Below are 55,688 nucleotides of genomic sequence, written 5' to 3' on the forward strand. Positions count from 1 at the left end.
GGCGTCGAGGGCGCGCACATCGGCACGCTTGAGAATCGGGGCCAGCGCAGCGCGCCGGGCCGGCGTCGGGATGCCGAAAAACGGGAATTTCCCCTTCATGTAGGCGCGCATCGGGGCGGCGCGTTCGGGGTCGGCCAGGGGCTGCAGGGCAGCGAGTATGTCGTGGGCAATCGGCATCGCGCCATCATGCCAGAGCAGGCCGAAAGATTTGCGAACGACCGTTCTAAAATGTGCTATTCTCGCGCCGTTACGCATCCCACCATAAGGAGACACCCATGATTGATGCCGTCATCGTTTCGACCGCCCGCACGGGCCTGGCCAAGAGCTGGAAAGGGGCCTTCAACATGACGCACGGGGCGACCCTGGGCGGCCATGTGCTGCAGGCGGCCATCGCGCGCGCCGGCATCGATGCGGGTGAGATCGAAGACGTGATCATGGGCTGCGCCAATCCGGAAGGCGCGACCGGCGCCAATATCGCGCGCCAGATCGCCCTGCGCGGCGGCTGCCCGGTCACCGTGCCGGGCATGGCGGTCAACCGTTTCTGCTCGTCGGGCCTGCAGACCATTGCGCTGGCGGCCCAGCGCGTGCTGACGGGCGAAGGCGATATCTTTGCCGCCGGCGGTGTCGAATCGATCTCCTGCGTGCAGCAGGAAATGAATACCCACATGCTGAAGGAAGTCTGGCTCAGCCAGAACAAGCCGGCCATCTACTGGCCGATGCTGCAGACGGCCGAAACCGTGGCCAAGCGTTACGGCATCGGCAAGGATCGTCAGGACGCCTACGGGGTGCAGAGCCAGCAACGCGCCGCGGCGGCCCAGGCGGCCGGCCTGTTTGATGCCGAAATCGTGCCGATGACGACGGTGATGGGCGTGGCCGACAAGGACTCCGGCATGCTGCTGACGCGCGAGGTGACGATCGCCGCTGACGAAGGCATCCGCGCCGATACGACGCTGGAGGCCGTCGCCAAGATCCGCACGGCCGTGCCGGGCGGGGTGATTTCGGCCGGTAATGCCAGCCAGTTCTCGGACGGCGCCGCCGCTACCATCGTCATGAACAGCAAGGTGGCCGAGGCCAAGGGCTTGCAGCCGCTCGGCATCTTCCGCGGCTTTGCGGTGGCCGGCTGCGAGCCGGATGAAATGGGCATCGGCCCTGTCTTCGCCGTGCCTAAACTGCTGGCCAAGGCCGGCCTCAAGGTCGACGACATCGGTCTGTGGGAGTTGAACGAAGCCTTCGCCGTGCAGGTGCTCTACTGCGCAGACAAGCTCGGCATTCCGATGGACCGCCTGAACGTCAACGGCGGTGCGATCGCCGTCGGCCATCCCTATGGCGTATCGGGCGCGCGTCTCGTCGGCCATGCGCTGATTGAAGGCAAGCGCCGCGGCGTCAAGTATGTGGTCGTGACCATGTGCATTGGCGGCGGCCAGGGCGCTGCCGGCCTGTTCGAAGTGGTCTGACACGGGCGGGGCGACGATGCAACATACGATCCTGTCCCGCCGCGATATCGATTTCCTGCTGTACGAGTGGCTGGACGCGGCCGCGCTGACGACGCGCGCCCGTTTCGCCGAGCACAGCCGCGAAACTTTCGATGCCGCCCTCGATACGGCCGAGCGCATGGCGCTTGATCTGTTCGCGCCGCACAACAAGGCCAGCGACCAGCAGGAACCGCATGTGGTCGATGGCAAGGTGCAGATCCTGCCCGAAGTAAAGCGCGCGCTCACGGCCTTTGCCGACGCGGGCTTTCTCGCCGCCGCGCAGGACGAGGCCGTCGGCGGCATGCAGCTGCCGTATCTGGTGGAGCGTGCGCTGACGGCCTGGTTCACCGCGGCCAACTGCGCCACCTCGGCCTATTTATTCCTGACGGCGGCCAATGCCAACACGCTCATCAAGACGGGCATCCCGTGGCAGATCGAACGCTTCGCCAAGCCCCAGCTTGCGGGCCGCTTCTTCGGCACCATGTGCCTGTCGGAGCCGCAGGCCGGGTCCTCGCTGTCCGACATCAGCAGCCGCGCCGTGCCCGATGGTGAAGGCCAATACCGCATCCGTGGCAACAAGATGTGGATCTCGGGTGGCGAGCACGAACTGGCAGAGAATATCGTGCATCTGGTGCTGGCCAAGATTCCGGGGCCGGATGGCAAGCTGATTCCTGGCGTGAAAGGCATCTCCCTGTTCATCGTGCCGAAGTTCCTGGTGAACGAAGACGGCAGCCTGGGTGAGCGCAATGATGTCGTGCTGGCCGGTCTCAATCACAAAATGGGCAATCGCGGCACGACCAATTGCCTGCTGAATTTCGGTGAAGGCAAGTACACGCCCGCAGGCGAGGCGGGTGCCATCGGCTATCTGGTCGGCGAGCCGCATCAGGGCCTGGCGGCCATGTTCCACATGATGAACGAGGCCCGCATTGCCGTCGGCATGGGCGCGGCCACACTCGGCATGACCGGCTATCTGCATGCGCTCGACTATGCGCGCAAGCGGCCGCAGGGCCGCCATCCGGCCGAGAAAGATCCGAGCCAGCCGCCCTTGCCGATCATCGCCCACACCGATGTGCGGCGCATGCTGCTAGCACAGAAGGCCTATGCCGAAGGGGGCATGGCCTTGTCGTTCTACTGTGCGCGCCTGGTCGACGAAGCCAAGACGGCCGAGGATGCCGACGCGCGCCGCGAGGCCGGCATGCTGCTCGATATCCTGACGCCGATCTGCAAATCCTGGCCGGCCCAGTGGTGCCTGGAAGCCAATAGCCTGGCCATCCAGGTGCACGGCGGCTATGGCTATACGCGCGAGTACAATGTTGAACAGTTCTACCGCGACAACCGCCTGAACGCGATCCACGAGGGCACGCATGGTATCCATGGGCTGGACCTGCTGGGCCGCAAGGTGAGCTTGCAGAACGGCGCGCTGTTCCAGGCCCTGGGCCGCGCGGTCGGGCGCACGCTGGCCAAGGCCGGCCCGCTGGCGGACTATGCGGCCCAGCTTGGCGCCGTGCTCAAGCGGATCGAGAAGGTGACAGCCGCCCTCTACGCGACGGGCGATCTGAACAAGACGCTGGCCAATGCCAGCGTGTATCTGGAAGCGGTCGGCCATACGGTGGTCGCCTGGCTCTGGCTCGACATGGCCCTGCTGGCCGTTGGCAAGGAAGAGGACTTCTATCGTGGCAAGCTACAGGCCTGCCACTACTTTTTCCGTTGGGAGCTGCCCAAGGTCCATGCCCAGCTGGACTTGTTGGCAAGCATCGACACCACCACCCTGGACATGCAGGATGCATGGTTTTAAGAGGACAAGATGATCAAACATATCGTGATGTGGAAGCTGAAGGACGAGGCGGAAGGCGCGGACAAGGCGACCAATATGCGCAAGCTGAAAGAGCGCCTGGACGCCTGCGCCAACATCGTGCCCGGCATCCTGAAATTCGAGGTGGCGTTGGCCCAGCCGGGGCTGGAAGCGACCTATGACGTGGTGCTGTACTCGGAGTTCGCCGACCGCGCCGCCCTCGATGCCTACCAGGACCACCCGACCCATGTGGCGGTCAAACCCTTTATCGGCGCCGTGCGCAGCGAGCGCCAGTGCATGGATTACGCAATCTAAGGAGCGAAGATGGAAGCGCGCAGCGTTCAAAAACTGTTCTCCCTGGCGGGCCGCAAGGCTCTGGTGACCGGCGGTTCGCGCGGTCTGGGCCTGCAGATGGCCGAGGCATTGGGCGAGGAGGGCGCCGAGCTGGTGCTGGTCTCGCGCAAGCAGGCCGATCTGGATGAGGCCGTGGCGCATCTGAAGGCGCGCGGCATCGCGGCCTCGGCCATCGCCTGCGACCTGGCCGACGAGGCCCAGGTGCTGCCGATGGTCAGCGAGGCACTCAAGCGCCTCGGCCATATCGACATCCTGATCAACAACGCCGGCGCCAGCTGGGGCGCCCCGGCCGAGGACTATCCGCTCGAAGCCTGGGACAAGGTGATGAACCTGAATGTGCGCAGCATCTTCCTGGTGTCGCAAGCCGTCGGCAAGCTGTCGATGATTCCGCGCCGCTATGGCCGGATTCTGAACGTTGCCTCGATCGCGGGTCTGGCCGGCAACCCCGATGGCAGCATCCAGACGATTGCCTACAACACCTCGAAAGCGGCCGTCATCAACTTCACGCGCACCCTGGCCGGCGAGTGGGGCCGCTATGGCATCACCGTGAATGCGGTGGCGCCCGGCTTCTTCCCGTCCAAGATGACCAAGGGCGTGCTGGAAAAATTCGGTGCCGAGGCCCTGGCCAAGGATGCGCCGCTCAAGCGCCTCGGCGATGACGAGGACCTGAAGGGCGTGGCTGTGCTGTTCGCATCGGACGCGGGCAAGCATATTACCGGCCAGACTCTGGCTGTCGATGGCGGGGTGTCGGCGGTTTGAAGATGCAGCGGATTGTGCTCGCCTCGCGTCCGCGCGGGGCGGTGCTGCCGGAGAACTTCCGGCTTGAAGAAGTGGACCTGCCGGCCCTCGATGTGGGTCAGGTTCTGGTGAGAAATCATTACCTGTCGCTCGATCCTTACATGCGCGGGCGCATGAGTGAGGCCAAGAGCTACGCTGCGCCGCAGCCGCTCGATGCGACGATGATCGGCGCGACGGCCGGTGTGGTTGCCGCCTCACGCCATCCGGATTTTGCCGAGGGCGATGCGGTCATCGGCATGCTCGGCTGGGCCACGCATGGCATCGCCGCTGGTGGCGAGCTGCGCAAGGCGGATCCGCGCGTTCCGCTGTCTGCCGGGCTCGGTGTCGCAGGCATGCCGGGGGTGACGGCCTGGTATGGGCTGAACCGGATTCTGCAGGCCAAGCCGGGTGAGACGGTGCTGGTGTCGTCGGCCAGCGGGGCGGTCGGCTCGGTCGTCGGGCAATTGGCCAGGCTGCGCGGCTGCCGCGCGGTCGGCATTGCGGGCGGTCCTGACAAGTGCGCCTATGTGACCGATACCCTGGGCTTTGATGCCTGTGTCGATTACAAGGCCGGCCGTTTGAAGGAAGATTTGCGGGCCGCCACGCCGGATGGGGTGGACTGCCTGTTTGAGAACGTCGGCGGCCTGGGCTTGGACCTGGCCCTGGCGCGAATGAATGCGTTTGGCCGCGTGGCCCTGTGTGGCCTGATCGCGGGTTACAACGGCGATGCCCAGCCGCTCTACAACCTGAAGCACATGCTGATCAAGCGGCTGCGGGTGGAGGGCTTCATCATCACCGAGCATCCGGAGGTGTGGCCGCAAGCGCTCGACGAACTGGGCGCACTCGTCCACAGCGGCCAATTGCGCTACCGCGAGAGCCTGGCCCAGGGTCTGACGGCGGCGCCGGAGGCCTTTATCGGCCTGCTGCAAGGCAGGAATTTTGGCAAACAACTGGTACAACTGATCCCATGAAATCCTTTGACGGCAAAGTGGCAGTGATTACGGGCGGCGCGAGCGGCCTTGGCAAAGAGTTCGCGATCAAGGCGGGCAAGCTGGGCATGCGCGTGCTGATCGCCGACGTGCAGGACGACGCGCTGGAGGCCACGCGCGCTGAGCTGGCCGGCGCTGGCGTCGATGTGCGTGCTTTCAAGTGCGACGTGCGCAAGAGCGAGCAGGTGCAGGCGCTGGCCGACCTGGCGATGCGCGAATTCGGCGCCGTCCACCTGATGTTCAACAACGCAGGCGTCGGTAGCGGCGGGCTGATCTGGGAGAATTCGGACGCCGACTGGGAGTGGGTGCTCGGCGTGAACCTGTGGGGCGTGATCCATGGCGTGCGCATCTTCACCCGCCTGATGCTGGAACAGGCGCGCAAGGATGCCGCGTTTGAGGGGCATATCGTCAACACGGCGTCGATGGCGGGCCTGCTGAATGCGCCGGCGATGGGCGTGTACAACGTGTCCAAGCACGCGGTCGTGTCGCTGTCGGAAACCCTGTACCAGGACCTGAAGCTGGTCGGCGCGCCGATCGGCGCCTCGGTGCTGTGTCCGTATTTTGTGCCGACCGGGATCAGCCAGTCGCACCGCAACCGTCCCGAGGACGTGAAGATGACCGGGGCCGCCACGCCGAGCCAGGTGGCCGCTCAGATGCTGACGGTGAAGGCGGTGGAATCGGGCAAGGTGACGGCGCACGACGTGGCCGACATCACCTTCGACGCGATTGCCAAGGGCCAGTTCTACATCTACTCGCATCCGGCTGCGCTGGGCAATGTGGCCGAACGCATGCAGGAAATCGTCAACGCCGCCAATCCGGGCGATCCCTACCGCAGCACACCGCATGTTGGCGCGGCGCTGCGCAGCATGATGGTCAGTCTGCGCTTTGGCGATTGGGAGAAGATGCGCGCCGATGCGGCCCCGATCCGTACCGAAGTCTTCGTGGAGGAGCAGCAGGTGCCGGCCGAGCTGGAAATGGACGCGATGGACGCGCAGTGCCTGCACGCCGTGGCCTATGACGCGTTGGGCAACCCGATTGCGACCGGGCGTCTGCTGCCGGATGGCCATATCGGCCGCATGGCGGTGCGCAAGCGTGTGCGCGGGACTGGCGTCGGCGCCAAGGTGCTCAATGGCCTCATGCAGCAGGCCAAGAAGCGCGGCGATCAGCGCGTGGTGCTCAGCTCGCAGACCCATGCCAAGGATTTCTACCTGAAGCACGGCTTCACGGTTGTCGGCGCGGAGTTCATGGAGGCGGGCATCCCGCACGTGGAGATGGAACGCTTACTGTAGGACGCGCTCGTTGAGCTCGGCGGGCGCGTGGTGGTAGAGCTTGACCACGGTGGAGGTACGCGTCCCGTAGCCGGGCGATTCGATGCAGACGGCCGACAGCATGCGTTCGACATCGCGCTCCACGCCCGTGTTTGGCAGGCGCATGTCGGGCGCGCGCGTGGTGTCGGCCAGCATCTCGAAGAAGGCGTCCTCGGGCGCGCCCAGGCATAGCAGACTCGCAAACTGGGCCTTGGTGCGCAGCACTTTCGGCCAGGGCTCGTCCAGCAATCCATTCGAAATGCCGTAGATCCCCGGCGCCAGAGGCTTGCCGTTGCGCGGGTCGCTTTCGCCGCGGTTCGAGTACCAGAACAGCTGTTCGCGGTCGCCGAGCACGAGATTAAAACCGTTGTAGTCGTCGGTCTTGCCGATCAGGGTGGCCAGGTAGTCCTGCGCGCTCAGTTCGCCCGTCAGAAAGTTGGCGACCAGGGCGCCGCGGGTCGGCGCATCGGGCCGGCGTTCGCCTGGCGCGCGGATATTCGTCACGGCGGCGAACTTGGGGCCGCCGGGACCGTCGCGGGTGATGCCCATCCAGCTGCCGCCGCCTTGCAGATCACGCCCGGCGAATACCTGCGGATGGTCGGGCCAGGGTGCTGCCGGACTGGTCGGCCGGTCGTAGTATTCGTCCCGGTTGGCGGCGGCCACGAGGGGCGCGCCGGGCACGACTTTCCAGGCAAACACGATCAGGCACATGGGGCACAGGGGATAAAGGTTTCGACGTGGCGCGTGCCGCTGATCTCTGCCGCCAGGCCGGCCGCGGATACGGCCGCATCGAGGCGGGCGGCAAAGCCGGCGTCGACGTTTTCATAGACTTCCATCCAGGTCTGCAGACCATCTTTGCTTTCCGGACGTCGCTTGAGCCGGCTCGGCACACCCAAACTCGCCTGCATGGCCTGCACTTTCGGCAGCAGCGCGGCGGCGTGCGCGTCCGGCACGCGGTAGTAGATGTACAGATCGGGCATGGCTTACAGGTCCAGGGCGTCCAGCGCGTAGGGCATGGGCAAGAGCGACAGCGCGGGACCGGCGGCTGCGCCCAGATGGATCGGGCCGCTGTCGGGCGCATCCAGCTTCAGTTCGACCAGCAGATCGCTGCCGCCGGCACCGTTGGGCGCGGCGTTGACGACCATGCCGCAGGGTTGGCCCGGGTCTGCTGCGGCGAAGACCTCATCGCCCGCGGCAGCGGAACTGGCCACCTGGGCCAGAAAGGCACGGCGCTTGAGCTTGCCGAGGTACTGGCTACGCGCGACGATTTCCTGGCCGGGGTAGCAGCCTTTCTTGAAATCGACCCCACCCAGCAGTTCGAGATTGATCATTTGCGGGACGAATTTTTCCTGCGTGCTCGCCTCGATCGTCGGGACGCCGGCGTGGATCTGCGACAGTTGCCAGGCCTGTCTGCCGCCCACGGCCAGCTTGGCCGACAGCGCTTCCCAGATGGCAGGCGCGGCTGTGTCGTCCACCAGCCACTGGTAGCGCGCGGCACCGAAGGCGTCGGCCAGGCGCAACAGCGGGCCCTGGGGCAGGTCGAGGCGGGTGTAAGGCGCCGCAGGCAGGGCACCGGCAACGCCTTGCAGGGCAGCGGCACCGGCCGCGCCGCCGATGGCCAGCACCTGCCGGCCGCTGAGAGCGGCCAGTTTGGCCTTGGCGCGCAGCACGTACATGCTCAGGCGCTTCTGAATCGCGGGCAGGAGGGCTTGGGGCAGCTGCAGGTAAATGGCTTCGGCATCGCGCCAGACCAGAAAACTGGCCAGCAGGCGGCCCTTGGGCGTGCAGTAGCCGGCCAGGCGCACGCGCTCCGGGCCCAGGTGATGCACGTCATTTGTCAGTTGATTGTGCAGGAAACTTGCCGCATCATCGCCACTGACAGAAATCAATCCGAGATCGTTGACCACGGCCACGAAACCCGCCGCCAGGGCCGGAACGGGCAGGACGGTGTTGTCCGACGATGCGAGAAATTGATTCCAACTGTTCATATCACTCCGTGAAGCTTATTATTACGCCCTCATTATAGTTAGGTCCGGATTTTCGCGTCGGCGGCAGGCCAAAACCGACGGACTCTTGCACTGAACCATGTCCCAAATCAAGAAACTACTGGCTGTGCTCCTCGTTCTTGGCCTTGCGGCGGGCGCGGGTTTTGCCTGGTGGGCCCAGCATCCGATGGGTGCAGGCGAAGAAACCATCGATTTCAGCGTGGCGCCGGGCAGCGGCGTCGGCGCGGCGGCCCAGCAGATTGCGGCGGCGGGCGTGCCGCTCCAGCCGTTGTTGTTCCAGATTCTGGCGCGTATCAGTGGCAGCAGCGCCCGCATCAAGGCCGGCACCTACGAATTCAAGCCCGGCAGCTCGCCCGCGCGACTGCTCGAGATGCTGGTCAAGGGCGAATTTGCGCAAGGGCAGGTGACGATCATCGAGGGCTGGACCTTTCGCCAGATGCGCGCGGCCATCAATGCCGCCAAGGGGCTCAAGCACGACACGGCCAATCTGAGCGATCAGGAACTGCTGGCCCAGGTCAGTGACGGCTTCAAGCATCCCGAGGGGCTGTTCTTCCCGGATACGTATATTTTTCCCAAAGGATCGAGCGACCTCGTGGTATATAAACAGGCGCACCAAATGCTGACGGCCCGCCTGAACGAGGCCTGGCAGAAACGCCCGGGCGATTTGCCCTATAAATCGCCGTATGAGGCCCTGATCATGGCCTCGATTGTGGAAAAAGAAACGGGTCAGAAGTCGGAGCGGCCGATGATTGCCTCCGTCTTTGTCAACCGCCTGAAAATCGGCATGATGCTGCAGACCGATCCGACCGTGATCTACGGCATGGGCGACAAGTATCAGGGCAAGATTCGCAAGAAAGACCTCGAGACCGATACCCCGTACAATACCTACACACGCGGCGGCCTGCCGCCCACGCCGATTGCCTTGCCTGGCATGCAGTCGCTGACGGCGGCGCTGGGCCCGGCCAAGAGCAACGCCCTGTATTTTGTGGCGCGCGGGGACGGGACGAGCCAGTTCTCTTCCAGCCTGAGCGACCACAACCGGGCGGTCGACAAATACATTCGCTGAGCGCCCGGAACGCATGGTACGAGGAAAATTCATCACCTTTGAAGGCATCGACGGCGCTGGCAAGTCCACCCACATCGGCTTCGTGGCCGACTGGCTGCGGGCGCAGGGCAAAACGGTGGTCAGTTCGCGCGAGCCGGGCGGCACCGCGCTCGGAGAGAAGCTGCGCGACCTCGTTCTGCACGAGAAGATGCACCTCGAAACCGAAGCCCTGCTGATGTTTGCCAGCCGGCGTGAACACATTGCCCAGGTGATCGCCCCGGGCCTGGAACGCGGCGACTGGGTGATTTCCGACCGTTTCACCGATGCCAGCTTTGCCTATCAGAGCGGTGGGCGCGGCCTGGCGCGCGCCAAGATGGAAGCGCTGGAAGCCTGGGTCCATCCCGATCTGCAGCCCGACCTGACGCTGCTGTTCGACGTGCCGCTGGCCGTCGCCCGGGCGCGGCTCGATGCGACCCGCACGCTCGACAAGTTCGAACGCGAGAAACAGGACTTTTTTGAAGCCACGCGCGCCGAGTATCTGCGCCGCGCCGAACAGTTCCCCGAGCGCATGCGTGTGATCGATTCGACCCGAAGCATTGCCGATATTCAGCAGGAACTGGCGGCTGTCCTCGCTAAACTTCTTTAATAAATTGCCTGAACAAACCTCGCTAAGTAACTGAAAATATGGCAATTTACCCTTGGCAAGAGTCATCCTGGCAGCAGTTGATGCAGATGCGCGCGCGCCTGCCGCATGCCTTGTTGTTCCATGGTCCGGAAGGCATCGGCAAGGCCGAGTTCATTGAGCAATTTGCCCAGTCGCTCCTGTGCGAGCGCCCGGCCGCAGACGGCCACGCCTGCGGCAGTTGCGCTTCCTGCGGCTGGTTTGTCCAGCAGAGCCACCCGGACTACCGGCGTGTGCGCCCCGAAGCGCTGGAGGACGAACCCGCCGAGGGCGAGGACGGCGAGGGCGAAAAAAAGGCGAAGTCGAGCAAGACGCCGTCGAAAGATATCCGCATCGAGCAGGTGCGCGCGCTGACCGACTTCATGAATATTTCTACCCACCGCCAGGGGCTGCGGGTGGTGGTGCTGTATCCGGCCGAAGCCTTGAACACGGCCTCGGCCAATGCGCTGCTGAAGACTCTGGAAGAGCCGCCGCCGGGCACCGTTTTCCTGCTGTCCACCCACAGCCTGGACCGTTTGCTGCCGACCATCCTGTCGCGCTGCCGCAAATTTGCGCTGCCGATGCCCGACCACGCGGCCGCGCTTTCCTGGCTGCAACAGCAGGGGGTGAACGAGGCCGAGGGCTGGCTGCGCGAGCAGGGCGGTGCGCCGCTGTTGGCCTTGGCCGCCGCCGAGTCGGGCAGCCGCGAGGACATGGACACCCTGCTCAAACTGCTGGCCCGGCCAAGTGTGGAAACGGCGCTGAAAACGGCCGAGCGCCTGGCCAAGGTTCCGCTCAGCGCTTTGGTGTCTTGGCAACAACGCTGGCTGTATGACGTGCTCGCATTCCAATTGACGGGCGCGATACGCTACTATCCTCGCTATCGCAGCGAGGTCGAGCAGGTGGCGGCGCGGGTGCCAAGCGCGCAGTTGTTGCAGGTCATCAAGAATGCAAATGCACGCAAGGCGGTAGCAGAGCATCCTTTGTCGCCCAAGCTCTTTATCGAAGAGATGCTGCTCGACTACACTGCATGCTGTAGCTGAAAGGAATTGCATGAGCGCACAAATTGAACCGAATGCCGCACCGCAAGCCCCGCGGCCTTCGGTATTGTCGCTTGCAATCAAGGAGAAGGCGGCGCTCTACGCCGCTTACATGCCGTACCTCAAGAACGGCGGCATTTTCGTGCCGACCCAAAAGCCCTACAAATTGGGCGACGAGATCTATCTGATTCTGGCCTTGATGGACGATCCGAATAAATACCCGATCGCCGGCAAGGTTGTGTGGATTACGCCCGCCGGCGCCAACAATAACAAGGCGCAAGGCATCGGGGTCCACTTTCCGGAAGACGAAAGCGGGCTCAAGGCCCGGCAACGTATTGAAGAAATCCTGGGCGCGGCACTGCGGTCGTCCCGCGCCACTCACACGCTTTGAAATCAATGACTTACACGCACCGCATTGCTACCCGCGACGATCTGCCGCGCATCGTCGAGATCTATAATTCCACCATCGCCTCGCGCGAAGTGACGGCCGATACGGAGCCGGTCTCGGTCGCCTCGCGCGAAGCCTGGTTCCAGGACCACGACCCGGCCCGCCGCCCGCTCTGGACCATCCACGAGGGCGACGATCCGGCAATCGTCGGCTGGATTTCCTACTCCAATTTCTATGGCCGCCCGGCCTATGCGGGCACGGCCGAAGTGTCGATCTACATCGACGAAGCCTGGCGCCGCAAAGGCGTGGGCCGGTATGCGCTGGAGCAGGCGATCGCCTTTGCGCCCCAGATCAAGGTGCACACCCTGCTGGGTTTTATCTTCGGCCACAACAAGCCCAGCCTCGGCCTGTTCGAGCGCTTCGGCTTCGCCACCTGGGCGCATCTGCCGCGCGTGGCGATTCTGGACGGCGTCGAGCGCGACCTGATCATCCTCGGCAAGCGGGTTGACTGACGCTCGCGTACAATCGCGGCATGTTTATCGATTCTCATTGCCATATTGATTTCCCGGAGCTGGCCGAGCGCATGCCCGCGGTCCTGGCCAAGATGGCCGAAAACCGCGTCAGCCACGCGCTGTGCGTGTCGGTCGACCTGCCGGATTTTCCCCGCGTACTTGCACTCGCCGAGCAGCATCCGCATATTTACGCTTCGGTTGGCGTCCATCCCGACTATGAGGACACGCCGGAACCGAGCGTGGAGCAGCTGGTCGAACTGGCCAGGCATCCCAAGATCCTTGCGATCGGCGAAACCGGGCTCGACTATTACCGCCTGCAGGGCGACCTGGAGTGGCAGCGCGAGCGCTTCCGCACTCACATAAAAGCTTCAAGAATCGCGCGTAAGCCTTTGATTATTCACACGCGTTCGGCCAGTGAGGACACGTTGCGCATCATGGCCGAGGAGGGGGCTGGCCCGGCCGCCGGCGGTGCGGGCGGCGTCATGCATTGCTTTACGGAGTCGCAGGCCGTGGCCGATGCCGCGCTCGACATGGGCTTCTACATCTCGTTTTCCGGCATCGTGACCTTCAAGAGCGCGAAAGAATTGCAAGAAGTGTGCAAACGGGTGCCGCTCGAGCGCATGCTGATCGAGACGGATTCGCCCTATCTGGCCCCGGTGCCGTATCGCGGCAAAATGAACGAGCCCGGCTATGTTTGCCACGTGGCGGAGTTCATCGCCACCCTGCGCGATGTGCCACTGCCGCAGATCGCCGAAACAACCTCGAACAATTTCCGGCGTCTTTTCAATGTCTTACAATGAAAAGCTTATGCGGATTCTGAAATGGATTCCGCTGCTGGCCAGCCTCATCATGCCGGTCGCGCGCGCCGATGATGCGGTCGAGTTCTTCCGTGCCGTTCAAATCGACAACGTCAGCGGTGTGCGCAGCCTGCTGGCGGCCGGACTCGATCCGAATATTGCCGAACCCTTGCGCGGCGAAACCGGGCTCATCCTCGCCTTGCGTGAAGAGGCGCCGCGCGTGTTCGAGGTCCTGCTGGCGGACCCGCGCATCCGCGTCGAAGCCCAGGCGCGCAATGGCAACACTGCCTTGATGATGGCCGCGTTCAAAAAGAACCTGCCTGCCGTGCAGGCCTTGCTGGCCAAGGGTGCGGCGGTCAATCGTCCGGGCTGGACGCCGCTGCACTACGCGGCTGCCGCCGGCGCCGATGACATCGTCAGCTTGTTGCTGGCGCGCGGGGCCCAGCTCGAAGCGCCGGCCGAAGCCGGCCTGACGCCACTGATGATGGCGGCGCGCGAGGGGCATGAATCGACCACCTTGCTGCTGCTGAGCAAAGGGGCAGACCCCGCCCGCGTGAATTCCGAGGGCAAGGACAGCGCTCAGCAGGCCGAACAGTATGGACGTGGCCACGTGGTCACGGCCATCCAGCAGTTCCGCGCACATTCCAAGAAGTAACGAGGAAACACCCCCTAGCTCCGCGTATTGATCCCGGACACACGCTTGCATAATCGATACATCAAGCGTTGCCTTTCACGAGGATCACATGTTGAACGAACGAGAGATCGAAAGCTGCTACCTGGGGCAGTTTATTCCGGTGCAATACCATCACAATATGCTGATGGACCAAAACCGGATGGGCGGCTTCAAAGCCGCAATCGACTATGCCGTCAAACCGGGGATGAAAGTGCTGGAACTCGGTGGCGGCACGGGTGTGCTGTCCTGGTTTGCGGCTGCCAAGGCCGACAAGGTCTATTGCGTCGAGTTCAATCCCGACATGGTGCGTGAAGCGCGCCGCTTCATGGCCCTGAATCCGAACGGCCACAAGGTCGATGTGATTCACGCGGACGCCTTCGAATACCTGCCGCCGGAGCCGGTCGATGTTGTGATCTGCGAAATGATCCACGTCGGCATGCTGCGCGAAAAGCAGGTCGAAGTCATCGAATCCTTCAAACGCCGCTATGCCGCCCGCTTTGGCGGACCGCTGCCGGTGTTCGTGCCCGAAGCCGTCATCATGGCCGCACAGCCGCTGCATCAAGCCTATGATTTTGAAGGCTTTTATGCACCGATCGTGCAATTCCAGGAAACAGGCAGCAACCCGCCGGGCACAGTGGAACTGTCGGCCCCGGCCGTGTACAGCATTCTCGATTTCAGCCAACCGGTCGATCCGACCATTGCTTGGGAAGGCAAATTCCTGATCGAGCGTGCCGGCGCGCTGACGGCGGTGCGATTCATCACCAAAAACATTCTGGCCGTTGTGCAAGAGCGCTCGACGACCATCGACTGGCTGAACCACTACATGAGCCTGCCACTAGCGACGCCGATGCGCGTGAATGCGGGCGACGTGGTGCGGATCAGTTTCAATTACCGCGTGGGGGCCAGCATCCAGTCGCTGCAGGCCAATCTGCGCTGCGAAGTGCTGCACGAGGTCGCTCCCCAGGGCCAGGCGCTGCAAGCCTACGCCTAAGAGTTTCGTTTCGACGACTCCATGTTCCGGCCTTCGGGCCGGTTTTTTTTTGCCCAACAAACAAATCGGGGTCAGACCCCATTTTTCTTGGCAGATAAATGGGGTCTGACCCCATTTTTGATTTTTGCGTTCGTCCCCTCGAATCGACCGTTCGTCGGGTCGCGCTGGCTGACGGGGCAGGGCGGGGATATGCTGCAGACATTGCTAACCCGAGGTCTGCCACCATGCTTTCATTTATCGTCTGGCTCTTGCTGCTCTTCCTCTGCTGGCCGCTCGCTTTGCTGGCCTTGGTGCTGTATCCGCTGGCCTGGCTGTTGCTGCTGCCTTTCCGGATCGTCGGCATTGGCGCCGATGCGGTGCTGGAAATGATTAAAGCCATCGTGATGCTGCCGGCGCGGATTTTGCGCGGCTAGATCAATACACGTCGCGGCGGTAGCGGCCCTCGGCCTGGAGGGCGTCCCGGCTGGCTTGGCCGAGAATCTGGACCAGCGTGGCGTCGACATCCGCCGCCATCCCATGCAGGCTGCCGCACACATAGATGGCCGCGCCGCGCGCGACCCAATCTCGCAAGCGCTCGGCCTGCTGAACAAGACAATCTTGGACGTAGCGCGGGCCGCCCGGCTCGCGCGAGTAGCTGCGGTCCAGCCGCGCCAGCTTGCCCTCGGCAAGCCAGCGCTGCAGGTCTGCATCGAAATAGCGGTCCGCCGTGGCGCTGCGCTCGCCAAACAACAGCCAATTTTCGCCGCGCCCGGCGGTTGCACGTGCCGCAAGCAGGCCGCGCAGACCGGCCAGACCGGTGCCGTTGCCAATGAGGATAAGTGGTCGTTCGGCATTGCGGTCGAGGCGGAAGCGCGGGTGAGGTCGCAAACGTAGCGGCAGCACGGAACCCAGCGCGAGTTCCTGAGTCAAAAATCCAGAAGCCAGACCGTGGCCACCATCGGGGCGCTGATGCAAGCGCACGAGCAAGCGCAGCTCGTCCTCTGTCGGGATCGAGGCGATCGAGTATTCGCGCGGGTGGGTCGGGTCGGCTGGCACGTTCACTTGTACCAGGTCGCCGGCTTCCCAGCTGGGCATGGGGTCGACTGCTTTGAAATGGAGGGCATATACCGGCGCGCCCGGGCTGGCCGGGTTCAAGTACTCGCGTGCGTCCAGGCGCCAATGGCTGGGTGGTGCCTCGGTCCAGGCGCCGTCGGCAATGCCGGCCAGGCGGCTCAACTGCTGTTGCCATTGACCGATGGCTGCGCTGTCGCCACGGTCCACATCGACGCGCTCGAACAGGGGTTGAGCGCCGCTCTGCTGGAGCCATTCGTCCAGCTGCAGGCCGAACTGGCGGAAAGCTTTGTAGCTACGGTCACCCAGCGCGAGCACGCCATAGCGCATATGGCCAAGCTTGGCAGGCTCGTGCATCTGTCGTGCGGCGAACGGCGCTGCGCAGTCGGGTGGGTCGCCTTCGCCATAGGTGCTGACCAGCCACAAAACCTGGCGCTGTGCGGCCAGGTCGGCTGGCGCGAGCTGGTCGATGCCGAGGACGGCAACGCTGAGGCCGGCCGTGCGCAGACTGGCGGCCGTTTGCTGGGCCAGTCCCTCGGCGGTGCCCGTTTGCGAGGCATGAACGATCAGCCAGTCGCAGGCTGTGGCGGGCTTGTGCCGGCGCGCCTGGTGTCGCCGCCACGCCTGCCAGACAATGCCCGCATAGGCCAGGAGCAATCCGGTAGCGCCCAACAGGCGCGGCGTTTCGAGAATCATGATGCCAAGCGCTCCCAGGCGCTGGAACTTGCTTCCTGCAGGCCGGATTCGGTTCGCCACACGAGGCGTGCGGGCAGGCCAAGATGCTCGGCGAAACGCAGCCCGGCTTCCGGCCCCAGTACATTGATCGCGGTCGACAAGGCATCCGCCTGCATGCAGCTTGGATGCACGACGCTGACGCTGGCCAGACCATGCGTGATCGGCCGCCCGACGCGCGGATCGAGCGTATGACTCAGGCGTTCGCCGTCGATTTCAGTCCAGCGGCGGTAGTCGCCCGAGGTGGCAATGCTCAGCCCGTGCAGGGCCAACAGCGCGGCTTGTTCGCCCAGCTCCGGCGGATTCTCCACCTCCACCCACCATGGCTGTCCATCGGGTTTGCAGCCGTGACCGCGCAGCTCACCACCAAGTTCCACCAGAAAATGCTGATACCCCCGGGCCAGCAGAATCTCCGCCATGCGGTCGACGGCATAGCCCTTCGCGATCGACGACAGATCGAGCAGCACGCCACCGGGCTGCAGCAGTTCGCCCGGTTGTGCGCGCCAGTCGAGCAAGGCCCAGGACTGGGTCAGCGCTGCGCACTCGGCGGGCGCGGGCGGCGTGTAGCCGGGCTTGGCATAGGCTTCGCCAGGGCCGAAGCCCCAGGCATTGACGAGTGCGCCCGCGGCGGGATCGTAGGCGCCGCCGGTCTGCCGCGCCAGGGCCAGGGCGGCGTCCATCACCTGGGCGAAGCGTGGGGGCAGACGGTGACGGCTGCCGGCCGGCGCGTGGTTGAAACGGCAGAGTGTGGATTCCGGCTCCCAGTGGCTCATCTCGGCCACGATCTGGTCGAGCTCGGCCTGAATCGCGTTGCGCAGCGCATCCAGCGCGGGGCTGGCGGCGGCCAGGCGCAGCGACCAGCTGCAGCCCATGCTGTCGCCAGTCAGGCTGTGCACGGTGCTGCCTGCTGGCGGCGCGTCCGGATGTATTTCGGCCGGAATCAACACACGGCGATTCACTGCGGCAGAATCTCCAGCGTGGCCGCGTAGATGTAGCGGCGCGTCGTGCCCGGCTGGGGCGGGCCGCCGGCTGCCGGCAGGCTCGCGTTCAACCAGTACATGCCCGGCTCGGGCAGAGTGATGCTGGCCTCGCCATTGGCGTCGGTAGTCAGGCGGCGCTCGTTCAGCACACCGCGGTAGCGCACGCCGCCGGGGATCAGGCTGAAGGCGAGATTGGCCGCCGGCTTGCCATCGAGCAGGAATCGGAAGCGCGCCTTGTCCCCTTCATGCAGCTCGGTCGGATGGGTAATCGGCACCAGCTCCAGACCTTCGCCGGTCGGCTTGAAGGCGCCATTGCTGGGGGCATTGGCCGTGAAATAGGTTTCGATGCGCTGATGTTGGAGGATGATGCGCAGGTCCTCGGCATCCTTCGGCACATCCTTGGCGATACTCTCTTCAGTGCCGTTCACGCGCTTCATTTCGCCATTGACCTTGAACATGGCCATTGCGCCTCTGCTGGCCAGCACCAGTTTGTAGGTGCCGTTCTGAGTCAGCTTGAAGTCGGCGACCGAGCGCAGACGCCCGGCCGTGGCGCCGGTGACCGGCTGACGGCTGCCATCGGGCTGAATCAGCTGGGCGTCATCCATTTTGAGCGCGAATTTATCGAACTCGAACAGATTGTCGGACACCGCCGCATCGACGGTGACGGTCGGCTCTTTGCCTTCCACCTGGGTCGCGCTGGGCAGGAACCAGGGGCGGGCCGCTTGCGCCTGGAAGGCGAGGGTAGCCAGGGCGAGGGCGATCAGACTGCGTTTCATGGCGCCACCTGCAGGCTGATGTTACCGACTTCTTCTTTGCCTTTGGCGCTGAAAGTCTGCTTGCCAGTCACTGGCAGGCGGAAGGGGATGCGCACCAGCTCGCGGCCGCCGGCTTCACGCGCGACTTCAACGGCCAGCGTGTAGTCGCCGGCCGGCAGCTTGTCGAGCTCGGCTTTTTTGGCCGGGAAGCTGATCGTGTGTTCGCCCGTGGTCTTGGTGGCGCCGGAGACGCCATCGACCGGGTAGCTCAGATCGCGGCCGACTTTGCGCCAGAAGGTGCGCATATCCTTCAGCCACTTGGTGCCGCCGTTATCGCGCTTCTTGATGTCATACAGCACGGCCAGCGGCGTGACGACCGACTGGTCGCCCTTTTCCAGCCACATGGCGATGTAAGGACGGTGGTATTCCGCAACGTTCATCTGCGGAATTTCGATCTTCACGCTCAGGTCGGCCGCGAGGGCGCAGGTGCTGAGCATGGGCAGGCCAAAGGCCAGTGTGGTGGAAGCTTTCATCGGCAATCAGTGAATGAAGAGAATGGCAATCAGAACAGGAATCAGGACACCCAGACCCAGCACCGGCCAGGTCGAGGGCCGCTGTGTCGCGTGGTACTTCAAAATCAGAAAGCCGGTCACGCAGAACACCAGACAGGCAATCGCAAACAGGTCGATGAACCAAGTCCAGATGGGCCCGGTGTTGCGGCCTTTGTGCAGGTCATTGAGCCAGGAAATCCAGCCGCGCTCGGTAAGCTCGTACTCGGCGTCGCCGTTGCTCAGATTAACGCGCAGCCAGGCATCGCCGCCGGGACGCGGCAGGCCGACATACAGCTCCTCCTCGGTCCATTCGCCCAGATTGTTGGCGATGTCGGCATGCATATATTCCGCAAACCAGGCGGATGCATCGGCCGGCACCGGGGCTTTGTCATCGAGATGGGCTTGGGCGGTGGCGCGCAGCGGCGCCAACAGGGCAGGGGGCAGGGTGGCCTTGTTGCGGGTGACCTTGGGCTTGGCCTCGATCTGCGCGGCGTGGTTAAGCGTGATTCCAGTGACGCTGAACAGCAGCATGGCGAGCAGGCACAACGCCGAGCTGATCCAATGCCATTGATGGAGCTGCTTCAGCCACAGAGAATCCTTACTCAACGAACGCATAAGACAAACCGGTACCCACAAAGCTTGAGTGTACCGCATGCGCCCGCTGGAAGGGGAACAAAGCCCGAGTGCGAAAGTGGGCTTAGTGGCGCGGCCGCTGGCGATGGAAGACCAAGGGACTGTAGGGCACGGCCGAGGGCGGCGGCGAATGCAAAATACCGGGCTTCATTGCACCAACGACGTGCATCTCGCAGGGTTTGCAGTCGAAGCGCAGCGTGTAGCGCTCGCCGCCACTGACCAGGGTCATCGGTTCTGCACGCACTTGGCCTTGCACACCTTGCACGCCCTTGGCTTGCTTCGGACACAGATTGAACGAGAAGCGCAGGCAATGCTTGGTGATCATCAGCGAAACTTCACCCGCCTCCTCATGGGCCTCGTAGGCGGCCGCGATCAATTCGACGCCGTGCTTGTGATAGAAGGCGCGCGCCTTTTCGTTATAAACGTTGGCCAGATAGCTGAGCTGGGTTTCCGGGTAGGCGACGGGCGGTTCGACCGGGGCCTTGCGCGGCGGACGCTCCCAGGCAGCAAGACGTGCCGCTTCGTGGGCAGCGACCGCATCGCGGCGCAGACCATTGATGAGGGAGGCCGGCAGGAACCAGGGCTGCGACAGATTCAGGCTGATCGTCGCCGCCTCGAACATTGTGTTACCGAGTTTGCCCAGACTGGTGCGCAGGGCGGCCAGGGCCTGGTCCGGATTCTGCGCCGCTTCGCGCGCGACCTCGGCTTCCACAGCGGAATGGATGCCGTCTTCGTCGCTCACGTCAAGTCGCAGTCCCTGCGCCGTCTCGCTCAGATACAGATCGATCCGCACTTTGCGTTCGGCCGATTTCTTCTGCAGCGCAGCCTCCCACTGGTGATCCCGATTGCGGTGAATGACGACGCCAGCTTTGAGGCCGGGCAGGGTGCTCATCAACTCATTCGGGAATACGCGCCAGCGCTGGCCATCCGTGTCTTCGCCAAGCTTTTGCACCGTATTGGCCTGGATGCCGACCGTTTCGCGTTTGTGCAGATAATTGAGGCCGTCGCCATTGGCCAGTGCCGATTGCGTGAGCAGGTCAAAATGGTCGGCGCCAAGACGCGTAATCGTCCCCAATTCCACGCCCACGTATTTGGGAGAATCGAAGGCGCCGATATCATCCTGGCGGCCATTGGCGAAATAGTCGGTGTGCCCGCGGTGGAAGTTTTTATCCACATCGGGCGTAAACATTAGGGTTGTATGACCGCTGGAGGCGCGCTGGAATTCGCTGCGGCGCTCAAGAATCTCATCGAGCAGACGGCGGTAATGGCCCGTGATGTTTTTCACGTAGCCCATATCCTTGTAGCGGCCTTCGATCTTGAAAGAACGGATACCGGCATCAATCAGGGCTTCCAGATTGCGGCTCTGGTCATTGTCTTTCATCGACAACAAGTGCTTTTCGTAGGCGACCACGCGGCCCTGGCTGTCGCTGAGCGTGTACGGCAGACGGCAGGCTTGTGAACAATCGCCGCGATTGGCACTGCGGCCGGTATCGGCGTGCGAGATGTAGCACTGGCCAGAAAACGCCACGCACAGCGCGCCGTGTACAAAGTATTCGAGCGGCGTATCGGTGGCGGCGTGGATCTGGCGGATTTGTTCGACCGTCAGTTCACGCGCCAGCACCAATTGCGAAAAACCAGCCTGACCAAGGAAGCGCGCCTTTTCGACGGTACGGATATCGCACTGGGTGCTGGCGTGCAGCTGAATTGGCGGCAGATCCATTTCAAGCAGGCCCATATCCTGAATGATCAGCGCATCGACACCCGCCTGATAAAGCTGCCAAATCTGCTTTTGGGCGGTGTCGAGTTCAGCGTCGTGCAGGATGGTATTCATCGTGACGAAGATGCGCGCGCGATAGCGATGCGCGAATTCGACCAGGGCTGCAATGTCCTCAAGCGAGTTGTTTGCGTTGTGGCGGGCGCCAAATGCGGGACCGCCGATATACACCGCGTCAGCGCCATGCAGAATTGCCTCGCGACCGATCTCAGCGGTTTTGGCGGGCGACAGCAATTCGAGCTGATGTGCAAGCAGTGACATAAACAGATCCAGTCGGTTGAGGCCCGAAATTATAGCGAAATCAAGCCCGGAAGGCGCCGGATTGTCTTGCCGGGGGTGGTTTGATCTGGTACACAGGAGAGGCTCAAATCACATCCTAAACTTCGCATAATCTATATTATGTCAAATAAAGGATGCGCCTGTCGGCTCGTGCTCGGATCAAACCGGAATCAGCAAGACCAGTAGATTTTCATTGGTGAACGCGACGATCACGCCCTGTGCATTGATTTGCCGTGCGCTCACCAACACCAGGCCAGGCGGCGGGCTGCGCAAACGCTGATTCAAATCCAATAAACCTGTTCGCGGCGTCCACATCACCGCGCGGCTACCGCTGCTGCTATCCGCTTCGCCCACGATTTCATCGCGATCATTCAGATCAAAGGCCGCCGAGTACGTGCCGCCGGGCAGCTTGCCCACATCGATCAGTCCTGTCCGATATGACCAAAAGAACCCTGCGCTCACACCGATTTGTGTGCCAGCGATGTTGCCTTGACTATTCAGTGCGCGCGGAATCGCCCCCTGTTCACCAAATTCAAGCAGCGCGCCGCCGGGCGTCCAGCGAAAACCGCGGTAGGTCCCGCGGCCCAACACACCGGCGACTTGCCCCGCAGAATTGATCGCGCTGGCAATCGAAAAGCTGAGGCTGGGTTCAAGCAGAATGGTTCCGCGCGCACGGCTCCAATAAAACGCCTGCTCAAATCCTTGCGGCACGGTGCTGGTCCCAGCCACCTCGCCTGCTTGGTTGACGCGCAACGAAGGAAACACATCACCGGGCACATGCAAATCTTCTGCAGTGCGCCCTGGTTGCCAGAGAACGGCGCGGGCTGGAGTTGCCTGATCGAGCCGGCGCGAGACGCCGACGACTTCGCCACGCGCGTTCAGGTCGGTTGCAATCGACTCATCGGCGCATGGCAGCGGGCACAGCTCGGTGAGTCCACTTGTGGCATCCCAGCGAAAAGTGTGGAAGCGGTTCTCGCCAAACAATCCTTGCCCGGCGATCTGCCCGCGAACATTCAACGCGATGCGGGCGACACTTTCTTGATCGGCAAGGCGCGCGACGCGCAGGTGTTGATTTCCCGTCCAAAAGCTGGCGAACAGATTGCCTTCGTCGTCACGTTCGGCATACGCCAGCTGGCCCTTGGCGTTCAAGTCAAAACTCCAATGGCCAGCATCAGGATGTTCACTGATCTGCAAAATGTCGTACAGTGGCAGGGCTTGTTGACGGGCTTGCTCAGTGCTGCCTGGACCGCATGCCCAGGTGGCCAGGCAGGTCGCCACGCCAAACAGTTGCTTGAGATAATTTCGCATATTGCACCTCAGTTCGAACCCGAAACGCAGGGTGGAAGGAACTATGCAGAAGCAGGCCAGGTCCGTATCACTCGTCGCCCTGCTCCGCCAGGCATTCAGCGACTGCATGGCGCAATGGCAGGCCACTCTGCCCGGCGCGCTGCACGGGGATGGCGAAAGCGTGCATCAACTGCGAGTCTGTCTGCGCCGCCTGCGCACTTTGCTCGCGCTTGCGTCGGCGCCTCCCGCGCTGCGCGCGGCTGTGCGTGCTGAGGCTGGCGTGCTCGGCCAACTTCGCGACTGGCAGGTTTTGGCAGATCAAACCTTGCCGGCAGTCGCTTCGCCGGCCGACATTGCTGCATGGATGCCGTCCCTGCACGTGCAAACGCACCAGGCATGGAAGGCGGCTCAGCGACAGATCGGCGATGCGACCCTGCGCACGCAGGTGCTTGCTTGGGTGCGCGATTTTCCCGTCATTGCATCGGCCGATCCTGCGCCTGACCAAAGTATTTGGCTGCTGCCAGCCAGCCGCATGGCGCGCACGGCCATCGGTGCGGCGCGTAGGCGCGTTAAGCGTCGTCTACTTACGCTTCGATTGCGCGACTTCCATAGTTTTCATCGTGCACGCATCGCGATCAAGAAAGAGCGCTACCTTCTGGAATTGTTTCTCCCTGCCGTAGGTGGGGCGCGCCAACGCCGCCGCCTAAGCGACTTGGTCAGCGCGCAGAGTCAACTTGGGCGTGCCAATGATCTGGCGGCTGCCCTGCGTTTGCTGCCCGTACTGGAGCAGGCCCAGCCCCTGCCGCCTGCTCTCAGTCGGGGACTGCGCGACAAGCTCCAGACCGAGACCAGGCGAATTCTGCGGGCAGCCCGGCGCGATGTGCTCACGCGCCTTGTCTAGTCCTACAGGCGCCACACCTGCCAGCCGGCCGAGCGCAACGGTTGCGGGTCGAACTGCGATTTCACGTCGATAAACACACCGGACGGCTGCAGCTTGCTCTCCCAACTGGAGACGTCGTGCGCGAGAAACTCGCGGTGCGGCACTGCTGCCACCAGGGCTTCTGCAGCCGGGAGGTCTTCCCACGGCTCCAGGTGCAGGCCGTATTCATGTTCGGCCTCGGCCGCACTGGCAACCGGATCGTGCACGTGGACCTCGATGCCGTAGGACGTCAATTCACGAATCAGGTCCACGACCTTGGAATTGCGCAGATCGGGACAATCTTCCTTGAAAGTCAGGCCCAGCACGTTCACACGCGCCCCCTTGAGCTTGGCGCCGTTGCGCACCATTTCCTTGACGGTTTTTTCAGCGACGAACTTGGCCATCAAGTCATTCGTACGGCGGCCGGCCAGGATCACGTCCGGGTGGTAGCCGAGCATTTGCGCCTTGTGCGTCAGATAGTAGGGGTCGACGCCGATGCAATGGCCGCCAACCAGGCCCGGGCGGAACGGCAGGAAATTCCACTTGGTGCCTGCGGCGTTGAGCACTTCGAGCGTATCGATGCCAATGCGGTCGAAAATGATCGCAAGTTCGTTCATCAGCGCGATATTCAGGTCGCGCTGGGTATTTTCGATGACCTTGGCGGCTTCCGCCACCTTGATGCTGGAGGCGCGATGCACGCCGGCCTTGACGATCCGTTGGTACAGCACGGCAATCCGGTCGAGCGTGTCGGCGTCGTCGCCGGAGACAATCTTGCGTACGGTTTCGAGCCGGTGTTCTTTGTCCCCGGGATTGATGCGCTCTGGCGAAAAGCCGACATGAAAGCCTTGCTTCCAGCGCAGGCCGGAGCTGCGTTCGAGCTGGGGAATGCAGATTTCCTCGGTCGCGCCCGGGTAGACCGTGGACTCGAACACGACCAGCGCGCCCGGGCGCAAATGACGTCCCACGGTTTGGCAGGCGCTGATCAGGGCGCTGAAATCGGGATTGCGCGCGGCATCGACGGGCGTCGGCACGGCGATGATGAGGACATTGCATTCGCTCAGCAGATCGGGCTTGCTGGTCATGTGCAATTGCGTGGCAGACTGAAATTCCTCGGCGCTGACTTCGCCGGCGGGATCATGTTGGCGCAGATATTGTGAGATTTTGAATTCAGACAGGTCGTAACCCAGCGTGGGCATCTGCCTGCCAAATGCAATGGCTAGCGGCAGACCAACGTAACCGAGACCGACAACTGCGATGGTGTCCATATGCGCTCCTTCGGCGATGTCTTGGGAGCGATGATAGGAAGCGCGTGGGCGCGTCCGTTTGAGGCGGCACAAGCGGACCCCTCCCTTTCCAAAGGGATACACGCCATCATTCCCCAAGTGCAATTTGATGGCCTTGAGCGGCCTCAAAGCCCGTGCACTGGGCAAGCGTGCGCGGACTGGCGCTTCCTATAATCGACCGCGTGCCCACTTCGTGCGCGCCCCATGGAGCCCTATCTCAACTTCCCCCTCGCGTCGGCCCGTTTGCCGGATGCGCCTCTGCTCGTGCATGCGCTCGGCGCGCCACGCTTTTCGGGGCGCAGCACGGGTCTGCGGCACATGCTGATGCAGTCGAGCCTTGCCCATGTGCGCCATCTGGTCCTGGTCACCTCGGGCGACGCTGGCTTGGCGGGCGATTTCCGCGAGGTCGGCATTGCCACCTGTGTGTGCGGAAAGCAGCGCAGTTGGTGGCGCCGCTGGCAAATTCTGCGGGCCTGGCGCCCCGCCCTCTTCCATTCGCACGACCGGCGCAGCCTGCCCTGGCAAAGCCTGGCGGCCTTGTCCGGCGTGCCGTGGCGCCTGCATGCGGAAGGCAGCGTGTCCGGCTGGGCACGCATGTGCGTGCATGGGCATGCTTCGCGCGAGGCCGCCAATATTCCGAGTGGTGTCGACAGCCTGCAATTTCACCCCCGTCTGGGGCCGCCGGCACGCGTCGGGCCGCCCGGCTTCATGAATGAGCATGGCATTGTCATCGGCAGCGTCGCGTCCTTCGATGCGCGTCAGGATGTGCGGCCGCTGGTGCAGGCCTTCATTCAGCTCTGCCATTTAGGCTTGCCCCTGTCCGAACATCTGCGCCTGTTGATTGTGGGTGATGGCGAGCAGCGCCATGCCTGTCTGGACATGCTGACCCAGGCCGCTTGCTCGCACCGCGCCTGGCTGCCTGGTTTGCGTAAAGATGTACCGCAGCTGTTGCGCTGTATGGACTTGTTCCTTTCGACGGCCGCCGGCCCGAGCGGTGAGACGGCCTTGCTCGAAGCCATGGCCACGGGCTTGCCCCTGATTGTGCCCAAGGCCAGTGCCCATGCGCATCTGGTCGAGCCGGGCGAAAGCGGCGCACTGCTCGGCGCGACGGACAGCAGCCACGTGGCTGCCGCCATTGCCGCCTATTTACAGCGGCCGGAATTGATGCGCCAGCACGGACGCCAGGCGCGGCAGTTGGCGATTGCCCGCCATAGTCTGCAAAGCACGGCCGCGGCCCACGCGCAACTCTACGACGCCTTGCTCGCCGCCAGCCGGGTGTGAGCCATGCGCATCCTGCATGTGCTGGACCATAGTCTGCCAGCGCGTACCGCGTATGCGCGCCGCGCCGTCGCCACCGTGCGTGCCCAAAGACAGTTGGGCTGGCACACCGTGCATCTGACGGGGCCGGCGCAAGGTTTGCAGCAGGAACACGAAGCCTGGCCCTGCTACCGGACCCAGCCCGCCCCGCCCTGGCTGTGCAGCCGCCGACTGTGGCGCGCGGGCGCTGAATGGTGGCAACTGCGCTCACGGATTCGCCAGGTCATGCAGCTGACGCGACCGGATCTGCTGCACGTGCATTCCCCCGCAAGCCATGTGCTGGCAGCGGCGCGTCTCGGTCGGCCGATTTTGTTCGATATCCACGGCATCTTTCCTGAACAGCCGCAGGCGGTCAGCCGGACCGAGCGTGCCGCACTCGGGGCAGCCGCCGCCATCGTTTGTGACAGTCGCGCCCTGCGCTCGGAAATCCAGCGTTGGGTGCGCCCCGCCCTGCCGATCGCCGTGGTGCCGGACACACTCGGCTGGACCGAATCCGAGCCCGCTGAACCCGATCTGCGCGACTGTGGCCGCCCACTGCTCGGCATGTTCGGGCCGCATGGAGAACCGCAAGGGACGGCGCTGGCCATTGCAGCCCTGCCCGCACTGTGCAGGCGCTTTCGCGGACTGGGCCTGGTGCTGTTTGGCAGCGGCGCGGATTCGCCTGTCTGGACGCAACTGGCCGCTTCGCTGCAGGTGGGCCCGCATCTTCATCTGCGTCCCGAGATCGCGGCCGCCTACACGCGCGCTGTGGACGTGAGTTTGCTGCCGAGCTTGTCACATCGCGCGGCCGAGCTGCTCCCGCCGCTTCAGGCGCTGACCGCCATGCGCCAGGGCGGCCTGATCGCCGCTTCCGACGTCGGTGGGCACCGCGAGCTGTTTGAGCACGGCCAGACGGCGCTGCTGTTTCCTGCCGGCAGTGTTGAAGGCCTGGTCGACGTGCTGAGCTTGTTTCTTGCCCATCCGGAGGCCTGGGAAGCGATGCGCCTGGCCGCCCGCCGGCGCGCGTTGCATGACTTCGACGAAACTTCCGTCGCCCAGACTTACCGCCCCTTGCTCGAGGGCCTGCTGCGACCCCTTGCGCGCGTTTGAGAAAGCTCAACCGACCCAGGGAGTGCGAGAGTCTAATAAACCTGACAACTCAGGAGCCCGCACCATGAACCGCCAGCCACCCGCCCGTCCCCTGCCCCAGCCTGCCGTACCCAGTCTGGACGACCTCAAGCGGGTGCTCGGCCATACGCTGGGCGTGCCGGTGCAGATGCTGCGTCCCCAAACTGTGTTGTACGGCAATTTGCCCCGCTTCGACGAGCGTGCCATGCGGCGCATTGCCGCCGCCCTCGAACACCAATTTCATATCGTTATCGATGATGAAGACATCGATCCGCGCCATTTCGCCAGTGTGGCCGCTGTGGCTGCACTGGTCAGCCTCAAACTGGAAGAATGAACGCGCCGTTTTCATCCACGCCGCCGGTGGAGCCCTTCTACCTTGATGCCGAACACGGCCTCAGGTTCTGCCTGCACCATCCGCCGCATCCGCTGCGGCCGCAGCGCGGCGCCATCATCTACCTGCCCCCGCTCGGTGACGAAATGGAGCGTACGCGCCGCATGGCCCACCTGCAGGCGCGCGCTTTTGCGGCGCAAGGCTTCGCTGTGCTGCAGCTCGATCTGTTCGGTTGCGGCGATAGCAGTGGCCAATTCGCCGATGCGCGCTGGCCGATCTGGCAGGCCGATGTGCTCCAGGCCCAGGCCTGGCTGGCGGCGCGCTACCCGCCGCCCTACCTGCTGTGGGGCTGCCGCTTCGGCAGCCTGTTGGCGTTGGAGCATGCCGCACGCTTTGGCGCCCATGGGCTGATCCTCTGGCACCCGTTCCTGTCCGGCCGCAGCTGCCTCAGCCAGTTCCTCCGCAGCGCCGGCCCCTCGATTGTCAAACTGCGCTCTCACCTGTGGCAACACGGACATCTCGATGTCGACGGCTACAGCCTGTCGGCCGAACTCGCGCGCGACATCGATTGTCTGGATCTGCCGCGCCTGCAGCTGCCGGCTTGTGATATCGACTGGTTCGCTCTGCCAGGCCCGGCCGGGGCGCGCTCCGAGACCCAGGTCCTGCGTCTGGCCCAGGATTGGCAGCGCCACCAAGTGCGTCTGCGCTTTCATCCCGTCAACGGCCTGCCCTTCTGGTCGAGCCGCACCATCCTTACCTGCCCAGCCTTGCTGCGCGCCACCCGCGTGCTCAGCGAACTGGAGCCGGTATGAAATCCCGATTGCAGGCGCTCCGGTTCACGTGCGCCGGACAACATCTGGTGGGGGTGCTCAGCCTGCCAGAGCGCCCGCTGCCGCGCGGCTTGCTGCTGCTCCCCGATAGCCGCCAGACCCGTAGCGGCCAGCATCGCCAGTTCACCCTGCTGGCCGAAGCCTTGGCCGCACGCGGCATTCCGGTGCTGCGCTTCGACCCGCGCGGCACTGGCGACAGCGAGGGAAAGCAACACGCCTCCGATCAACTTGATGAGGATTTACACGCCGCCCATCTGGCGTTTCTGAGCGCTTGCCCGGGTCTGAGTCAGGTCGTGCTGTGCTCAGTCGGCGATGGCGCGGTGGCGGCCAGTCTGCACGGGCGAAGCGCGCCGAAGCTCGGCGGCATTCTGCTGGTAAATCCGCAGGCGCGTGCGCGCGAAGTCCACACGCGCAGCGACCTGCACGAACAAGTGTTCTGGCGTACCCTATGCGCCAATGGCAGCGCCAGACTCGTTGCCTGGTTCGCCGCCCCCAGTCTGGCCGGCCGCGTGCGGCATGCGCTGGTTCAGTACCCGGGCGAGGTGGGGGTGCTGCTCATCAGTCCGCCGCAAGCCAGCGAGGATTTCACGCGCAGTCTCATGCGTCAGCGCCCCGGGCTCTACGTCCGCCATCTGGCCGGCGCGGACAGCGAACTGGCCCTGGCCACCGCAAGCTGGATGACCTCCTGGTAGCCAGGCCCACATGCAGGCTGAGCCGCAATCGACTATAGTAGTGGCTTGTTGTCCGTCAAATGCACTCCCACATGAAATTCGACGTCGCCATTGTTGGCAGCGGTCTGGCCGGCCTTTCGGTCGCTTTGCACCTTGCCCAGACCCGGAAGGTCGCAGTCATTTCCAAACGCGCGCTCCTCGACGGCGCCAGCAACTGGGCCCAGGGCGGCATTGCCGCCGTGCTCGATTCAGGCGACAGCCACGAGCAGCACGTGCAGGATACGCTGATCGCCGGCGCCGGCTTGTGCGACGAGGCGGCCACCCGTTTCATCGTTGAGCACGGCCGCGAAGCCATCGAATGGCTGATCGACCAAGGCGTGCCCTTCACCCGCGACGACTCGGCCGAACTGGGCTTTCATCTGACGCGCGAAGGCGGCCACAGCGCGCGCCGCATCATCCACGCAGCCGATGCCACCGGCCATGCGGTGCAGGTAACGCTCGAGGAAAAGGTGCGCAAGCATCCGAACATCAGCCTGTTCGAGCACCACAATGCGATTGACGTCATCACCTCGGACAAGCTGGGCGTCAAGCCGCAGCATGCCCAGCCGGTCTGCCACGGCCTGTACGTGCAGGACGTCAATAACGGTGACGTCCACACCTTTGAGGCCGAACATGTGGTGCTGTGCACGGGCGGCGCCGGCAAGGTCTACCTGTACACGACCAATCCGGACACCGCCACCGGCGACGGTATCGCCATGGCCTGGCGCGCTGGCTGCCGCGTGGCGAACATGGAATTCATCCAGTTCCACCCGACCTGCCTCTACCACCCCTACGCCAAGTCCTTCCTGATTACCGAAGCCATGCGTGGCGAAGGTGGCCTGCTGAAGCTGCCGCCCGAAGCCGGTGCGGCCGCGGGCAAGCGCTTCATGCCCGAGCACGATGCACGCGGCGAACTGGCCCCGCGCGATGTGGTCGCCCGCGCCATCGACTTTGAAATGAAGAAGCGTGGCCTCGACTACGTGCACCTGGACATCAGCCACAAGCCGGCCGACTTCCTGCAGGAGCACTTCCCGACCATCTATGCGCGTTGCCTGGAACTGGGGATCGACATCACCAAGCAGCCGATTCCGGTCGTGCCGGCCGCCCACTACACCTGCGGCGGCATCGTCACCGACATGCTCGGCCGCACCGATATCCCCGGCCTGTATGCCGTCGGCGAGGCGGCCTGCACGGGCCTGCACGGCGCCAACCGCCTGGCCAGCAATTCCCTGCTCGAGTGTCTGGTGATCGGCCGCGCCTGTGCGCGCCATATCGAGGCCCAGCCACGCCAGGCTTCGCCGATCCTGCCCGCCTGGGACGAAAGCCGGGTCAGCAATGCGGACGAAGAAGTGGTCATCTCGCACAACTGGGACGAGCTGCGCCGCTTCATGTGGAACTATGTGGGGATTGTGCGCACCACCAAGCGTCTGGAACGCGCACAGCACCGCATCGCCCTGCTGAAGGACGAGATCGACGAGTATTACCGCAATTTCCGCATCACCAGTGACCTGCTGGAGCTGCGCAATCTGGTCGATGTGGCCGCGCTGATCGTCAACAGCGCCCTGCAGCGGCGCGAGAGCCGCGGCCTGCATTTCTCGCGCGACTACCCGAACACGCTGCCGAAAGCCCTGCCGAGCGTGCTGACGCCGGCGCCCCGGCGTTAAGCCCGCTTACGCGACGACGCGCAGCGAGAAATCGACGGCGCGTACGTCTTTGGTGAGGCTGCCGATCGAGATGCGGTCCACACCCGTCTCGGCGATGGCACGCACGCTGTCCAGATTAACGCCGCCCGAGGCTTCGAGCACGGCGCGCCCGCCAGTCAGGCCGACCGCCTGGCGCATCATGTCGAGGCTGAAATTGTCGAGCAGGATGGAGGTCGCGCCCGCATCGAGCGCTTCCTGCAGTTGGCCCAGGCTTTCCACTTCGATCTGAATCGACACGCCGGCGTTCATCGCCAGCGCCGCTTCCATGGCCGGACGGATGCCGCCCGCCGCTGCGATGTGGTTTTCCTTGATGAGGATGCCATCGAAGAGCGCCATGCGCTGGTTTTCGCCACCGCCGACGCGCACCGCATACTTTTGGGCGCGGCGCAGGCCCGGCAGGGTTTTGCGCGTGTCGAGAATTTTGGCGCGCGTGCCTTCCACCGCCTGCACATAGGTGCGCGTGGCCGTCGCCACGCCAGACAGCAGCTGCATGAAATTCAGCGCTGCGCGCTCAGCCGTCAGCACCGAACGGGCCAGGCCGCGAATCACGCAGACTTCGCTATCGGCACGCATCAGATCACCCTCGGCGTATTTCCACTCGACTTCAGTATTCATGTCGATGGCCAGCATCACGCCTTCAAACCAGGGCGCACCGGCCAGCACGGCGTCCTCGCGCACGATCACGCGCGCCGTCACGCTCTGCTCGGCAGGCACCAGCTGACCGGTCAGGTCGCCGGGACCGACGTCTTCCAGCAAGGCCGCCAGCAGGTTCTGTTCGAAAGCTTTTTGCAGTTCTTCGTCGAAACGGTCGTAAGGATTGACGAGGGTGCTCATGCGGGGCCGACTCCGGAAAACAGTTGTTGTTCTTGTTCCAGGCTGCCCGTCGGGACGGCCTTGGCTTTGTGCGCGGCGGCGAAGGCCAGCATGCGCTCGATGGCGTGCACGGCCTTGGCGCCGATGGCGGGATCGACGTGGATCTCGTTGTGGCCACGCTCGAGCACCTCGACCAGATTGCGCAGGCCGTTCATGGCCATCCACGGGCAGTGGGCGCAGCTCTTGCAGGTGGCGCTATTGCCGGCCGTGGGCGCTTCGATGAAGGTTTTGCCTGGGGCAGCCGCACGCATTTTGTGCAGAATGCCGTTGTCAGTCGCCACGATGAAGGTGTCGGCGTCCAGGGTCTGGGCGGCCGTGATCAGCTGGGTGGTCGAGCCGACCACATCGGCCAGCGCCACGACATTCGCCGGCGACTCGGGGTGGACCAGCACTTTGGCCTGCGGATGCTCAGCCTTCAGCAGATCGAGCTCGATGCCCTTGAACTCATCGTGCACGAGGCAGGAGCCCTGCCACAGCAGCATGTCGGCGCCGGTTTCCTTCTGGATGTAGGCGCCCAGGTGCTTGTCCGGCGCCCACAGGATCTTCTTGCCCTGCGCATGCAGGTGCTTGACGATCTCCAGACCAATCGACGAGGTCACCATCCAGTCGGCGCGCGCTTTCACGGCGGCGCTGGTGTTGGCATACACCACCACCGTGCGGTCCGGATGGTGATCGCAGAAGGCCGAGAACTCGTCCACCGGGCAGCCGAGGTCGAGCGAACAGGTGGCGTCGAGGTCCGGCATCAGGATGCGCTTTTCCGGGCTCAGAATCTTGGCCGTCTCGCCCATGAAGCGCACGCCAGCCACCACCAGGGTCTGGGCCGGGTGGTCGCGGCCAAAGCGCGCCATTTCCAGCGAATCGGACACACAGCCGCCGGTTTCCTCGGCCAGGTCCTGCAGGTCCGCATCCACGTAGTAGTGCGAGACCAGCACGGCGCCCTTCTCTTTCAGCAGCGCCTTGGCGCGCGCTTTCAGGGCGGCGCGTTCCTCGGGCAGCGGCATGTCGGGCACGCGCGCCCAGGCACGCGCCACGCAGCTGCTGCCGTCCTGCGGTTTTTCGAATTCGATGGTCTTGACGTTGGCGTTCATTACTCGATGCCTTGGCTGCGCAGATAATCCTCGTAGTTGCCCTGGAAGTCGATCACTTCGCCGTTCTTCACCTCGAGAATGCGGGTGGCCAGCGAGGACACGAATTCGCGGTCATGCGACACGAAGATCAGGGTGCCCTGGTATTTCTCAAGCGCGATGTTCAGCGACTCGATCGATTCCATGTCCATGTGGTTGGTCGGCTCGTCGAGCAGCAGCACATTGTGGCGGCCCAGCATGAGCTTGCCGTACATCATGCGGCCTTTCTCACCACCGGACAGCACCTTCACCGATTTTTTCACCTCGTCGCCGCCGAACAGCAGACGGCCGAGAATCGAGCGCACAGCCTGGTCGTCGTCGCCTTCCTTGGTCCACTGGCCCATCCAGTCGGTCAGGTTCAGGTCCTTGAGGAATTCTTCGGTCGGATCCTGGGGCATGTAGCCGGGGTTGGCGTTTTCGGCCCACTTCACGCGGCCGCTGTCGGCTTCCAGGCCGCAGTAGTCGATCCCGCCGATGCAGCGCAGCAGGGTCGTCTTACCGGCACCGTTTGCGCCGATGATGGCGATGCGCTCACCGGCTTCGACCATGATGTTGAAGTTCTTGAAGATCGGGCGGTCGTAGGCTTTGGACAGGCTTTCGGTCTCCACCGCCAGGCGGTGCAGCTTCTTCTCGCCCTCAAAGCGCACATACGGATAGGCGCGCGAAGACGGTTTGATGTCCTCGACCTTGATTTTGTCGATCTGTTTGAGGCGCGACGTGGCCTGGCGGGCCTTGGACTTGTTGGCCGAGAAGCGACGCACGAAATCCTGCAGCTCGGCCACTTTTTCCTTGGCCTTGGCGTTGTTGGCCAGCTGCTGGTTACGCGCCTGGGTCGAGGCCAGCATGTAGTCGTCGTAGTTGCCCGGGTAGATCTTCAGCGTGCCGTAGTCCATGTCCGCGATGTGGGTACACACCTGGTTCAGGAAGTGACGGTCGTGCGAGATGATGATCATCGTCGAGTTGCGCTCGTTGAGCACGTTTTCGAGCCAGCGGATCGTGTCGATGTCCAGGTTGTTGGTCGGTTCGTCCAGCAGCAGAATGTCCGGATCGGAGAACAGGGCCTGGGCCAGCAGCACACGCAGCTTCCAGCCGGGCGCCACATTGCTCATCGGGCCCTGGTGCAGGTCGATCGCCACCCCCACGCCCAGCAGCAGTTCGCCGGCGCGCGCTTCGGCCGTGTAGCCGTCATACTCGGCCACTTTGCCTTCCAGGTCGGCGGCGCGCATATAGTCTTCGTCGGTCGCTTCCGGATTGGCGTAGATGGCGTCGCGTTCCTTGATGGCGGCCCACAGCTCGGTGTGGCCCATCATGACCACGTCCAGCACGCGCATGTCTTCGTAGGCGAACTGGTCCTGGCGCAGCTTACCGAGGCGCTCGTTCACGTCCAGGCTGACGTTGCCGCCGCTGGGTTCGAGGTCGCCGCCGAGGATCTTCATGAAGGTGGACTTGCCGCAGCCGTTGGCGCCGATCAGACCGTAACGGTTGCCATCGCCAAACTTGACCGAGATGTTCTCGAACAGCGGCTTGGCGCCGAATTGCATGGTGATATTTGCAGTGGATAGCACTGGAAAGCCTTTACAAGCGAGAGTATGGGAATTAACCCTCTATTTTAGCATCCCGATAGGTATAACGCCGCCAGATGGCCTCCATCGGGCCGATCGGATGGCGGCGCAGCCACCACTGGCTGAACAGGCATTGCGCCAGGAACACGGCGGCGCAGTAAAGCAGCAGCTGGGGCCGCGAAAATGCCGGGCTGAGGATCAATACACCGAGTAGCGACTGGCTCAGGTAGTTGGTCAGGGCCATGCGGCCAGCCGGGGCCAGCCAGGCAACCATGCGCGGCACCAGCAGCAGAAAGCCCGCCACATAGCCGAACGCAAGCAGCGGATGCAGGAAGACGCCGATATCGTCCAGCAGGTTGAGCCAACTGCCCGGCCGCCCGTTCAGTTCATCCAGGGCCTGCCAGGCCAGCAGCGCATTGAGCGGCAATCCGAGGCCGAGGCCAGCCAGCATCCAGCGCCGCAGGCGGGCCCGGTGGCGCTGCGGCCGCGTCAACACGCCCAGGCGCACCGACAGCACCCCGGCCAGGAACAGGCACAGCAGCTCGGGCAGCGCCAGAATGACACCGAGCTGGTTCATCAGATAGGCCGAGACGCGCGCGGGCAGCATCGCCACCCAGCTGTGCTGCTGCGCGAGCCGAAACGCGGCGATGCTGTCAGACAGACGCTCGCCCTGCCATGCCGAACGCATGCCGGCGCCGACATCCGCCAGCACGCCAAGGCCGTAGCAGACCAGCAGGTAGATCAGGCAGGTGCGGATCACGCGCAGCAAGGCCTTGGGGCGCCGGTCGGCCACCTGCACCAGCACCATGCCCGTCAGCGCGTACATGGTGAGGATATCGCCCGCGTACAGCAGGCAGCCATGCAGCACGCCCGCAGCCAGCAGCCAGCGCAGGCGGCGCCGGTAGATATTGGCGAAGTCGGCCAGCAGCCCGGCGCGGCGCGCACTTTGACGCATCAGCCAGTAGCCGGCCCCGAACAGAAAGGCAAAAATTGGATAGAACTTACCTTCCGCCAGCCAGACCACGGCGCCCATGCTCAATGTGTCGGCGGCGCCGTCCAGACGCGGATAGTAGGCCAGGTGCGTTTGCTGGTAGCCATAGGCCAGCATCCAGACATTGATCACGCAGATACCCAGCAACGCCAGGCCGCGCAGCGCGTCGATCTGAGCGTGGCGCATTATTGGCGCAGCCAGTCGCGCAATTCGTAATACCAGTAGGTCAGCTGGGCCGCCAGCAGCCCGGCCGAACCGCCGGTGGGCGGCAGGCCCCAGGGGCCGAAGCGCGCCAGGCGCTCGCCCTCGCCGCAGATGGCCGCGGCCAGCACGTCGCCGGCCAGCGTGGTCGGACCGACGCCGTGGCCGCCGAAGCCCATCCCATACCACAGGCCTTCGGGCAGGCGCCCGAGCTGCGGCATCTTGTGGCGTCCATAGCTCATCATGCCGCTCCACGCGTACTCCACGCGCGTGCCTTTCAGCTGCGGGTAGACCTTGAGCATGTCGTGGTAGAGCAGTTGGGCCACCTCCTGCGGGCTGCGGTCGCGGATCGAGATACGCCCGCCCCAGAGAATGCGACTGTCCTTCAGTGGCCGGTAGTAGTCAAACGCGAAGCGCGAATCGTAGACGGCGGCATCGGTGCGCATGGCCTCGCCCAGGCGCGCGCCGAGCGGCTCGGTCACCATCACATAGGTGGCGATCGGCAGAATCGCGCTCGCCAGCCGCGGGTACAGCTTTTCGATATAGCCGCCGCAGCAGACCACCAGCTCGCGCGCCTTCACGCTGCCCTGCGCGGTGCGCACACGCCAGTAGCCGCCTTCGTGCGCAAACGCGCTCACCTTGCTGTTCTCGTGCACGGCCACGCCGCGCGCGGCGATGGCTTTGGCAAGGCCCTGCGCATACTTCAGCGGATGGAAGTGGAAGGCGTTTTCTTCGTACAGTGCGCCGAAATAGCGCTGGCTATCGAGCTTCTGCGCCAGTTCCGCGCGGCTGACGCGCTGCCAGTTCACGCCGAGGGTGTCTGCCATGAAGCGCTGCTGGGCGTCGAGCACGCGCTCGTCGTCGAACCAGTTGGCCCAGTAGATGCCGCCATCGACGGCGTCGCAGTCGATCCCGTAGCGCGCGATGCGCTGGCGGATATGCTCGACCGCGTCGAGTGTCATCTGATACAACTGGCGCCCTGCCTCCAGGCCCACGGTATCGACCAGGCCCCGCTCGCCGAGCGAAAAGCCGCCGAATACAAAGCCGCCATTGCGACCGGACGCGCCGTGGCCGATGGTTTCGGCCTCCAGCAGCACCACGCCCTGGCGGCCACGCTCCATCAGCGAGGCCGCGGTGCCCATGCCGGCGAAACCGCCGCCGATCACGCAGACCTCGGCCTCGATGTCTCCCTCCAGTGCGGGGAAGCTGGTACCCGGCGCGGTCGCCCGGTAGTAGCTCAGGGGCGACAGCAGATCAGGCATGGCGCAGGGTCGTGTAGTCGCTCAGGGTCAGGCTGAAGGCATTGCCGTCGCTGTGCAGGCGGCAGCGCGCGCCCACTGGCAGCGTGGCGCGCTCGGCCACATGGCCAAACGGCAGACCGGTCAGCACCGGCAGTGGCAAGCGCTCGCGCAGGTAGGCCACCATGGCGGCTTCGTCGTAGCCGTTGTCCATCGGGTTGGCCTTGTAATTGTTGATCTGGCCGATCACGAGGGCGCGCAGGCCTTCCAGCAGACCGGCGTAGTGCAGCTGCAGCAGCATGCGCTCGATCCGATACGGGTGCTCGTTGACGTCTTCGATGAACAGAATGCCGCCGTCGACGCGCGGCATCCAGGGCGTCCCCACCAGCGACAGAATCATCGCCAGGTTACCGCCCCAGAGCGTGCCTTCCACATCCAGCACCGGATTGCCCTGCCCTGCGCCGTGCACGCTGTGGGTCGGCCCCAGCAGACAGGCGCGCAGCTGGTCGAGCGTGTAGTCGACCGGGGTCTCGCGCGTGAAGTCGTCGCACAGCATCGGGCCGGCGTAGCTGCAGGCGCCCGTGGTGGCCAGCAGGCCAAGGTGAAACGCCGTGACGTCACTGTAGCCGACCACGATCTTGCCGCTGGCGGCAAAGGCCTCGAAGTCGATATCGGGCAGGATGCGGCTGATGCCGTAGGCGCCTCGCAGCGCCATGATGACCTGCACATCGGGATCGCGCAGGGCCGCGCGCAGCTGGCCGGCACGCCCTTCGTCGGTGCCGCCGAAGCGCTGATAGATGCGCTCGGGGTCATAGTAGTTGTGCAGAACGCCGCCCAGGTCGGCCAGGCGCGCCACGCCGCGCGCATACGCCGCAGGGTCGACCGCATAGCCTCCCGGCGCCACCAGGGCAATGCCGAACGGAGGAAGTTTCACTGTTTTTCGAATAGGTTGGGGAGGGAATCGCCCAGCATCTTACCGTGCGCATGGGTGGCGATCAAGGCAAGCAGGCGCTCGATCAGTGCGGGCGGCAGGTCGTGCCCCATGCCTTCGATGACCTCGAGCCGCGCGCCGGGAATGCAGTGCGCGGTATCGACGCCGCAGGCCAGCGGCACCAGGGGATCGGCGGCGCCGTGGATGACGAGTGTGGGCGCGCCGATGGTGGCCAGTTCGGCGCTGCGATCACCCGCCGCAGCCACCGCTGTCATTTGGCGCAGCACCCCGGCCGGATAGTTGGAGCGGGCGACGGCGGCGCGCACGCGTTCGCGCAGCAGGCCCTCCGGGATCGGATAGGCCGGACTGCCGATTACGCGCAGCACGCCGACCAGATGCTCGGTCACGCTGTCGATGTCGTGCGGGCGCGCCGGGCGCGAAAACAGCGCGCGCTGGGCGGCGGCGCTCGGCCCCGGCAGACTGCGGCGGCCACTGCTCGACATGATCGAGACCAGGCTCAGGACCCGCTGCGGATGGCGCGCCGCCAGCGTCTGCGCAATCATCCCGCCCATCGAGGCGCCGACAATATGCGCCTGCTTGAGACGCAGCCCATTCATCACGGCGAGCGCGTCATCGGCCATGTCAGCCAGGGTGTAGGGCGCTTGAATCGTCCAACCGAGCTTGTACTTGAGCGCATTCCACAGCAGGTTCGGATGGCCGGCCGCCGTCATCTTGGAAGAGAGGCCGACATCGCGGTTATCGAAGCGCACCACGTAGAAGCCCTGCTCCACCAAGCCTTCCACCAATTCGGGCGGCCAGGCGGTCAGCTGCATGCCCAGGCCCATAATCAGCAGTATGGCCGGATGCGCCGGATCACCGCTCGCCTCGTAGGCGATGTCGATGTCGCGGGCGCGCACGAAGGGCATGTTCAGGCGGCCTTGGGTTTGCGTGCCCGGCGCGGTTTGCGTTCGGCCGCCGCTTCGTTCTCGGCCGCGCGCTGGAGCGACTCGAACACCTCATGCATGAAGACGATGAAGCGGTCGATATCGGGCATGGCGCGGCGGCAGGCCACGACCCCGGCATCGAGCTGGCCGTTGTAGGTCTGCACCGTCACGTTCAGGGCCAGGCCGTGGGTGATGATCGAAATCGGATAGGTGGCCGTGACGCGCGCACCGGCCAGATACAGGCCGGTGCGCGGGCCGGGCACATTCGAGACCACGATATTCGCCACCGGCGGCATCGCCTCGGCCAGGTGGCTGCGCCCGTACAGCGAAGCCAGGCCGCTCATCAGCCAGGGCAGGCCCAGACTGGGAAATTCGGTCGGCAGCACGGCGCGCACGTCGTTGACCGTCTCCTTCAGGGCCTGGGTGGCCTTGACCAGCGCGCGCATGCGCTTGGCCGGGTCCTCGTGCTGGCTGGCCAGGGCCAGCAGCATCATGCTGACCTGGTTGTGCATGTCCGCATCGCCTTCGCCGCGCAGGCTGACCGGCAGCGCCGCCACCAGCGATTTCTCGGGACAGGCGTCGTGCTCGATCAGATAACGGCGCAGCGCGCCGCCCACCACGCACAACAGCGCATCATTCAGGGTGCCGCCAAAGGCCTTGCCGATGGCCGCCATCTCGGCCTGCGAAAAACTGGCCGTGGCAAACACGCGCTGGCTGGTGATATTCCCGCTCAGATGGGTGCGCGGCGCCATCGTGAAGCCCTTGGGCCAGCCCAACTGACGTTTGCCGTCTTCGTCGCGGCTGGGCAGCAGCAGGCCGGCCGCCACTTTCACGCCGGTCGGCACACCCTTCACCAGGCGCACGCACTGCTTGACCGTGTCGCGCAGGGCCGCGGCCAGCATCTGCTTGGCCGGCGGTGCGGCGCTGTGCACGGAGCGCGGCGGCGCCGGCGGTACCTTGCGCGCCAGCGGCGTGGCGTCGAGCAGGGCCTGCGCCAGCGCGACCGCGCCCTGCCCGTCCAGCGCCGCATGGTGAATCTTGCCGTAGAAGGCCAGCTGGCCCGACTTCAGGCCGGTGAACACGTAGAACTCCCACAGCGGCCGGCTGCGGTCCAGCAGACCGCTATGCAGGCGCGCTACATAGGCTTCCAGCTGCTTGAGCGTGGCGCCCTTGGGCAGCTGCACGGCGCGGATGTGGTAATCGAGGTCCACATGCGGCTCGTCCACCCAGATCGGATTGGCGATCTCGAGCGGCATCAATGCGAGCTTTTTTGTGAGCACCTCCGCCAGGTGCAGGCGGCTGCGCACGTGGGCGCGCACCAGGTCGACGAAGTCGCCCTTCAACTCGGGCGGCGGCTCCAGCAGGTGCAGGCCGCCGACGTGCATCGGCATTTCGGGCGTCTCAAAATGGAGGAAGGTGGCGTCCAGGCCGCTCAAATGCTTCATTGGCGCCCTCCCTCAATACCAGCTGAAAAACGGATTCGGCAGCGCGCCGCGCTGCGGGTCCTGGAACAGCAGCTTTTTCAGGCCCTTGTGGCCGCGGTGGTCAAAGCGCTTCCACTGCCCTTCCGGCTGGGCCAGACGGTCGGCGATCGCATACATGGCCAGCGGGTTCATGCCCATGCCGACGTGGCTGGCGTGGACTTCGATATTTTCGGACGTCGCCGTCTCGTCTTCCACGCTGCACTGCCAGGCCACGACGCCGTCGGTGCGGCTGAAAATCGAGGTGGTCGGCACCGGCGGCTTGTGCGCCAGCGCCGCGAACTGGTGCGCTTCGATATCGGGTTCGCCCGACACCCACTGGTACAGGCGCCAGGCATTCGTCATCTGCGGGCTGCCGCGGAACGGCGAGCCGAGCGAAATCACCAGGCGCACATCGCCGGGCAGCAGCTTGGCCAGTTCACGGGCATACACGCCGCCCAGGCTCCAGCCGATCAGGCTGACGCGCTGGCCGTGCTGCTCGCGCAGGGCCAGAATGCGGTCGATACAGGCTTCGAGGACGCCGGGACGGGGGCCGAAGTTCAGGCCCTGCTCCCAGGCATAGGCGGGATAACCGAGGTCTTTGAGGAAGCGGCGCAGGAAGATGGTGGTGGCGTCGCCGGCCGCCAGGCCGGGAAACACCAGCACCGGGTGGCCATCACCGGCCGGCGCCTTCTGCATGAAGGGATAGGCCGCCAGGGCCATCCCGAATTCCCAAGGGGCGCGCAGTTCCAGCGCCATCCGGACCAGTCCGGGCGCCTGCGCCTCTTGTTGTGAAAAGAACTTTTTTGCCAAGCTTGCCTCCTCGCCCTCTGAATGGGGTTCAGTCTTTGTTGGCGAGCATACCACTTTTTACAGCCGCATTGGCTTGGCGACGTTCTGCGAAGAAACTTTTTAGGGTGTCGGCGCACTCGTCGGCACGCACGCCGCCGAGCACTTCCGCATGGTGGTTCAATTTCTCTTCTGCAAACAAATTGACCACGGAGCCACAGGCGCCCGTCTTCGGATCGGGGGCGCCGTAGACGATGCGGGCCAGGCGCGCATGCATCATGGCGCCGGCACACATGGCGCAGGGTTCGAGCGTGACAAACAGTTCACAACCGGGCAGGCGGTAGTTGCCGAGTTTGTCGGCGGCCGCGCGCAGGGCCTGGATTTCGGCATGGGCGGTCGGGTCGTGCAGACCAATCGGCTGGTTGAAACCGACACTCACAACTTCGCCGTCCTTGACCAGCACCGCGCCCACGGGCACCTCGCCGCGCACCCAGGCTTCACGCGCCTGGGCCAGGGCCAGGCCCATGTAGTCGGCGTCAGTCATCGGTGATTTCGGCCCAGCAGTTCGGCGTTTCGTGCAGCACCAGCTTGTGCAGGTGCAGGCCGGTGCCGAAGCGGTCCAGATAGGCGCCTTTGAGAATATCGAAAGCCACGCGCGCCAGGTTTTCCACGGTGGGAATGCGGTCGATCACCACGGTTTTGTGGCCGGGCAGGCTGGCCAGGAAGTCTTTCACGGCCGCGTCCTTCTCGTAGACGAGGAAGGCGTGGTCCCAGACATCGACCAGATGCTGCTTGGCCAGGGCTTTGACATCGGAGAAGTCCATGATCATGCCATTGTCCGAATTGCCCTCGGCTTCGATCACCTGGCCGACCAGGGTGATTTCGAGCGTGTAGCGGTGGCCGTGCAGGTTGCGGCACTGGCTTTTGTGGTCGGGAATACGGTGGCCGGCGTCGAACTCCAGCTTGCGGGTGATGGTCAGCATGTCAGGGAATCTGAAGAAGTTTATGGGTCTGCAGGCTCAGCTTCCATTGCGGGCGGCGCTTGCAGGTCTCGATGGCCAGGCGGGTGTTCTGCTCCTTCAGCAGGCCGTCCATCGGTTGCAGGTAGTGGTGCTGAAAGTCGAGCGCCTCGTAGGCGGCCAGGTCCTGGCCGAACTGGGGGATCACGACTTTCAGCTCATTACCCCGTTCGACCACCAGCGGCGCGCCCATCTTCGGGCTCACGCACACCCAGTCGACACCGGCCGGCACCGGCAGACTGCCATTGGTTTCGATGGCGATCTCGAAGCCGCGCGCATGCAGCGCTGCGATCAGGGCCGCATCGAGCTGGAGCAACGGCTCGCCGCCCGTGCAGACCACGTATTTGCGGTGCTGGAAAGCGGCCGGCCAGTGGGCGTCGACGGCCGCGGCCAGGGCCTCGGGCGTGCTGAACTTGCCGCCGCCCTCGCCGTCGGTGCCGACGAAATCGGTGTCGCAGAACTGGCAAACGGCGCTGGCGCGGTCCTGCTCGCGCCCGGTCCACAGATTGCAGCCCGAGAAACGGCAAAACACGGCCGGACGGCCAGCCTGGGCGCCTTCGCCCTGGAGCGTGTAGAAAATTTCTTTAACGGAGTAAGTCACGGCGAGAAGTCGCGGTCGGTCAACCCTCCATCATAGCACAGGGTAGGCCCACCTCGGAATATTGCTAAATGTCAATGAAGGGCTATTTCCAAGCGGCACAATCTTTGTCTGTAACGCCACCGGGAGAGGACTCCAATGACCACAAGCGTGCCAGGCTTTGCCAATCAGCTGCTCGAACTGCTCGTCATTCCCGCGTTTGTGCTCGACGCCGAGCGGCGCGTGCTGATCTGGAACCGTGCCTGTGAAACCCTGACCGGCGTGGCCGCCGAGGAAGTGATCGGCACCACCGGCCATTGGCGCGCCTTCTATGTGATGCCGCAGGCGACCCTGGCCGACGCCGTGCTCGATGGCACCCTGCCGCGCGGCCCGCGCCAGGCCGCCGAGTACTGGTGCGAAATGCCGCGCACCGGGCGCCGCTGCTTTCTGTCGGTGGACGCCAGCCCGATGCTCGACGCCCAGGGCAAGCTGCTGGCCGTGGTCTCCACCCTGCGCGACCGCACCGAGGAAAAACAGGCCCAGGCCGCGCTCGAACAGCTGGCCACGCGCGACAGCCTGACCGGTCTGGCCAACCGGCGCTGCTTCGACCAGACCCTGCATGCCGAGTGGCAGCGTGCGATGCGCGACCACCAACCGCTGTCCTTGCTGATGGTCGACGTCGACCACTTCAAACAGTACAACGACACCAATGGCCACCTCGGCGGCGACGACTGCCTCAAGCGCATCGCCCAGGCGGTGGCGCGCGAAATGCGTACCAACGATCTGGTGGCGCGCTATGGCGGTGAGGAGTTCGCTGTGATTTTGCCAAACCAGCATCTGCGCGGCGCGGCCATCGTCGCCGAGCGCATCCGCGCCCGCGTCGAAGCCCTCGGCCTGTCGACTGTGTCGATCGGGGCGGCCACGGCGGTCAGCGCCAATGGCAACGATCCGGGCGCGCTCGTGGCCAGCGCCGACGCGGCCCTGTACCGCGCCAAACACCTCGGACGCAACCGCATCAGCCTGCCACTGCCCGAGCCCGCGCTCGGCTAGATGTTGTAGGCGAAGCCGTTGCCGATGATCTTGGCGACCACGCCCACGTTCTCGGCCGACTCGGAAAACTGGATCAGGATATTGTCGCGGGTATCGAGGCGCTGATCGAGGATATTCAGCCAGAAATTGAAACCATCGCCGTCCGGATCGCGGTGCAGGGCATTCTTGTACAGCAGGGTCAGGAAGCTGCGATTGTCGGGCGCGCCGTACAGGTCTTTGAACTCCTGGCTCGCCATCAGCGCCTGCGACAGCTCGAGCGCGCTCATGCCACCATCGCGCCGGCCGATCCAGTAGCTGAGCCCGCCCATATCGGGTGTGCGGTTGAAGGCCGCCTGATACAGCCGGAAGGTCTGGCCGCCGGTGGCGTCGAGGTCGAGCGCGTAGTCGCCGTCGCTGAAATGCAGGCGTTCGACGCTGGCCACCCATTCGCTGCCGCCGTTCCAGTTGATCTGAAAACCGCCATTCGCCGCTTTGACCGCATAGTCGGCCAGCTTGCCCGTGAAGCGCATGCCATCGAAGCCGCCGCCGCCGATGATCCGGTCGCCCGCAATGCCGCCCGCGTAGTTGTCATTGCCCAGACCGCCAACCTTGATGTTGCCGTCGGCCAGGATCAAGGTCTCCACATTGCTGAGCAGATCGCTGCCCTCCCCCAGCACCAGCAGATTGCCCTTGGCGTCGACCTTGAACTGGTAGTCGCCCAGGCTGCGGTTGAACACCACCGTGTCGGTGCCGCCGCCGCCATCGATGCTGTCGTCGCCGAGGCCGGCATAAATCTTGTCATTGCCGGCGCCGCTCTGCACCGTGTCGCCCAGATCGTTACAGGTGATCGTGTCGTTGCCGCTGCCGGTGATGACGGCGCGGATCGCCACGTTGTAGGCGATCGACACATTGTGGGCATTGCCGCTGCTCGAACTAAAGGCGCCCGCGTGCAGATCAACCGTCGAGGCCGTGCAGGCCGAAAAATCGAAAGTATTGAAGCCGCCCGCGTCCCAGATGCACGAGGGCGCCTGGTTGTTGACGAAACTGTAGGTGTCGTCGCCCGCATGGAAGCTCATATTCGCGCCATACAGGTACTGCACCGCTTGAATGTCGTAAAGCATCGGCGTGGCCGCATAGCGTCCGCCGAAACTGGCGTTGTAGGACATCAGCGAGTAGTCGATGGTATCCGTGTCGCTCGGCAGGAATGGGCCCTCGCTCGGATCGCCGGTGCTGTTGTAGTCGCCCGGATGCTTGAGACCGAGCGTGTGCCCGATCTCGTGCAGGATGGTCATGTAGCCATAGCTGCCCGGCGTGAAGCGCGAGTTATTGCGGTCCGTATTGTTGAGGTAGAGATCGGCGGGCGGGCTGTCCACCACCTCCGGCATGTAGGCATAGCCGGCGCTCTTGTTGCCCTGGTCGTTCGTCGCCATGCGGATCTGGGCCGCATACACGTCATCGGTGCGGATGAAAGTCAGGTTGGCCACATTGGCCCAGGCCTGCATGGCGGCAATCGCGCCGTCCTGCTGGGTCACCGTCATCGGCGCAAAGCCTTGCTTGTCTTCGGCCGAGGCCGTCAACGGCGGGGTCAGCAGAAAGGTGTAGTACAGCGTGACCGCCGTGCGCGGTTCGCGCGCCCAGCTCGTGTACGCCAGCGCGTCAATCGACAGAATCCCGCTCCGCTCAGCCATGTTTTCCCTTGGAATTATTTAATTGGCAATATATTGCCATTATAGAAATGGATTGTCCACTTCGCCCACGGCCGGCGGCGGCAATTCGGCGGGCAGCGGCCGCGCTTCCATCGCCGCCACCACGGCGTTGAGCAGCGCCTGTAGCGCGCGTGCCTGGCGCAGCCCGGCCTGATCCAGGGTCAGGTCGAGATCGCCATGCAGGCTGATACGGTCGAGCCGGTTCTCGATGCACAGCGCGCCGATTTCGATGACCTCGGCTTCATTTTCAAACGGCTTCATTTCTTCTTCCTCAGTTTCAGCGTCGGCAGCGCGAGCATGACCGTCTTCTGTTGCGGGCTCAGGCTGGGCATCAGATTGATGCCGATCTTGTCCTCGAGCTGGGCGATATTCATGACCTCGAACTCCTCGGTCGCTTCATTGCGCACAAACCAGGCCGCGCCGGCTTTCTGTTTGGGGCTGTAGACGGCCTTGTACAGGTGGCTGGGAACGAGCACATTGCCGACCTTCTGCACACGCGCCTCCAGATAGGCGGGACCGGTCAGTACGTAGAGACCGCCATCGCGCTTGGCCAGCTTGCGCGTGGCCTGCTCGATCGCCGACCACAGATGGCGATTGTTCTCGCCGTTCTGCGGCACGATATTGGCCAGCGCAAAGCTGTCGCGCTGGCTGGCGCGATCGGGCATATCGCCGTTCGGCGACATGTGGCCGCGGTCGAAACCGCTGCGCGCATAATCGGCCAGTTCAGCCCGTTCGCGCGGCGGCAGGCGCGGCTCGGCGTGGAAATTGTTTTCGCGCGAGAGCTGCTGGGCTTGTTCGATCTGTTCCGGCTTGAGGAACTCCGCCGACCACAGCGGCGTGCGCGTCACCCCCGAATGCACGACGCCAAACACGCCGTAGCAGAGTTCGCGCGTGGCCACGGCCAGCTTCGGATTCTTGATCTCCGGCAGGCGCCCATCGACGTAATACGCGGGACAATTGCCGGCCCAGGCCGCAGCCGACACCAGCAGACCGGCCAGTGCGCCGGCCCAGGACTTGATCATGCATTACTCCAGTCAATCTTTACGACTGGAATTCTAGCAAGCCGGAAACCTCAGCGTGAACACCGTGCCGGAATTCGGGGCCGAATCGGCCTCGATGCTGCCGCCGAAAGCCAGCATCGCGCGGCGGCAGAATGGCAGGCCCATGCCGGTGCCGGCCGCCCGCGTGGTGAAGTAAGGATCGAACACATGCGGCAGGATATGCTCGGGAATGCCGTGGCCGCTGTCCGTCACACTCAGCAGATTCACACTGCCATGGCGCTGGCTGACGATGCAGACCTCGCCCCCGGCCTGCAGCGCGTTTTTGATCAGGTTGTAGAGCACCAGCACCATCAGCCGCGCCGAGCCGACGAAGCGGAAATCGTCCATCTCGCCGCGGTGCAGGCGCGCGCGCTCCTGCTGGCCAAACGGATAGTGCTTGAGCGCCTCGTCGATGCAGGCCGACATCGACACCATGCCAAAGCCATCGCGCGAGAAACTGCCGTCGCGCGCGCTGGCGAGGACGCTGTCGGCAATGAAATCGGTGCGGCTGACCTCGGCTTCGATGTCGCTGGCCAGTTCGCGCAGATAGGCCAGATGCGCGGGCTGCAGCTGCGCCTGGCGCTGGCCGTTGGCGGTCGCCAGCTCGTACCCGGCAATCAGTTCCGGCAGCCCCTTGGCCAGCACGCGCGCCTGCCCGCGGATCGTCGCCAGCGGCGTGCGCATTTCATGCACGACGGTGGCGGCCAGCTGCAGCGGGTTGGCCATCAGCTGGTGGCGGGCGATGGCCTGGGCCATCATTCCCAGGCTGAGCACGATGAACATGACCCCGGGCGGATAGATGGCCAGGCCATAGTTGCAGGCATAGTCGATGGCGGCCAGGCCATAGGTGGCAATGCTCGCCAGGCAGTAGCGCAGGCGCAGCTGTTCGACGGATGCGGCACAGGCTTGCTGGTGATACAGCAGCCAGGCCGAGCGCACGATGATCGTCACCGTCTGCACCAGATGCACGGGATGCAGCAGGCCCGCACGCGGATAGAAGCCGAAACTGTAGTGGTAGACGCCGTCGACGACCTGATCCGACAGGGCCAGGGCCAGCGCGATGCAGGCCGAGAGTTTGACCCACACCATCTCTTGCTGACGGCGCGTCAGCTCCACCACCAGCAGGTACAGACTGGTTGGCAGAAACAGAATCAGCCCGTAACCGATCCGCGCCACCTCGGCCGCCAGCGCGGGCGACTGCACCTGGAACAGCACCGACCAGCAAAACTGCCAGCTGAACGTCGCCAGACACAGCAGAAAGAAGGCGATGCTGACGCGGTTGGTCCCGCGCGAGACCAGCACATAGATCCCGAAACTCAGGAACAGGAGTGATACTAGGGCGGGGATCAGAGAGCTCATGCGGACTCGTGCGGTCAGGGTCCTTTGATCTTAGACAGCCCCATGTTGATCGTCCACATGCGAACTATTAGAAGTCGAGCAATGTTTGATGTACATCATGCGTGCTGCATGTTCGAACGCTTATTTGTGAGCAACCCGTCTGGGTGTTTTGTTCATTTAAAGGAGATCAACATGCACGTTCAAGCAGTCGTCAATTTCGCCCCCGCCACCTTCAATCACAGCCACACGATCACGCTCAAGGACTCGAATGCCTATGGCAATACCTATTTCGCCCGCTATTTCGAGTGGCAGGGGGTGTGCCGCGAACGCTGGTTCCACGACTGCATCGCGGCCGACATGCTGCAGGCCGAGGGCGTGTTCATCACCAAACACGCCGAGCAGGACTTCGTGCAGGAGACTTTCCCGTTCCAGACGATTGAATGCGAGCTCAATACCTACGATGTGCGCAAGTGCTCGTTCTGGCTCGAATTCCGTTTTATGTCCGAGGGACGGCTGGTGTCGGTCGGACGGCAGCAGATCGTCTTTGCCGACCACAGCCGGCGCATCTGTGCCCTGCCCGCGCGCGTGATCGGCAAGATCAAGCGCTACGCGAAGGACTTGTAAGGACAGGAATACCGGCCAGCTTGCGTGCGCGCAGCTGGCCGCAGCCGCCGTCGATCTCCTGGCCGGCCGAGTCGCGCAGCTTGGTCAGCACGCCCTGTGCGGTCAACTGGCGGGCGATGGCGCGCGCCTTGTCCCAGGACGGACGGCGAAACGCCAGTTCCGGCACGGCATTGTAGGGAATCAGATTCAGCACGGCGTACTTGCCCTTCAACAGGCGCAGCGCCGCCGCGAATTCCTCGGCGCTGTCATTGACGCCTTCGATCAGGGTCCACTGGTACTGAATCGGGTAATGGACGAGCCGCGCATAGGCCTCGCCCGCTTCGACCAGCTCCTCCGGCGCCATGCGCGGCGCGCGCGGCAGCAATTCGGCCCGCAGCTCGGCGCGTGTAGTGTGCAGCGACAGGGCCAGGGCCGGCCGCACCGGCCCCTGCGGCAGCCGCTCGAACACGCGCGGATCGCCCACCGTGGAGAACACAAGATTCTTGTGGGCGATATTGCCATGCAGGCCCAGCCATTCGATGGCTTCCATCACATTCGCCAGATTGTGGGCGGGCTCGCCCATGCCCATGAACACCACTTTCTTGACCGGCTGCAGGCGGCGCGCGCGCACCACCTGGGCCAGAATCTCCAGACTGCTCAGTTGCCGGATCAGGCCCGACTTGCCCGTCATGCAGAACTGGCAGCCGACCGCACAGCCCACCTGGCTCGACACGCAGACGCCCTCGCGCGGCAGCAGCACGCTTTCGACCGTCTGGCCGTCGGCCAGGGCCCACAACAGGCGGGTGGCATCTGCACTGCGGTGGCGGCTGACTTCGCTTAGCAGGCCGTCGAGCGCCGCATGCAATTCGGGCAGCGCCAGGCGCAGCGGCTTGGGCAGAAAATCCTGTGGGCGGCGCCGGCCCTGGTCGAGCGCTTGCGCGCGCAGCCAGTCGCGCAGCACGCGATCCTGGTGCAGCGGCAAAGCGCCGAGCGCCTGCATGCGCTCACGAAAGGTGGTCAATAACATGGCCGGCATTGTAGCCGAGCCGGAACTCAGGCGCGCCGGCTGGCCAGCCAGGCCGCCAGACAGGGGCCATTCATCGGTTTGCCGAACAGGAAGCCCTGCCCGGCCTCACAGCCGAGCGCACGCAGAAAGTCGCGCTCGGCCCCGGTCTCGATGCCCTCGGCCACCGTGCGCAGGCCCAGTTCCTTGGCCAGGCGCATGATCGACTCCAGGATGGGCATCACCTTGCCATTGAGCGGCATGCCGGCGATGAAAGAGCGGTCGATCTTGAGTTCGGAAAACGGCAAGGCGCTCAGCAGCGCGAGCGAGGAATAGCCGACCCCAAAATCGTCGACCGCCACCTGAAAGCCGCGCAGACGCAGGCGCGTGACGGATTCGAGTACCGTGGCCGGATGGCGCGAGATGGCGGTCTCGGTCAGTTCGAAGCTGATGCGCTCGGGCGCGATGCCGGCCTCGCGCACCTGCTGCACCAGACGTTCGGGCAGGCTGCGGTCCTCGAGCGTGCGCGGCGCGATATTGATCGCCAGCGACAGCTGCTGGCCCTGCGCCTCCCAGCTCGCCAGGTCGGCCAGCGCCTGCCGCAGCAGCTGACGGAACAGCACATCGATCAGTTCCGTCTGCTCCATGGTGGCGATGAACTGGGCCGGTGCGATCAGGCCCGCGGTCGGATGGCGCCAGCGCGCCAGCACTTCGACCCCGGTCACCTCGCCGTTATTGAGATCGAGCTTGGGCTGGTAGACCGGGAAGAACTGGCGCCACTCGAGGGCCGTGGCCAGGGCCGACAGCGGCCATGCCTGCGCCGGGCGCTGGCGCTCCGGCTGCCCGCTGGGCGCGCAGGCGGCCGCCGCACGGCGCAGCAGGGCCTGCAGTTCGCCGATCTGCAGCGGTTTGCCGAGCGCGCCGATCAGACTTGCTCCCTGCAGATGCGCGATCGATTCAGCCGAGGCCAGCACATCGGGCTCGACCGCCGAACTGAATGCGAACGCGCCGCCATGCAAGGCCAGGGCGCGCGACAGGAATTCGACCCCATCCATGCCATCCATGCGCAGATCGGTGATGACCAGGTCGAAGCGCCCGTCGGCCAGCCGGTCCAGCCCCCCTTGCCCATCGACCGCTTCGGCCACCAGCCGCACGCCGCTGTCGAGCAGCATGGCTTTCAGCAAGGCGAGCTGAATCGGATCGTCTTCGACAATCAGCACACGCAGGAGATGAACGGCTTGGGCCGCGGAGGAGTAAGTGGCAGGCATGACATGGGGTCCGAAAGCGTCAACCGGCAGGGCGAGGCCGGGAGCGAATAGCCGCCGCGGACAGGGGCGGCGTCGAGTGGCGGACTGGGATGAGGTCGTGCCTGAAAACTATGAATGAATGGTATCACATAATTCCAGAAAGCAATGGCGCCCTACTTCGGCGCCACGCCCCCTTCGCGCTCGAACTTGGTGAGCACGTCCTGAATCTTTTTGGTGTTGTAGGGCTTCACGATGAAGCCGCGCGCGCCAGCGTTGAGGGCGGCCATCACATTCTCCACCGCCGAGAAGCCGGACACGATCACGACGAACAGATTGGGCCGGCGCTGCAGCGCCAGGGTCATCACCTCGATGCCGCTGTAGCCGGGCATGTCGATGTCGAGGAAGGCCAGATCGATCTGATCGGTTTCGCTGACCAGCTGATCGAGCGCGGACTGGCCGTCGTTGGCGAAACGGATATCGCCATACTCGCAGCTTCTGAGCATCGAGCTCAGCAGATTGCGCATGGTGCCTTCATCGTCGGCCACCAGCACCCTCACTTGTTTGCCTGCGCTCATGCCACCCCTCCTTCGTATTCCTTGAATTCTTCTTCCATGCAGGCGATGAGCTGCGGCACCAGCGCCGCCGCTTCCTGCGGCTGTTCCTTGCGCAGTGCGTGCTCGACCGCCTGCGCCATCATGCCGCTACGCGGAAAGCCAAAGCTGCCGGCCGAGCCCTTGAGGATATGGGCCAGCTTACCCAGCTCCACCCAGTCGGCGGCCGCCACATAGGCCTGCAGCTGGGCCATGCGTCCGGCCAGGCTGTCGACGAAGGCGCGCTGAATCGCCTGATATTCGGGCAGCGAGGCCAGATCCTGATGGCCCGCGTCCTCGGTCTCCGCGCCGCGCCGCTCGCATAGCTGGCCCAGCAGATTTTCGAACTGGTCGCGCACGATCGGCTTGGCCAGCACGTGCGAGAAACCATTGGCCAGGTAGCGGCGCACGTCCTCGGTCATCACGTTCGCCGTCAGCGCCACGATCGGGCCGGCGAACCCGGCCGCGCGGATCAGGGCTGTCGCCCGCATGCCATCCATGACCGGCATCTGAATGTCCATCAGGATCACATCGACCGATTCGCTGAGCGCGCGTTCGACGCCCTGCTCGCCGTTTTCGGCGAACACCACCTCCAGACCCAGGCTCGACAACAAGGCGCCGACCAGCTGCCGATTGTCGGGGCCATCTTCGACCAGCAACACCGAGCCCTGCAGCTGGCCAACCAGACTCGGCCGATCCGGCTCGCCGTCGTGGGCCAGATTGGGCGCCTGGTCAAGCCAGCTCATGCCCGGAGCCAGCGGCGCCAGCACGGCCACTTCGAAGACCGAACCCTTGCCCGGCTCGCTCGCCAGTTCCACGCCGCCGCCCATCGCCTGCGACAGGCGGCGCACCAGATAGAGGCCCAGGCCGGTGCCGCCGAAACGGCGCGCCACGCTGCGGTCAGCCTGCACAAAGGGCGTGAACAGCTTCTCTTTCTGCTCGGCCGAGATGCCGATGCCGGTATCGACCACGTTACACATCAGCTTACTACTGGCCGCGTCGTACCACAAAGTCAGCAGCACCGAGCCTTCGCTGGTGAACTTGACGGCGTTACTGCACAGGTTGAACAGCACCTGCTTCCAGCGCGTCGGATCGCCCAGCACCTGGGACGGGAACGGATATTCAATCTGCAGGTCAAACCGGATGCCTTTGGCGCGGGCCTGCGCGCTCATCATCGAATCAAGCCCCCACACCGTCTCGATCGGCGAGAACGGCACGTGCTCAAGTTCCAGATGGTCGGCCTCGATCTTCGAGATGTCCAGAATGTCGTTGATAATGCCCAGCAGGTGCTGGCCATTGCGCATGATGACGCGCGCGGCATCGCCCTTCACTTCCTGATTGCCGGGCCCGCTCAGAATCTCAGCGAAGCCCATGATGGCGGTCAGCGGCGTGCGGATCTCATGGCTCATCATCGCCAGAAAATCGGACTTCGCGCGGTTGGCGGCCTGGGCTTCGTCGCGCAGGCGTTCGGTGGCGGCAATCGCGGCGTCGCGCCGCATCAGGGCTTTGACCAGCACCCAGAAGGCCACCGCGATCGCGCCGATGCAGCTGAGCGCCACCACCACCAGCACGCCGGTGAAATGGCGCCACTGCGAGAGGAACAGGTCGTCGGTGACCGAAATATTCAAAATCAAGGGATAGGGATCGACGACGCGCTCGGCCATCATGGCCAGGCCTTCCTTGCCGCTCGCGTCCTTCTGCGGCGAGGTCAGCACCAGGACCTCGTTCAGGCGCGCCTCGTCATTGACACCGTTCTGCTCGCCTAGCGGCGGCAGCGGCTTGCCCATCATTTCATCCACGTGCGGCCAGCGCGCCACCAGTGCGCCGTCGCGCCGCGCCAGATTGACGATCGCGCCCTCTCCCAGATTGATCTTCTTGAACTGATCGCTGAGCACTTCGCTCGACAGTCCCACCAGGGCCAGGCCGAGGAACTCGCCATGCGCGCCGGACAGCCGGCGGCTCAGGTAAAAAGTCCACTGGCCATTGCCCTTGTTGCGCACTGGCTTGGAAATATACACGCCGAGCGCGGGATCTTTGAGGTGCTCGCGGAAGTAGTCGCGGTCGGCCAGATTGATCTTTGGCGCCGGATAGGAGCGCGTGAAGTTGAGCACGTCGCCATTGGCCGCGACGATGGTGGCGACATCGATCTGCGGCAGCGGCTGCTTCTTGTCGCGCATGCTCTGAAACATCGCCTCGCTCGTCATCTGCTTGCGGAAGTCCGCCTCGTTGCTGACGCGCGCCGCCGCCACGCTCTCGGCGATACTATCGAGGATCAGATAGGCCGAGGTCACCTCCTGCGAGGTTTCCTGCGACAGGATCAGGGTCAGATTCGAGAGCTGGGTGCGCCAGGTCGCGATCTCCTTGTTGCGCGACCCCCAAACCGCCACCCCCAGCGCGAGGACGATCGTCAACACCAGCGCCAAAGCCAGGCTTACGGCCAGATAACTGGAACGCAGGGTTGATCGCATGAAATAGTGACTAGAAGAAACAAGGCATGCCGGTAAGATATCATGCCAGGACGCCTTCTGGCAAAGCCGCGTGTATCAGTGGGCCGGCATGCGCTGATGCAAACGGCGCAGCGAAAGCCACACGAGGCCGGCCGCCAACGGCACCGAGGCCCCGGTCAGCAACTCGACATTGACGCCGACGCCCGCCGCCTTCAGGGCCTTGCCCAGGTAGGACACGACCCCCACCACGTAATACGTGATGGCCGCCACCGACAGGCCCTCGACTGCCTGTTGCAAGTACAGCTGCTGCGCCGCGCGCGCATTCAGCGACTGCAGAATGCGGCGGTTCTGGCGCTCCTGCATGACGTTGACGCGCGTGCGCAGCAGGTCATTGGTGCGGTCGATGCGTTGGCCGACGGCGGCCAAACGCGCGGCCGTGGCGCAGCAGGTATCCATCGCGGGCGCGAGCCGCCTTTCCATGAACTCGCCCACCGTGGGCACGCCCTCGATGCGCTGCTCGCGCAGTTCCTCGATGCGCGCCTTGACCAGACGAAAATAGGCGGCCGCCGCCGAGAAGCGGTAGGCATGCGCAAGCGCGAGCTTTTCCATGTGCGCGGCCAAGCGGGTGATCTGTTCCAGCATGGCCTGGCCCACGTCCTCATCGGCGCCACCGTCCTGGGCCGCCACCATGGCGCTCGTGAGCTCGGCCAGCTCCTGTTCCATCGCCTTGAGGGCTGCCCCGCAGCTGTGCGCAGCGGGCAGGCCCAGCAGGGCCATCATCCGGTAGGTGTCGATCTCCAGCACCCTTTGGACCAGACGCCCCGCCTGGAGTTCACGCATGCCGACGTCGCGCAGCACAAAGCGGCTGACCCCATCGGCGTGGATGGCAAAGTCGGTCCACAGTTCCGCGCCCTGCATCACCTGGGCGCCAACCAGCATGCGCGCACCGAACACCGGCTGGATGGCGGCCAGAGCCGCCGGGCGCGCCAGGCCGTCCTGCACCAGCACCACATCGGCCGCAACCAGCAGCGAACCGGCCAGGTCGGCGAGCCAGGCGCCCGGCACGCTCTGGCGCGGCGAGGCGGCAAAGGCAGCCTCCAGCGTCTCTCCCGCTCTCAGCGGACGGGCGAAGCTGAAGCTGCAAAACTCCGTGTGCCGCTCCCACTTCAGGCGCAGGCCGCCCAACTCCAGATAGGCGTGGCGCGCGCCCTCGGCCGGGGCGGCCACCCCGAAGTGCAGGCACAGGCTCGCCAGCAGCGCTTCCGGCGATGGCGCCGCCGGCCCCGGCAGAATGGCCAGATGCGACAGTACGGTCGGACCATCGAGCGACAGAAAGGGGCGCGAGTGAATCTCGGCGGCAAGCGGCACGCGCAGGGCGTGGTTCAGGCTGTGCATGGCGGGCATCATGTCAGACATCATATCACTTTCCAAATTCTCAGCATTGGCGCCTCGCATCATTACTTTTAGTAAATGTATGGTGTAACTATGACAATTTGCGTAGACTAGCGGCCCATGCGTTTATCCTTACGTTCGCGTCAGTCCGGATTCACCCTGATCGACCTGTTGATCGTCATGCTCCTGCTGGGCACCCTGATGGCCACGATCTGGAGCAAAGCCGTCAATATCCGCCAGGATGCGGAGCGCGCGCAGTTGATGGCCACCATGGCGGCGATCCGCGTCTCGGCCGACCTGATCCACCAAAAATGGCGCCTGAACGGCGGCAACTACGTCGTCCAGGAAGGACGTCAGATTCCCGTCACCGAATACGGCTGGCCCTCTGCCCAGTATTGGGATATCCCTGTCTGGGGCGCCGACGTCTCGATGTTTCCCGTCTTTTTCCACGGCGGGTATGGCGGCACCACCTACCACTTTGGCGACCGCTACTGTGGCTTTACTTACAACGAACGCGATGGCTCGGTGACCCTTTACGG

Annotated in this window: 58 protein-coding genes and 1 pseudogene (2 of these 59 only partly in view); 26 read left to right on the top strand and 33 right to left on the bottom strand. The window is 64.3% G+C overall.

Annotated features, from left to right (window positions below; genetic code table 11):
* Positions 1-177, bottom strand: the beginning of a protein-coding gene (locus LZ005_RS10140) for a DNA alkylation repair protein (protein WP_237807451.1). It extends 513 nt beyond the left edge of the window; the window shows 177 of its 690 coding nt (coding positions 1-177); its start codon is at positions 175-177; its stop codon lies off the left edge, out of view.
* Positions 178-275: 98 nt separating this feature from the next.
* Between LZ005_RS10140 and LZ005_RS10145 the strand changes: the two genes are divergently transcribed.
* The 7 genes and pseudogenes from LZ005_RS10145 to LZ005_RS10175 all read left to right on the top strand — a co-directional run bounded on the left by LZ005_RS10145 (position 276) and on the right by LZ005_RS10175 (position 6,673).
* Positions 276-1,454 (top strand): acetyl-CoA C-acyltransferase, encoded by a 1,179-nt coding sequence (locus LZ005_RS10145; RefSeq protein ID WP_237807461.1) that lies wholly within the window; start codon positions 276-278, stop codon positions 1,452-1,454.
* 16 nt (positions 1,455-1,470) lie between these two features.
* Positions 1,471-3,267 (top strand): acyl-CoA dehydrogenase, encoded by a 1,797-nt coding sequence (locus LZ005_RS10150; protein ID WP_237807469.1) that lies wholly within the window; start codon positions 1,471-1,473, stop codon positions 3,265-3,267.
* A gap of 9 nt (positions 3,268-3,276) precedes the next feature.
* Positions 3,277-3,579 carry a Dabb family protein gene (locus LZ005_RS10155; RefSeq protein WP_237807471.1) on the top strand — a complete coding sequence of 101 codons (303 nt, stop codon included), beginning with the start codon at positions 3,277-3,279 and terminating at the stop codon, positions 3,577-3,579.
* Between the two features lie 9 nt (positions 3,580-3,588).
* A complete protein-coding gene (locus LZ005_RS10160) occupies positions 3,589-4,377 on the top strand; it encodes an SDR family oxidoreductase (protein WP_237807486.1) in 789 nt (262 codons plus the stop codon).
* Positions 4,378-4,379: 2 nt separating this feature from the next.
* Positions 4,380-5,366 carry an NADP-dependent oxidoreductase gene (locus LZ005_RS10165; RefSeq protein ID WP_237807500.1) on the top strand — a complete coding sequence of 329 codons (987 nt, stop codon included), beginning with the start codon at positions 4,380-4,382 and terminating at the stop codon, positions 5,364-5,366.
* A pseudogene (locus LZ005_RS10170) lies at positions 5,363-6,244 on the top strand (SDR family oxidoreductase); the annotation flags it as partial. The gene LZ005_RS10165 and the pseudogene LZ005_RS10170, both read left to right, overlap by 4 nt.
* A 42-nt stretch (positions 6,245-6,286) precedes the next feature.
* Positions 6,287-6,673 carry a GNAT family N-acetyltransferase gene (locus LZ005_RS10175; protein ID WP_373889319.1) on the top strand — a complete coding sequence of 129 codons (387 nt, stop codon included), beginning with the start codon at positions 6,287-6,289 and terminating at the stop codon, positions 6,671-6,673.
* Here the strand turns inward: LZ005_RS10175 and LZ005_RS10180 are convergent.
* The 3 genes from LZ005_RS10180 to LZ005_RS10190 are packed head-to-tail and all read right to left on the bottom strand — an operon-like array spanning position 6,665 to position 8,679.
* Complete coding sequence (locus tag LZ005_RS10180; RefSeq protein ID WP_237807502.1) at positions 6,665-7,402, bottom strand: NRDE family protein; 738 nt, start codon at positions 7,400-7,402, stop codon at positions 6,665-6,667. The two genes, LZ005_RS10175 and LZ005_RS10180, sit on opposite strands and share 9 nt — an antisense overlap.
* On the bottom strand, positions 7,393-7,671 hold the full coding sequence (locus tag LZ005_RS10185) for a DUF4936 family protein (protein WP_237807510.1): 279 nt from the start codon (positions 7,669-7,671) through the stop codon (positions 7,393-7,395). The genes LZ005_RS10180 and LZ005_RS10185 overlap by 10 nt, the downstream gene beginning before the upstream one ends.
* 3 nt (positions 7,672-7,674) lie before the next feature.
* A complete protein-coding gene (locus LZ005_RS10190; RefSeq protein ID WP_237807519.1) occupies positions 7,675-8,679 on the bottom strand; it encodes a folate-binding protein YgfZ in 1,005 nt (334 codons plus the stop codon).
* A gap of 97 nt (positions 8,680-8,776) precedes the next feature.
* Here LZ005_RS10190 and mltG point away from each other — a divergent pair, with 97 nt between their 5' ends.
* From mltG to LZ005_RS10235, 9 genes are all read left to right on the top strand, one after another.
* The gene (gene mltG, locus LZ005_RS10195; protein WP_237807521.1) at positions 8,777-9,763 is read left to right on the top strand and encodes an endolytic transglycosylase MltG; all 987 of its coding nucleotides are present in this window, start codon (positions 8,777-8,779) and stop codon (positions 9,761-9,763) included.
* A gap of 13 nt (positions 9,764-9,776) precedes the next feature.
* Positions 9,777-10,388: a dTMP kinase gene (tmk, locus tag LZ005_RS10200; RefSeq protein WP_237807523.1), complete on the top strand. Its 612-nt coding sequence runs from the start codon at positions 9,777-9,779 to the stop codon at positions 10,386-10,388.
* Between the two features lie 38 nt (positions 10,389-10,426).
* Positions 10,427-11,446 (top strand): DNA polymerase III subunit delta', encoded by a 1,020-nt coding sequence (locus LZ005_RS10205; protein WP_269106638.1) that lies wholly within the window; start codon positions 10,427-10,429, stop codon positions 11,444-11,446.
* 10 nt (positions 11,447-11,456) lie between these two features.
* A complete protein-coding gene (locus LZ005_RS10210) occupies positions 11,457-11,834 on the top strand; it encodes a PilZ domain-containing protein (protein ID WP_237807547.1) in 378 nt (125 codons plus the stop codon).
* A 5-nt stretch (positions 11,835-11,839) separates the two neighbouring features.
* Entirely contained in the window at positions 11,840-12,343 is a 504-nt protein-coding gene (locus tag LZ005_RS10215; RefSeq protein WP_237807560.1) for a GNAT family N-acetyltransferase, read from the top strand.
* Between the two features lie 20 nt (positions 12,344-12,363).
* Positions 12,364-13,143, top strand: a complete 780-nt coding sequence (locus LZ005_RS10220) for a TatD family hydrolase (RefSeq protein WP_237807569.1) — start codon at positions 12,364-12,366, stop codon at positions 13,141-13,143.
* Between the two features lie 7 nt (positions 13,144-13,150).
* Complete coding sequence (locus LZ005_RS10225; protein WP_237807583.1) at positions 13,151-13,795, top strand: ankyrin repeat domain-containing protein; 645 nt, start codon at positions 13,151-13,153, stop codon at positions 13,793-13,795.
* An 88-nt stretch (positions 13,796-13,883) separates the two neighbouring features.
* Positions 13,884-14,804 (top strand): methyltransferase domain-containing protein, encoded by a 921-nt coding sequence (locus LZ005_RS10230; protein ID WP_237807585.1) that lies wholly within the window; start codon positions 13,884-13,886, stop codon positions 14,802-14,804.
* A 224-nt stretch (positions 14,805-15,028) separates the two neighbouring features.
* Positions 15,029-15,217, top strand: a complete 189-nt coding sequence (locus LZ005_RS10235; protein ID WP_237807587.1) for a hypothetical protein — start codon at positions 15,029-15,031, stop codon at positions 15,215-15,217.
* Between the two features lies 1 nt (position 15,218).
* Here LZ005_RS10235 and LZ005_RS10240 read toward each other — a convergent pair whose 3' ends face one another.
* From LZ005_RS10240 to LZ005_RS10270, 7 genes are all read right to left on the bottom strand, one after another.
* Entirely contained in the window at positions 15,219-16,550 is a 1,332-nt protein-coding gene (locus tag LZ005_RS10240; RefSeq protein WP_237807596.1) for a sulfite reductase subunit alpha, read from the bottom strand.
* Positions 16,547-17,545, bottom strand: a complete 999-nt coding sequence (locus LZ005_RS10245; RefSeq protein WP_237807598.1) for an FAD:protein FMN transferase — start codon at positions 17,543-17,545, stop codon at positions 16,547-16,549. Before LZ005_RS10245 ends, LZ005_RS10240 begins: the two co-directional genes overlap by 4 nt.
* Positions 17,542-18,342 (bottom strand): DUF4198 domain-containing protein, encoded by an 801-nt coding sequence (locus tag LZ005_RS10250; protein ID WP_237807600.1) that lies wholly within the window; start codon positions 18,340-18,342, stop codon positions 17,542-17,544. The genes LZ005_RS10245 and LZ005_RS10250 overlap by 4 nt, the downstream gene beginning before the upstream one ends.
* A complete protein-coding gene (locus LZ005_RS10255; RefSeq protein ID WP_237807614.1) occupies positions 18,339-18,854 on the bottom strand; it encodes a DUF2271 domain-containing protein in 516 nt (171 codons plus the stop codon). Before LZ005_RS10255 ends, LZ005_RS10250 begins: the two co-directional genes overlap by 4 nt.
* A 6-nt stretch (positions 18,855-18,860) precedes the next feature.
* The gene (locus LZ005_RS10260; protein WP_237807616.1) at positions 18,861-19,487 is read right to left on the bottom strand and encodes a PepSY-associated TM helix domain-containing protein; all 627 of its coding nucleotides are present in this window, start codon (positions 19,485-19,487) and stop codon (positions 18,861-18,863) included.
* 82 nt (positions 19,488-19,569) lie between these two features.
* Positions 19,570-21,540 (bottom strand): U32 family peptidase, encoded by a 1,971-nt coding sequence (locus LZ005_RS10265; protein ID WP_237807619.1) that lies wholly within the window; start codon positions 21,538-21,540, stop codon positions 19,570-19,572.
* A 177-nt stretch (positions 21,541-21,717) separates the two neighbouring features.
* A complete protein-coding gene (locus tag LZ005_RS10270) occupies positions 21,718-22,866 on the bottom strand; it encodes a hypothetical protein (protein WP_237807621.1) in 1,149 nt (382 codons plus the stop codon).
* 43 nt (positions 22,867-22,909) lie between these two features.
* Here LZ005_RS10270 and LZ005_RS10275 point away from each other — a divergent pair, with 43 nt between their 5' ends.
* Positions 22,910-23,746, top strand: a complete 837-nt coding sequence (locus LZ005_RS10275) for a CHAD domain-containing protein (RefSeq protein WP_237807623.1) — start codon at positions 22,910-22,912, stop codon at positions 23,744-23,746.
* 2 nt (positions 23,747-23,748) lie between these two features.
* Here LZ005_RS10275 and LZ005_RS10280 read toward each other — a convergent pair whose 3' ends face one another.
* Complete coding sequence (locus LZ005_RS10280; RefSeq protein ID WP_237807625.1) at positions 23,749-25,029, bottom strand: nucleotide sugar dehydrogenase; 1,281 nt, start codon at positions 25,027-25,029, stop codon at positions 23,749-23,751.
* Positions 25,030-25,251: 222 nt separating this feature from the next.
* On the opposite strand from LZ005_RS10280, the gene LZ005_RS10285 reads away from it, so the two are divergent.
* The 6 genes from LZ005_RS10285 to nadB all read left to right on the top strand — a co-directional run bounded on the left by LZ005_RS10285 (position 25,252) and on the right by nadB (position 31,006).
* A complete protein-coding gene (locus LZ005_RS10285; protein WP_237807627.1) occupies positions 25,252-26,328 on the top strand; it encodes a glycosyltransferase in 1,077 nt (358 codons plus the stop codon).
* A gap of 3 nt (positions 26,329-26,331) precedes the next feature.
* Positions 26,332-27,453, top strand: coding sequence for a glycosyltransferase family 4 protein (locus LZ005_RS10290; RefSeq protein WP_237807629.1), 1,122 nt, complete (start codon positions 26,332-26,334; stop codon positions 27,451-27,453).
* A 64-nt stretch (positions 27,454-27,517) separates the two neighbouring features.
* On the top strand, positions 27,518-27,805 hold the full coding sequence (locus LZ005_RS10295; protein ID WP_237807631.1) for an acyl carrier protein: 288 nt from the start codon (positions 27,518-27,520) through the stop codon (positions 27,803-27,805).
* Positions 27,802-28,614 carry a hydrolase 2, exosortase A system-associated gene (locus tag LZ005_RS10300; protein WP_237807639.1) on the top strand — a complete coding sequence of 271 codons (813 nt, stop codon included), beginning with the start codon at positions 27,802-27,804 and terminating at the stop codon, positions 28,612-28,614. Before LZ005_RS10295 ends, LZ005_RS10300 begins: the two co-directional genes overlap by 4 nt.
* A complete protein-coding gene (locus LZ005_RS10305) occupies positions 28,611-29,324 on the top strand; it encodes a serine aminopeptidase domain-containing protein (protein ID WP_237807641.1) in 714 nt (237 codons plus the stop codon). The genes LZ005_RS10300 and LZ005_RS10305 overlap by 4 nt, the downstream gene beginning before the upstream one ends.
* A 59-nt stretch (positions 29,325-29,383) precedes the next feature.
* Positions 29,384-31,006 (top strand): L-aspartate oxidase, encoded by a 1,623-nt coding sequence (gene nadB, locus LZ005_RS10310; protein ID WP_269106640.1) that lies wholly within the window; start codon positions 29,384-29,386, stop codon positions 31,004-31,006.
* A gap of 6 nt (positions 31,007-31,012) precedes the next feature.
* On the opposite strand, the gene nadC is transcribed toward nadB, so the two are convergent.
* The 12 genes from nadC to queE are packed head-to-tail and all read right to left on the bottom strand — an operon-like array spanning position 31,013 to position 42,778.
* Positions 31,013-31,879, bottom strand: a complete 867-nt coding sequence (gene nadC, locus LZ005_RS10315) for a carboxylating nicotinate-nucleotide diphosphorylase (RefSeq protein ID WP_237807652.1) — start codon at positions 31,877-31,879, stop codon at positions 31,013-31,015.
* Positions 31,876-33,006, bottom strand: coding sequence for a quinolinate synthase NadA (nadA, locus tag LZ005_RS10320; protein ID WP_237807654.1), 1,131 nt, complete (start codon positions 33,004-33,006; stop codon positions 31,876-31,878). Before nadA ends, nadC begins: the two co-directional genes overlap by 4 nt.
* A complete protein-coding gene (locus tag LZ005_RS10325; protein ID WP_373889316.1) occupies positions 33,006-34,607 on the bottom strand; it encodes an ABC-F family ATPase in 1,602 nt (533 codons plus the stop codon). Before LZ005_RS10325 ends, nadA begins: the two co-directional genes overlap by 1 nt.
* Before the next feature lie 31 nt (positions 34,608-34,638).
* Positions 34,639-35,781 carry a DUF418 domain-containing protein gene (locus LZ005_RS10330; protein WP_237807666.1) on the bottom strand — a complete coding sequence of 381 codons (1,143 nt, stop codon included), beginning with the start codon at positions 35,779-35,781 and terminating at the stop codon, positions 34,639-34,641.
* Complete coding sequence (locus LZ005_RS10335) at positions 35,781-37,058, bottom strand: FAD-binding oxidoreductase (protein ID WP_237807668.1); 1,278 nt, start codon at positions 37,056-37,058, stop codon at positions 35,781-35,783. The genes LZ005_RS10330 and LZ005_RS10335 overlap by 1 nt, the downstream gene beginning before the upstream one ends.
* Positions 37,051-37,968: an LD-carboxypeptidase gene (locus LZ005_RS10340; RefSeq protein WP_237807670.1), complete on the bottom strand. Its 918-nt coding sequence runs from the start codon at positions 37,966-37,968 to the stop codon at positions 37,051-37,053. Before LZ005_RS10340 ends, LZ005_RS10335 begins: the two co-directional genes overlap by 8 nt.
* Positions 37,965-38,891 (bottom strand): alpha/beta fold hydrolase, encoded by a 927-nt coding sequence (locus LZ005_RS10345; RefSeq protein WP_237807672.1) that lies wholly within the window; start codon positions 38,889-38,891, stop codon positions 37,965-37,967. The genes LZ005_RS10340 and LZ005_RS10345 overlap by 4 nt, the downstream gene beginning before the upstream one ends.
* Positions 38,892-38,893: 2 nt before the next feature.
* A complete protein-coding gene (locus tag LZ005_RS10350; protein ID WP_237807674.1) occupies positions 38,894-40,354 on the bottom strand; it encodes a wax ester/triacylglycerol synthase family O-acyltransferase in 1,461 nt (486 codons plus the stop codon).
* 12 nt (positions 40,355-40,366) lie between these two features.
* Entirely contained in the window at positions 40,367-41,182 is an 816-nt protein-coding gene (locus LZ005_RS10355; protein WP_237807676.1) for a triacylglycerol lipase, read from the bottom strand.
* 28 nt (positions 41,183-41,210) lie between these two features.
* On the bottom strand, positions 41,211-41,702 hold the full coding sequence (tadA, locus tag LZ005_RS10360) for a tRNA adenosine(34) deaminase TadA (RefSeq protein WP_237807678.1): 492 nt from the start codon (positions 41,700-41,702) through the stop codon (positions 41,211-41,213).
* The gene (gene queD / locus LZ005_RS10365; protein WP_237807680.1) at positions 41,695-42,141 is read right to left on the bottom strand and encodes a 6-carboxytetrahydropterin synthase QueD; all 447 of its coding nucleotides are present in this window, start codon (positions 42,139-42,141) and stop codon (positions 41,695-41,697) included. Before queD ends, tadA begins: the two co-directional genes overlap by 8 nt.
* Before the next feature lies 1 nt (position 42,142).
* On the bottom strand, positions 42,143-42,778 hold the full coding sequence (gene queE, locus LZ005_RS10370; protein WP_237807682.1) for a 7-carboxy-7-deazaguanine synthase: 636 nt from the start codon (positions 42,776-42,778) through the stop codon (positions 42,143-42,145).
* Positions 42,779-42,913: 135 nt separating this feature from the next.
* On the opposite strand from queE, the gene LZ005_RS10375 reads away from it, so the two are divergent.
* Positions 42,914-43,804: a GGDEF domain-containing protein gene (locus LZ005_RS10375; RefSeq protein ID WP_237807689.1), complete on the top strand. Its 891-nt coding sequence runs from the start codon at positions 42,914-42,916 to the stop codon at positions 43,802-43,804.
* On the opposite strand, the gene LZ005_RS10380 is transcribed toward LZ005_RS10375, so the two are convergent.
* Genes LZ005_RS10380 through LZ005_RS10395 form a run of 4 tightly spaced genes read right to left on the bottom strand, consistent with a single transcriptional unit; the run spans position 43,801 to position 47,888 of the window.
* Positions 43,801-45,471 (bottom strand): DUF4214 domain-containing protein, encoded by a 1,671-nt coding sequence (locus tag LZ005_RS10380; RefSeq protein WP_237807691.1) that lies wholly within the window; start codon positions 45,469-45,471, stop codon positions 43,801-43,803. The genes LZ005_RS10375 and LZ005_RS10380 overlap by 4 nt on opposite strands.
* A gap of 39 nt (positions 45,472-45,510) precedes the next feature.
* Positions 45,511-45,750 (bottom strand): hypothetical protein, encoded by a 240-nt coding sequence (locus LZ005_RS10385; protein ID WP_237807699.1) that lies wholly within the window; start codon positions 45,748-45,750, stop codon positions 45,511-45,513.
* Entirely contained in the window at positions 45,747-46,511 is a 765-nt protein-coding gene (locus LZ005_RS10390; protein WP_237807701.1) for a DNA/RNA non-specific endonuclease, read from the bottom strand. Before LZ005_RS10390 ends, LZ005_RS10385 begins: the two co-directional genes overlap by 4 nt.
* Positions 46,512-46,544: 33 nt before the next feature.
* Positions 46,545-47,888 (bottom strand): sensor histidine kinase, encoded by a 1,344-nt coding sequence (locus LZ005_RS10395; RefSeq protein ID WP_237807704.1) that lies wholly within the window; start codon positions 47,886-47,888, stop codon positions 46,545-46,547.
* A gap of 171 nt (positions 47,889-48,059) precedes the next feature.
* On the opposite strand from LZ005_RS10395, the gene LZ005_RS10400 reads away from it, so the two are divergent.
* Positions 48,060-48,491, top strand: a complete 432-nt coding sequence (locus LZ005_RS10400; protein WP_237807705.1) for a thioesterase family protein — start codon at positions 48,060-48,062, stop codon at positions 48,489-48,491.
* On the opposite strand, the gene LZ005_RS10405 is transcribed toward LZ005_RS10400, so the two are convergent.
* The 5 genes from LZ005_RS10405 to LZ005_RS10425 form a co-directional block, all read right to left on the bottom strand.
* A complete protein-coding gene (locus LZ005_RS10405) occupies positions 48,466-49,497 on the bottom strand; it encodes an RNA methyltransferase (RefSeq protein WP_237807707.1) in 1,032 nt (343 codons plus the stop codon). The genes LZ005_RS10400 and LZ005_RS10405 overlap by 26 nt on opposite strands.
* Before the next feature lie 26 nt (positions 49,498-49,523).
* Positions 49,524-50,741, bottom strand: coding sequence for an EAL domain-containing protein (locus LZ005_RS10410; protein WP_237807715.1), 1,218 nt, complete (start codon positions 50,739-50,741; stop codon positions 49,524-49,526).
* A gap of 152 nt (positions 50,742-50,893) precedes the next feature.
* The gene (locus LZ005_RS10415) at positions 50,894-51,295 is read right to left on the bottom strand and encodes a response regulator (protein WP_237807724.1); all 402 of its coding nucleotides are present in this window, start codon (positions 51,293-51,295) and stop codon (positions 50,894-50,896) included.
* Positions 51,292-53,778: a hybrid sensor histidine kinase/response regulator gene (locus LZ005_RS10420; protein ID WP_237807726.1), complete on the bottom strand. Its 2,487-nt coding sequence runs from the start codon at positions 53,776-53,778 to the stop codon at positions 51,292-51,294. Before LZ005_RS10420 ends, LZ005_RS10415 begins: the two co-directional genes overlap by 4 nt.
* Before the next feature lie 75 nt (positions 53,779-53,853).
* Complete coding sequence (locus tag LZ005_RS10425) at positions 53,854-55,176, bottom strand: DUF3422 family protein (protein ID WP_237807731.1); 1,323 nt, start codon at positions 55,174-55,176, stop codon at positions 53,854-53,856.
* Positions 55,177-55,269: 93 nt separating this feature from the next.
* Here LZ005_RS10425 and LZ005_RS10430 point away from each other — a divergent pair, with 93 nt between their 5' ends.
* Positions 55,270-55,688 carry the 5' portion of a type II secretion system protein gene (locus tag LZ005_RS10430; protein ID WP_237807732.1) on the top strand. 13 nt of this gene lie beyond the right edge of the window, so only the first 419 of its 432 coding nucleotides appear in the window; the start codon lies at positions 55,270-55,272; its stop codon lies beyond the right edge, outside the window.

The organism is Massilia sp. TS11 (assembly GCF_022012445.1).
In the GTDB taxonomy this organism is placed as follows: domain Bacteria; phylum Pseudomonadota; class Gammaproteobacteria; order Burkholderiales; family Burkholderiaceae_D; genus Telluria.

Coding starts and splice junctions, on each gene's coding strand:
- LZ005_RS10145 (WP_237807461.1), top strand. CDS start 276: ATGATTGATGCCGTCATCGTTTCGACCGCCCGCACGGGCCTGGCCAAG.
- LZ005_RS10150 (WP_237807469.1), top strand. CDS start 1,471: ATGCAACATACGATCCTGTCCCGCCGCGATATCGATTTCCTGCTGTAC.
- LZ005_RS10155 (WP_237807471.1), top strand. CDS start 3,277: ATGATCAAACATATCGTGATGTGGAAGCTGAAGGACGAGGCGGAAGGC.
- LZ005_RS10160 (WP_237807486.1), top strand. CDS start 3,589: ATGGAAGCGCGCAGCGTTCAAAAACTGTTCTCCCTGGCGGGCCGCAAG.
- LZ005_RS10165 (WP_237807500.1), top strand. CDS start 4,380: ATGCAGCGGATTGTGCTCGCCTCGCGTCCGCGCGGGGCGGTGCTGCCG.
- LZ005_RS10175 (WP_373889319.1), top strand. CDS start 6,287: ATGCGCGCCGATGCGGCCCCGATCCGTACCGAAGTCTTCGTGGAGGAG.
- LZ005_RS10180 (WP_237807502.1), bottom strand. CDS start 7,402: ATGTGCCTGATCGTGTTTGCCTGGAAAGTCGTGCCCGGCGCGCCCCTC.
- LZ005_RS10185 (WP_237807510.1), bottom strand. CDS start 7,671: ATGCCCGATCTGTACATCTACTACCGCGTGCCGGACGCGCACGCCGCC.
- LZ005_RS10190 (WP_237807519.1), bottom strand. CDS start 8,679: ATGAACAGTTGGAATCAATTTCTCGCATCGTCGGACAACACCGTCCTG.
- mltG (WP_237807521.1), top strand. CDS start 8,777: ATGTCCCAAATCAAGAAACTACTGGCTGTGCTCCTCGTTCTTGGCCTT.
- tmk (WP_237807523.1), top strand. CDS start 9,777: ATGGTACGAGGAAAATTCATCACCTTTGAAGGCATCGACGGCGCTGGC.
- LZ005_RS10205 (WP_269106638.1), top strand. CDS start 10,427: ATGGCAATTTACCCTTGGCAAGAGTCATCCTGGCAGCAGTTGATGCAG.
- LZ005_RS10210 (WP_237807547.1), top strand. CDS start 11,457: ATGAGCGCACAAATTGAACCGAATGCCGCACCGCAAGCCCCGCGGCCT.
- LZ005_RS10215 (WP_237807560.1), top strand. CDS start 11,840: ATGACTTACACGCACCGCATTGCTACCCGCGACGATCTGCCGCGCATC.
- LZ005_RS10220 (WP_237807569.1), top strand. CDS start 12,364: ATGTTTATCGATTCTCATTGCCATATTGATTTCCCGGAGCTGGCCGAG.
- LZ005_RS10225 (WP_237807583.1), top strand. CDS start 13,151: ATGCGGATTCTGAAATGGATTCCGCTGCTGGCCAGCCTCATCATGCCG.
- LZ005_RS10230 (WP_237807585.1), top strand. CDS start 13,884: ATGTTGAACGAACGAGAGATCGAAAGCTGCTACCTGGGGCAGTTTATT.
- LZ005_RS10235 (WP_237807587.1), top strand. CDS start 15,029: ATGCTTTCATTTATCGTCTGGCTCTTGCTGCTCTTCCTCTGCTGGCCG.
- LZ005_RS10240 (WP_237807596.1), bottom strand. CDS start 16,550: ATGATTCTCGAAACGCCGCGCCTGTTGGGCGCTACCGGATTGCTCCTG.
- LZ005_RS10250 (WP_237807600.1), bottom strand. CDS start 18,342: ATGAAACGCAGTCTGATCGCCCTCGCCCTGGCTACCCTCGCCTTCCAG.
- LZ005_RS10255 (WP_237807614.1), bottom strand. CDS start 18,854: ATGAAAGCTTCCACCACACTGGCCTTTGGCCTGCCCATGCTCAGCACC.
- LZ005_RS10260 (WP_237807616.1), bottom strand. CDS start 19,487: ATGCGTTCGTTGAGTAAGGATTCTCTGTGGCTGAAGCAGCTCCATCAA.
- LZ005_RS10265 (WP_237807619.1), bottom strand. CDS start 21,540: ATGTCACTGCTTGCACATCAGCTCGAATTGCTGTCGCCCGCCAAAACC.
- LZ005_RS10270 (WP_237807621.1), bottom strand. CDS start 22,866: ATGCGAAATTATCTCAAGCAACTGTTTGGCGTGGCGACCTGCCTGGCC.
- LZ005_RS10275 (WP_237807623.1), top strand. CDS start 22,910: ATGCAGAAGCAGGCCAGGTCCGTATCACTCGTCGCCCTGCTCCGCCAG.
- LZ005_RS10280 (WP_237807625.1), bottom strand. CDS start 25,029: ATGGACACCATCGCAGTTGTCGGTCTCGGTTACGTTGGTCTGCCGCTA.
- LZ005_RS10285 (WP_237807627.1), top strand. CDS start 25,252: ATGGAGCCCTATCTCAACTTCCCCCTCGCGTCGGCCCGTTTGCCGGAT.
- LZ005_RS10290 (WP_237807629.1), top strand. CDS start 26,332: ATGCGCATCCTGCATGTGCTGGACCATAGTCTGCCAGCGCGTACCGCG.
- LZ005_RS10295 (WP_237807631.1), top strand. CDS start 27,518: ATGAACCGCCAGCCACCCGCCCGTCCCCTGCCCCAGCCTGCCGTACCC.
- LZ005_RS10300 (WP_237807639.1), top strand. CDS start 27,802: ATGAACGCGCCGTTTTCATCCACGCCGCCGGTGGAGCCCTTCTACCTT.
- LZ005_RS10305 (WP_237807641.1), top strand. CDS start 28,611: ATGAAATCCCGATTGCAGGCGCTCCGGTTCACGTGCGCCGGACAACAT.
- nadB (WP_269106640.1), top strand. CDS start 29,384: ATGCACTCCCACATGAAATTCGACGTCGCCATTGTTGGCAGCGGTCTG.
- nadC (WP_237807652.1), bottom strand. CDS start 31,879: ATGAGCACCCTCGTCAATCCTTACGACCGTTTCGACGAAGAACTGCAA.
- nadA (WP_237807654.1), bottom strand. CDS start 33,006: ATGAACGCCAACGTCAAGACCATCGAATTCGAAAAACCGCAGGACGGC.
- LZ005_RS10330 (WP_237807666.1), bottom strand. CDS start 35,781: ATGCGCCACGCTCAGATCGACGCGCTGCGCGGCCTGGCGTTGCTGGGT.
- LZ005_RS10335 (WP_237807668.1), bottom strand. CDS start 37,058: ATGCCTGATCTGCTGTCGCCCCTGAGCTACTACCGGGCGACCGCGCCG.
- LZ005_RS10345 (WP_237807672.1), bottom strand. CDS start 38,891: ATGCCCTTCGTGCGCGCCCGCGACATCGACATCGCCTACGAGGCGAGC.
- LZ005_RS10350 (WP_237807674.1), bottom strand. CDS start 40,354: ATGAAGCATTTGAGCGGCCTGGACGCCACCTTCCTCCATTTTGAGACG.
- tadA (WP_237807678.1), bottom strand. CDS start 41,702: ATGACTGACGCCGACTACATGGGCCTGGCCCTGGCCCAGGCGCGTGAA.
- queD (WP_237807680.1), bottom strand. CDS start 42,141: ATGCTGACCATCACCCGCAAGCTGGAGTTCGACGCCGGCCACCGTATT.
- LZ005_RS10375 (WP_237807689.1), top strand. CDS start 42,914: ATGACCACAAGCGTGCCAGGCTTTGCCAATCAGCTGCTCGAACTGCTC.
- LZ005_RS10380 (WP_237807691.1), bottom strand. CDS start 45,471: ATGGCTGAGCGGAGCGGGATTCTGTCGATTGACGCGCTGGCGTACACG.
- LZ005_RS10385 (WP_237807699.1), bottom strand. CDS start 45,750: ATGAAGCCGTTTGAAAATGAAGCCGAGGTCATCGAAATCGGCGCGCTG.
- LZ005_RS10390 (WP_237807701.1), bottom strand. CDS start 46,511: ATGATCAAGTCCTGGGCCGGCGCACTGGCCGGTCTGCTGGTGTCGGCT.
- LZ005_RS10395 (WP_237807704.1), bottom strand. CDS start 47,888: ATGAGCTCTCTGATCCCCGCCCTAGTATCACTCCTGTTCCTGAGTTTC.
- LZ005_RS10400 (WP_237807705.1), top strand. CDS start 48,060: ATGCACGTTCAAGCAGTCGTCAATTTCGCCCCCGCCACCTTCAATCAC.
- LZ005_RS10405 (WP_237807707.1), bottom strand. CDS start 49,497: ATGTTATTGACCACCTTTCGTGAGCGCATGCAGGCGCTCGGCGCTTTG.
- LZ005_RS10410 (WP_237807715.1), bottom strand. CDS start 50,741: ATGCCTGCCACTTACTCCTCCGCGGCCCAAGCCGTTCATCTCCTGCGT.
- LZ005_RS10415 (WP_237807724.1), bottom strand. CDS start 51,295: ATGAGCGCAGGCAAACAAGTGAGGGTGCTGGTGGCCGACGATGAAGGC.
- LZ005_RS10420 (WP_237807726.1), bottom strand. CDS start 53,778: ATGCGATCAACCCTGCGTTCCAGTTATCTGGCCGTAAGCCTGGCTTTG.
- LZ005_RS10425 (WP_237807731.1), bottom strand. CDS start 55,176: ATGATGTCTGACATGATGCCCGCCATGCACAGCCTGAACCACGCCCTG.